This is a genomic window from Vibrio sp. V38_P2S17PM301 (assembly GCF_009904845.1).
GTDB classification, from domain to species: Bacteria; Pseudomonadota; Gammaproteobacteria; order Enterobacterales; family Vibrionaceae; genus Vibrio; species Vibrio proteolyticus.
This window is the reverse complement of record NZ_WXWO01000109.1, coordinates 1-57,671: the sequence shown is the minus strand read 5'-3', so window position 1 is coordinate 57,671 and position 57,671 is coordinate 1. Positions and strand designations below refer to the sequence as shown.

Genomic DNA, 57,671 nt, shown 5'->3' with positions numbered 1-57,671 from the left:
AAAAAAGCAAGGGCCAAATGCCTACTCACTGCCGGCTTCCAACCTGCCACTTGCTAAGCGTCTGGATTTTAGTGTTGGGAACAGTTTTTTCCGTAACCCTTGGGTTCAGTCTCCGTCTTCAACCGACGCCAGAGATGGACTCGGCCCACTGTTCAATACCAACGGTTGTCAGAACTGCCACATCAAAGATGGTCGTGGTCATCCACCTGAGCGAAATGACCAGCATGCGGTGTCGATGCTGGTTCGGCTCAGTATTCCAGCGATGACCGCAGAACAGAAACACGTGTTTATTCGAGACGGTGTCGTGCCTGAGCCGACTTATGGGGCGCAACTGCAGGATTTCGCGTTGCCGGATCAAAAGGCAGAAGGGGTGGTCGATATTACATACACATCGATTCCTGTCCTTTTTTCTGACGGGACACAAGTGACGTTACGCAAACCGAAGCTTAAGATTGTGGACTTGCAATACGGCCCAATGCACCCTGAGACTCAATTCTCTGCCCGTGTTGCTCCGCCGATGATTGGCCTGGGCTTGTTAGAGAGCATACCGGACAGCACGCTGCTGACCTGGGCGCAATCTGGTGACGGTCGTAATGGCATTTCGGGGAAAGTAAACCGGGTGTGGGATGTGCAAAAACAACAATTTGCCATCGGTCGTTTTGGCTGGAAAGCTGGTCAACCGACGCTGATGCAACAAAATGCGGCTGCATTTAATGGCGATGTTGGACTGACCAGTAACCTGTTTCCTAACGAAAACTGTACCGCAAAGCAGACGTTGTGTGATGAGTTACCAAATGGCGGCTCGCCGGAAGTCAGTGATAAGATTCTGAAGTTCGTTGAGTTCTATTCTCAGCATTTGGCGGTACCAGTGCGACGCAATGTGAATGATCCGGCGGTCAAGTATGGACAAACCTTGTTTGCCGAAGCCGGTTGCGATAACTGCCACAAACCGAGTGTGAAGACGGCGGTGCGTGCGGATCTTCCGGCGTTATCAGGACAGGAAATTCATCCCTATACAGACCTGTTGCTCCACGATATGGGGGAAGGGTTGGCAGATAATCGCGATGAATACCTTGCTAATGGGCGAGAGTGGCGGACGCCGCCATTGTGGGGGATTGGTTACACGCAGGAAGTGAATGGGCACACGTATTATTTACATGATGGCCGGGCTCGTAATCTAATGGAAGCGGTATTGTGGCACGGCGGTGAGGCGGAGCCTGCGAAACAAGCCGTACTCAAGTTTAATGACGCACAACGTCAGGCGCTGATCGCCTTTCTGAATTCACTATAAGGGGATAACCATGAATTGTAGTCAACTCGCGCGTTTTGGTGTCGTGATAGTCAGTCTGAGCGGGTTTGCCGGTGGTGTCTCTGCTGCGTCGCCAACGCCGCATATCAGTCATCCGGTTTATCAGCTGGAATCTGCATCGGCTCAGCGTTTCTCAAGCGCAGCGGAAGCGCTTAACAAAGCGTTTTCCGCGTATTGTGCAGACGGTCGCAACCATCCAGAATCAGTGAAAAAACAGTGGCACCAAACTATGAATGCCTGGATGGCGTTGCAGGGTCAGGAGCGTGGGCCATCGCAAGCGCTGGAGCAGAGCTGGAATATTCAGTTCTGGCCAGACAAGAAAAATACCACCGGTCGTAAAATGTCGGCGTTGGTCGAACAGCATCGACACTGGACGCCAGAACAAATTTCAAAGCAGAGTGTTACGGTGCAGGGATTGGGCGCTATCGAATGGCTGCTCTATGACCGAGCCTCCGATCTGGCGGCAAACCCGGCCACCTGCGACACGGGTGTCGCCATAAGTGGCAATTTGCTAATCAATGCGGCGCATATTGCAAAAGCGTGGGAAACCAACCCATGGATCCAACTGGATACGCAAAACTGGTATGCGGAATACATTGCTGTGTTGTCGAATCAACTTGAATACAGCATGAAAAAACTCAGCCGACCAATGGCAAAAATCGGACATCCTCGACCGTACTTCTCAGAATCCTGGCGTTCGAAGAGCTCAATGCTCAATCTCAAAGCCAACGTAGAAGCGTTACAGGCTCTGTATCTGGCCGACGGTAAGGGTTTGGACCAGTTGCTGCGCCAACGCGGTAAAGCAGATCTGGCAGACTCAATCAAAGCGCAGTTTGAAGCGACGCTGGTGGCTTGGCCTGAACAATCGAGCTTGTTTGATTTGCTGCAAAGTCGTGAAGGCTATCAGTCGGTGCTGGCACAATTTAACAAGTTGGAGCAGCTTAAGTATTTGATTCATGAAGAAGTCGCGGTAGAGCTGGGCGTCGTAATAGGATTCAATGCAACTGATGGTGACTGATCAAACAAGACGCGGCCTGCTTAAAGCCGCATTTGCCGGAGGCGCGGTATCAATGATGCCGCTTTCGTTCGCTTCGGCTGGTACACCTGCGCCCGCACTGGTCGGTTGCGCGATTCGTGGCCGGGAACAATTTTCTGCAGTAGTGGCCGATGAGTCCGGTATGCCGCTGACTCAGGTGCCATTACCCGCCCGAGGGCATGGGGTAGCAATCAACACTAAATCAGGCCACGCCGCTGCGTTCGGCCGTCGTCCTGGGACGTTTTTTCTGGTGTTTGATTATCGCACCGGCGAAACAGTAACACTCACACTGGCGGCCAAGGATCGTCATTACTATGGTCATGGTGTGTATTCCAATGACGGCCGCTGGTTGTATGCGACAGAAGGAGAGCGCGGCACCAGTCGCGGTATCATTGGTGTCTATGACTCTACTCAGCAATATCGTAAAGTCGAAGAGTTTCATGGCTTTGGTTTGGGGCCGCATGAGGTCATTCTCATGCCGGACGATACACTGGCTATTGGGGTCGGTGGTGTGCACACCAATGGAAGGGCGCCACTCAATCTGGATTCGATGCAGCCGAGCCTGAGTTACCTGAGTCCAACGGGTCAATTGTTGGATCAAGTTTCGTTGGGGGATCACCACCTTAGTATTCGCCATCTGGCGCACGATGGCGATCACACGGTGTTGTGTGGTCAGCAATATCGGGGCGAACCGGATGAATATCCTGCTCTTCTTGCGATGCACACCCGAGGAGGCGCCATGATCCCGCTCGATGCTGAACCCGAAGAGTGGGCGCGTTTCAATCATTACATTGCCAGTATTGCCGCAACAGAAGAGTGGATTCTGGCTACCTCACCACGGGGCAATTGTTATGGGATCTGGTCGAAAGCCAGTCGACAACTGGTGGAGCTGGCGGCTTTGCCGGATGCTTCCGGGGTGGTGACTGCTGACAAGGCATTTCGCATCAGCTCGGGGTCGGGCAACGTGATTACCCATCCTTACCCACAAGCCAAACAGAGTGTCGCGTCCGGCGTGATGTGGGATAACCACTGGTCTGCCATTCGCTAGCCAGATGACTTTCCTTCCCTGACAGGTAATCCCGGTGTGGCCTTCTGAATTGTGTCCAAGTCCGCCGGGCTGCCGTCCCGCCTCAAAAAGTTAACCCTAGCTAACGCTTGATTCTCTGCCATACTTTTATTGCGTATTCAGTGCGTATTGCTGCTTTGCGACAGCATTAGTACTGACGCAGTGGAAAGGGAGAGCGCTTAAGATGAGATCATGGAAACACTATAGCTGGTGGTTGATTTGTCTACTGATGATCCCGTATCAGGTGGGGGCGATAGCGCGCAATGAAACGCTGGAATGGTTTCAAAACGACTCGAAAATTCCGTCTTTGCTGCAATATCCAGATGTGGTTAATCAGATTTATCAAAACAATGGCCGTGACCTGATATGGACGGATATCGAGCCGATCAACAAGCTTGAATTTCAACTCGAGCTGATTCAACAGGCGGGTTTCAGCCCTTTGTTTAACCGACAGCTCAGTTACCTTAAATATTATCGGGCGGCCAACAGCTGGTTTGAATTTGATGTTCTGGCTACTGATACCTTACTGCTGTATATGAGTTACGCTGAGCTTGCGCCTCAAATCGGGTATAACTGGTTTTTTCGGACCAAGTTGAACCAGCCCATACAGCCACCGAGCAATGAAATGGTGATGGCACTGGAATCTGCAATTGAATCCAAGCGATTGTCAGGGTTCATTGACATTTTTGCGCCTGCCTCACCGGGGTACCAACAACTGCTCGATACTTACCGCAGTTTAGGGCAGTACGCAGATGTTAATGTGCCGCGTTATCAACAGGTTGGCCTGAAGCGGGTCGGCGATTCAATCAGTGACCGTGATGTTCTATTGCAAAGGCTCCAACTGGTGAATGTCGACGTGAGCCGGGTACGCACCGATGTGGCCTGGTATGACGATACGTTGGAAACGGCGATCAAGACATTTCAACGTATCCATGGACTAAACCAGGACGGCGTTATTGGCCCGGCAACGGTCAGGTGGTTAAATGTTGCCCCCTCACAGCGGGTTGCCATGCTGGCACTTAATATCGAACGTTCTCGATTGTGGCCGATGCAGCATGACACCTTGATATTGGTGAATGTGCCTGGTTATCAAATTCGTTACTGGTATTTAGGCAATGAAGTCTTTGAATCGAAAGTGGTTGTAGGGCGGGTCTCGCGAAAAACGCCGGTGATGAAAACCAGTCTGAATGCCTTGATCCTGAATCCTACGTGGAACGTGCCGCGGAAAATTATGGTGGAGGATATTTTGCCGCAGGTGAAAAAAGATGCCACCTATCTTGAAAAGCATCAGATGCAAATTCTCGAAACTTGGGATTCAGATGCAGTGATCAGCCCAGAAGCGATAGACTGGACGACCGTCAATCCACGTGCGTTTCCCTACCGTCTCCGTCAGCAATCGGGGGCTCAGAACGCACTCGGATTGTACAAGTTCAACACCCCCAATAAACGTGCGATTTATTTGCATGACACACCTAGTAAGAGTTTGTTTAATAAGGAGCAACGCGCATTCAGTTCGGGTTGTATCCGAGTGCAGAATGCGGATGAATTCGCGGCATTATTGCTGCGTACACAAGGTTTAGATGAGATGAAAATCGCGCAGTACAACGAGCGCACCAACAAGTCGATTCCACTGAGACAGCGCATCCCCGTGCATATTATTTACCAAACGGTTTGGTATGAATCAGGGCAAGTACACTATAGGGACGATATTTACCGCTATGATGGGCTGACCACAAAAAGTGGTTAATTGACACAAAATTGACATAAATATCATCAAATAAAATTATCAATTAGGTCAGATAGTAAGCGGAATGCGACATGCATTCCGCTTTTTTGTGCACACTTTATGCATTTGAACTTACCAAAAGGGTCGGATAAGGTCCGGCAAGGTGTTCGTATCTAATACAAAGGTAAAGTTGTAGTGCACATTTCTCGTCGAAAATTCTTACAAATGACCGGAGCGGGCCTCGTTGTGGCCGCATGTGCTCCGAGTGTGGCAAACGCTTCTCCTGTCGCTAAATCTCGTTCTCTGGCGATGAACAACCTCCATACCGGAGAGATGCTGGAAGCATGCTATTTTGATGGCCTCTCATACGTGAAGCCGGAGCTGGCGAAACTGAATCACATTTGCCGTGATTTTCGTCGCAACGAGATCCATCCGATGGATAAGCGTTTGTTTGACCATATTTCTAAAATTCAGTCTTTACTCGGTAGCGACGCAGAGGTCATGATCATCTCTGGTTACCGTTCTCCTGCAACCAATAAAATGCTGCGGTCGCGATCCAATGGTGTGGCACGGAAAAGTTATCATATGAGCGGTCAGGCGATCGATTTTCGTCTGGATGGTGTGAGCCTGAAACGTATTCGCGATGCGGCCATGGATCTTAAGATGGGTGGTGTCGGTTATTATCCGAGAAGTGAATTCGTCCATATTGATACTGGCCCCGTGCGCAGTTGGCGTGGTTGATTGGTTGTAAAATACGATTGGCGGTGTCATAGTTCGACCAGTTTCGATTTTGCGAATAAGGTTTAACAATGACTCTTAAATATCAGGTTGTTCCAGTCACCTCTTTTTCTCAGAACTGTTCCATCGTTTGGTGTGATGAGACGATGAAAGGCATCGTGATTGATCCCGGTGGTGACGTGAAACAGTTGGCTGCGCTGATCAAAGAGTTGGGTATCGACGTGGTACGTCTGGTGTTGACACACGGCCATCTTGATCACGTCGGTGGCACTGAGCCTCTTGCGGCCGCTCTGGGTGGTGTCGAGATTGTCGGCCCGCATAAAGACGACAACTTTTGGCTACAAGGGCTGGAAGGTCAGAGCCAGATGTTTGGTTTTCCGCATACTGATGCATTTGAGCCGAACCAGTGGCTGAATGATGGCGATCAGGTGCAGTTCGGTCATCAGGTGCTGGACGTGTTCCATACACCAGGCCACACTCCGGGACACGTGGTTCTGTTTAGCAAAGAAGCTAAGTTGGCGTTTGTCGGTGACGTACTGTTTAACGGCAGCATTGGCCGCACGGATTTCCCAAGAGGGGACTTCAATACGCTGATCAACTCCATCAAATCTAAATTGTGGCCATTGGGTAACGACGTGCGATTTGTACCCGGTCACGGTCCGGAGTCGACTTTCGGTCATGAGCGCAAAACCAATCCGTTTGTTGCCGACGAGATGCCGCTTTACTGAACCTGGATATCGAGCGGGCTAATTGCTCTGCTGCAACGGTTCTGGCTCGGCGGCCGCGAGATAACGCCGGGTCAGGCCGACAAACTCTTCTGCGCTTCGGTCCAAATCCGAAGCGGCGATGAACACATCGTAGTCATAATATTTTCTCTGATAACGCATGCGGTTGGCCAGCATAGCCAACAAGCCAGAAAATTCCTGGCCACTCTGATCGTGGTATGGGTTTGAATCCAGTACCATGTCCTCAAACTGAGTTTCCTGGTTTCTTTGACGAGCCCCCAGGTATAACAGTGCGCGCTGACCAAGCAGTACCTCAGTCGCAATACGCGGACAAACGGCGTTCAGGTAAGGGGTATAATCTTTTATTTTGATGCCAACCCATGGTAGCGGTTGTTGCCAACCTTGATTGTCATAATGAACGATGCCTATCTTACTGATGTTCGTCCATTTCACTACCCAGCCACCTTTAAACAGGTGTTGCTGAAAGTGGGTCGGGGTCAGCGTGTAAGACACCGTGCTTTTTTTGACCAACAGATAGCCAAACCCCAGCAGTGCCAGTACGGCCAGAACAGATAAGACCGCCTGTGGCCAGCCCGGTGCATAGCTGATTAAATACGCGGCACCGAACATCGCTACCAGTGCCACCAGTTTGGTCACGGGTGAGTTAAGTCGCAGTGGCTGGTTGGTTAAATGAATCGTCTGCATACCGGCTCCGCAGTTGGAGAACTTACCTCTGTGTATATACTCAGTACTTTTTAGAAAGTTCATTATAGCTACTGTTTAAATTGTAGTCATACGTTGTGAGTACGCGCATTTTTAGCCCATAAACGCGGAGTTACCCTACAAATCACTTCGGAATTTTGGTATAAAACGCGCTTCGAATTTTCACCACTGCGCCTGATGCAGTGAAATGGAGAAATACTCACATGAGACTTGCTCATAAGCGTAAGGTGCAGATGAAACTGCAAAAGCGCATTAAAGCGGCGGTTGCTAATCTAGAAGCACCAAAGAAAGCGAAACCTGTAGCTGAGAAAAAAGTCGCTGCGAAACCAGCAGTAGAAAAAGCAGTAGCCGCGCCAAAATCCGTAGAGGTTGCTCTGACTCCTAAGCAACAACAGGTTCTGGACATCGTTGCTGCGAATGCAGAAGGCATCAATCCAAAAGGGATTGGTCTTGCTGCAGGCCAAGAAGAATCCAAAGCGGCTTCTTGGGCGACAGGCGCACTGAAAAAACTACTGGAAGAAAACCTGGTAGCAAAAGAGCAGCTCGCAGGTAACAAAGTTATCTACAAAACGCTTTAAATCCAGTTCGGATTAACCGGAAAAAGCCCCGTTTATCGGGGCTTTTTCTGTTTCGAGCATCACAAAATCGCGTGCTCAGGGTAGTAAGTGCGTATTTTGCAATTGTTGGTGCAGCCAGTTTTGGGCTGGGTCGTTGAGGCTCTGCTTATTCCACACCAAACTATAGGCGACATGACCATAGTCAAACGGCAGGTTCTTCTGGATCAGACTGCGTGTCTGACAGGCAACATTGGCCCAGCGTTTCGAACAGGTGAATAGATAGGGCATGTGCTGACACATAATCGCCGCTGCGCCGAAATCTGCTACGGATAGTGCGATGTCGCGAGCCCGGTGATGTTGCGCCAATTGCTGCTCAAAGAATGGTCGCGACAGCTCGCGATCGTGGACCCCAACGTGTTGATAGCTGAGGTAGCTATCGATGGTGAGAGCGGTGTCTGCCAACGGGTGTGCGGCGTTCATCAGGCAAACCATTTCATCATCCAGAATCACCTTCCACACCAAGTCTTTAATATGCGTCGGCGGCTGACTGATGTCATGCGGCAGAATAATAAAATCCGCCTGACCGCGTAACAAGGCCTCAAAACCGAGCTGCTCTTTCGCATATAAGTTGAGCCGGCATGCGCCGTTCAGTTGCTCGGCAATGTGGCTCAACAACGGGGCAAACAACTCGACACTACTGCCTCGCATGCCAATCGCAAAATCTCCGCTGTACTGTTGAGGGTCAAACTCGCCATGATGCAGCACGCCGTTCATGCTGGAGAGAATACCGTGCACAGTCGGTCCCATACTGAGCGCAAAGGGCGTAGGAACCAAGCGCGTACCATCGCGATAGAATAACTCATCTTTCAACAATGAACGTAGCTGTGACAACACTTTGCTAATACCGGATGGACTGGCGCACAACTGCTGAGCGGTTGCGGTCACACTGTGGGTGTTGAGCAATACATGAAACACCGTGAGGTGCTTCAGGCTAATCCTTGAAAGGGCGATGTAATCCATAGTTATTATTATCCGGAGTGTCCGTCGCCGTTAGGCAAGTCATTGAGATATCTCTATTTTACACAGATTCCTACGCATAAAGCTGCGTGTTCTGCGAAATATTTTGTTCTATGACATAGTTTTTAGCTATTAAAGCGATAGGTTTAAACGGTTTTATCTATTTTGTCTGCTTTCGTAGAATAACCCCATCAAAGAGATCACCATCTCGAACGAATTTTTAAATCGGTTACTTAAGGAGAGTTTTATGTCTAGCCAAACAAATCTTATCGGTCTTGATAGTAATAAAGCACAAGAGCTGGCAGCTGAACTGAACCAACTTCTTGCTCTCTACCAAGTTCTGTACATGAATACCCGCGGTTACCATTGGAACATCAAAGGTCAGCAGTTCTTCGAATTGCACGTCAAATTTGAAGAAATCTACACCGATCTGCAAACCAAGATCGATGAACTGGCAGAACGTATCCTGACTCTGGGATTCACACCCGATCACAGCTTCAGCCGTTATTTGGAAAACAGTGCGATTACCGAACATAAAAACGCCACTAGCGGTACTGAATGTGTGGAAGGTTTAGTGAATGGCTTCAGCGTATTGCTGGGCAAAGAGCGTGAGATCCTGGAACAGGCAGGAAACGCCGATGATGAAGGTACAGCAGCTCTGATGGGCGATTACATTCGCGAACAGGAAAAACTGATGTGGATGTTGAACGCGTATCTTCAATAAGCGCCCTGCTTCCTCAAAGACAATTTGTTCCATTTTATCTCTAAAGCACTTGTCCTTGTTTCGCCGCACTTTACGTGCGGCTTTTTTTATCAGCGATTTTAACCTAGTTGGTACAGTATCGTGCTGAAAGTCTTAGTTGTCGTCATTGCCCTTTAAGCGTTATGACGCCTCGCGCTTCTTGTTATCAGAGTGGGTACAAGGTTAGACCTCGACGTATTCCAGAGCGATTCACACTGAGCTCCAACTCTGGATCAGGTACAGAAATGGTATCCCTATCTGCTTTTCTTGAGGGAATGGGTAACTTGCGGTTTTGAATGCCAGAAAAAATAAAAACCGAAATAACTATCTATTATCCCCACACAGTGTATAGTGACTGCAGCTCAAACAGCGAGCTATTAATGATATATTTAGTTCAAGATCTTCTCAGTTTCCTTTCGATTCAGTTCGTCATATCTATCCTGCGATACCTTTTTCTTCATTCCAGATTTAGTAGCTTTCATTTTTAACTTATCAATGTATCGAGATATATATGTCAAATAAAACAACTGGTTCAGTAAAATGGTTTAACGAGTCAAAAGGCTTTGGTTTTATCACTCCAGACAATGGTGGCGCAGATGTGTTTGTTCATTTCAACGCTATTGTGTCAGAGGGCTTCAAAACGCTAGCTGAAGGCCAAAAAGTAAGCTTTACCGTAGAGCAGGGCAACAAAGGCCCACAAGCTGCGGCCGTTACTTTCGCGTAACCAACACTGTATAGCGAGAACTCGTTTATGGCCTAGATCCTAGTTATGGCGAGTTCTTTCTTCTCCAATACCTATTAAGGAGCAATATGAATCGAAAGACTAATAGAAAACTATATTGGTATTACGTACTGCGTGAGCAGAAAATACCGCAAGAACAAACTACTTATGTTCTAAATCCGCTATCACCTTCATCATAAAGGACCCTTGGTCTGCCACCTTTCACTAGCTAAACAGCGGTGTATTAAAACGCCATATCTTACCCAGAGTGCATACCAGTCTCTTTGATTTGGATTTTTCATTCTGTGAGTCAACCAGTACTGGTGAAATTAACGATTCACAAGGTTTAATCCTGAGGGACGTTTTGTGTCAAACCATAGACTGAGGTTTCACTTTGAAGAAGAAAGCAGCCAGAGCTAAATCACTGAAAAGCAGCAATGATGCTAGAGATGATAAGCCGGATAACATCCACCAGATAAGAAGAAAGATCGAAGACATTCTGCTGGAACGTCAGCAGAACACGTTGTTAGACCTTTGATGTAAAGAGGACTTTATGCGCAAACCTAAAAGAAAAACTGGCAATAAAACGAAGAAAAGCGATTTCGAAGAAAGATTCGCAGTAATGGTCGGGAACTACCATAAAGCCAAAGAGGTACTCGATTCCTTAGAAGAGGGTACGGCTGAGTACGCAAAGCAGAAGAAGCAGTGTGATGCGCTTTTTGCAAGTGCTGAACGTTTTATTAGCAAACAATAATGAGAGCATCTCCACGTTCCATTGATGCACAGACTCATTCCTTTCCTATCTATGTTTTCAAATTAGCTGGCTTTTAGCCGGCTGATTGCTCTCCCCAGCTTTAGAGAATTCGAACTTAGAAGCCCTTAATTCAATGTTGAACCACGTCTTCAAATAGGGACGAGTAAGCCGAGTTGCTTACCGAGTGGAGTTGCATTTCGCATCTCCGCCGATCACTGAGTGTAGAAATCTAATCTGATGGCTCATTCCTATGACCAGCTTTGATTCACTGTATACCGCCGCACCTGAAAAATTGGGTCGCGTAGGTGCAGAGTTCTTCTTTGGTTATAAAAACAACTTCGTATTAAAAGTAAATAAAAACAATCTATTAGGTTTTATTTCAACAGGGGTGTCTTCTTCGATTTTGAACCTGTCATCAGTGGTAGTACTGAGTTTCATGTGATTTTATACAGTATCACTTGACGCTATAGTGATTCGAGTTATACTGGGTTTACATACAGTAACTACTGGAGGTGACGTATGTTGTGGGAAACCTTAGAAAGAGTGAACCGCTTACGCCAGCAGGCGATGTCTGATTCAGAATTTATCCAGTCTGCGAAAGAGCATCAAAAAGCTCTGAAAGCGCAAGCTTATTGTTACCAGTCAGTTCGACGTAAAAAACCGCAAAGCAAAAGTGAAAAGACACTGGCTGACATTTATGATCAAGCCGAATTTGGGACCAATCCAACGGGAACCCAGCACTGAGATAAAAGCCGCATTCTGCGGCTTTTTTTGGTTTTCTCTGATGTTATAACCCGTTACTGATGGATGTGTTGGTTTGACCCAGTGCACAAGTTATTGAAATGATTCTGATATAAACGGGACATTTTACTGAAATCACCTAGCTTCTAAGTGTACGCTCAATGTCCATGAAATAACTAAGGAAAAAGTTATGAAGCGTTGGTTTCGTCAGTATCCATTTCACATTATTGTCAGTTTTGTTGCAGGGGTGCCGTTACTCCTCACGGTCGCGCTGGCGATTTATCTCAGTAGTGGCTTTTTTGCTACTAAAGAAGCCGCAAACGCCGATCGCGAGGCGGTTCACCTGGTTATGCTGTATGACAACCTGGCACACAATCTGGCGGTTGAGCGAGGTCTTACCGCGGGAGTGATAGGCAGCCAGGGAAAGGGAGAGCAGGTTCAGGCGTTGAAAAAACAACGTCAGGTCGCGGATCTGCATATTAAGGCGTTACTGAGTTTTCAGCCTGAGTATCTTTCTCCTGCCTATGTGAACGATCTGGGGCAAGACGTGAAATCACAACTGGCGCAACTCAATAACGTACGTGGTCAGGTAGACCAACTGCAGTTGTCTGTTTCTCCGTTCGCTTATTATTCCAACATCAATCAGTTAGCGATCGATAACGCCGGTGCGTTGCTGTCTAAAATTCATTTGTCGGATATGGCGCAACTGGGTAAGTCGCTGGTGGCCGTAGTGACCATGAAAGAGAGTGCTGGTCAGGTACGAGGCGCTTTGAATGGGGTGTTCGCCAGAGGCAGTAGCACAGAATCAGTCTACGCCAATATCAACAATTACATTCAAACGGGCGGCTACGCGGAACGAAACGCTCGGTTAAGCTTGCCAGTTGATATGATGCAGAGTTTAAATCAGGCCAAGCAGAGCAAAACGTGGCAAGAAGTGGAAGCTGTTCAGCAGGCATTTTTGAATCAGAGCGATACGCTGGATTCGGTAAAAGGACCAGCTGCAACTCAGTGGTTTGCTATGGCTACTGAGCGCATCAAATTGATCAATCAAGTCCGCAATCAGATCCAGCAAGTCATGCAAACTCAGGCAGATAGCCAAGCACAGCAGGCCAGCCAGATGGCGTGGTTGACGCTGTTGCTGTGTGGTGTCAGCGCCGTGCTTCTCTCCCTGTTATTGATGATGAGTGTCTCGAGCTTGAAAGCCCGGGTTGGCGGTTTGACTCGAAAGCTCCAGGTGATGTCGGAAGAGCGCAATCTGGCTTTACAACTGGACGACCAGGGAAAAGACGAAATAGCGCATATCTCATCGAGTATCAACCGGCTCAATCGCACGCTTGGGTCGCTGTTATCCAGCGTTACTGAAGCAGATCAACAAAGTCAGCAGCGTTTGGACCAGGTGGTTTCACGCTCTGTTGAGCTGGGTAAGAGCAGCGAAGCCACGACCGCAAAATGCACGAATATCGCTGCATCCATGACTGAACTGGCCCAGTCCAGTAACGAAATTGCTTCATCGGCGACACGTGCATTGGAAGAAACGGAATCCATGACGCAACAGGTGATGGTCTGTTTGTCGCAGAGTAACTCGTCGTTCTCCAATGTGGAAGCGCTCGCGCAACAGATCGGTGAAACTCAACAATGCATGCAACAACTGGAACAGGATGCCGCGCGGGTCAGCAGCATTGTCGACACCATCAATGGTATATCAGAACAAACTAACCTACTGGCCCTCAATGCCGCGATTGAAGCTGCCCGCGCTGGAGAACAGGGGAGAGGCTTTGCCGTTGTTGCTTCTGAGGTTCGGGATCTGGCGCAGCGCAGTAAAGAAGCCACAGAACACATCAGCGAATTACTGAGTAAAATTTGCGATAACACCAACCGTTCAGTGGACAACATGCGTAAGAGTCGTGAAGCCAGTGACAATACGTTCGAATCTGTGAATACCACCAAGTCCAGCGTCTCGGAACTTGAGCACGTGATAGAACTGGTTAATCAGCACATTACCAGTATCGCCAATGCGACGGAAGAGCAGTCTAAAGCGTGCCATGAGGTGGATTTAGATGTGGATACGCTGACGGGGATTGCGGAAGAAACCGGTCAACTCGCCTCTGCGCTTAATCAGATCGTCGATGGTTATCGGGTAGACGCCGCCCGAGTGGAAAGTGAACTGACGAAGTTTAAGCTGGCCTGAATCTGATAGACGAACAAAACAGCCCCGTTAAGGCTGTTTTGTTATCAAGCTTGCCAGGTAACACACTGGACGCGCTGATCCTGTATCTCTAGGTGGCAGTGGAGGTGAGGTCTGATCCCGTAAGCTCGCAGTGAGGGCGCCGCTTCGAAGTGCAGCAGTGAATCGTTGTGCTGTATCAATGTCACCACGTCAAATTCGAGCACGTCACCCACTAAGGGAAAGAGCGCTTTGTACAGAGCTTCTTTCGCCGAGAATATCGCGGTGACAGCCATTTCTCTGGAAAGTCCCGCAGCCGTCATGATCGCCAACTCACCTTCTGTGGCCACCAAAGGTTGAATGTCAGCACTTTGCTCGATTGTCACTATCGTTTGAATATCAATACCGGGACGTAGGACTGACGGATTGCTGCACGCAACCAGGGCCACAGCCTGTTCGCCACTGTGTGAAATTGAGCCGCAGAAGCCGGGTGGGAAGGCCGGTGTACGATCAGGGTTGATGGGGATGGAAACGGGCACTTGATTGAATGCTTTAAGTGCGGTGTGGGCGGCCAGGCGCCCGGCAAAAAACTCGGCCTGGCGGGGAAGCCGGCTGGCCGAAATTTGTGCGGGGCAGTCGATGCCAGCGATGGCAAACCAACTTGGGTCAAACTGGCTGTGATCAAAACCAACCCGGGCGAGGTAAAGAGGATGCTTTTCCTGTACACCAGCTATCTCCGACACGACACACTCCACCCGAGCGGCACCGAACCGCCATTGTATGGCACTGTCTAATGCCCTTTTTATCATAAACTTATCCTACCTAGCCTGTTGCCAACCCTTTAGATATCAGGGATATAGCCTAATCTTTTTAAATATTAATGCAAATGAAAATGGTTTGCATTTGTTTGTTGGCTGTTATATAAATCACCCCTTGTTAATCTTTAAGTTACAACCGATTAACCCCAGAATTAAGCAGGAAAATAACAGGATAAAATATGCTCGCGGCAAAAGAGCTGGAATTTCACGTCGGTGACAGGGCGCTGCTGAAACACTTTGATATGGCGTTTGAGCCAGGAAAAATCTATGCCCTGGTTGGGCATAATGGCTCTGGAAAGTCGACTCTGCTTAAGCTATTGGCTCAACAGCAAAAAGCCACCGGTGGTGAAGTCTTACTCGACAAAAAGCCCGTCTCACAATGGAGTGACAAGCAGTTTGCCCGGCAAGTGGCTTATTTACCACAACATCTGCCGGCGACAGACAGCCTTTCAGCCCGTGATTTAGTCAGTTTTGGTCGCTATCCCTGGCATGGTTTGCTTGGGCGCCTGAACGGTCAGGACAAACAGTACATTCAGGAAGCGATGACACTGACCGACACACTAAAGTACGCCGATCGTCTGGTGGATACCCTGTCTGGTGGTGAACGTCAGCGTGTCTGGTTGGCGATGCTTCTGGCACAGCGCACCCAGTATCTGCTACTGGACGAACCGCTTTCTGCGCTGGATGTGGCGCATCAGGTCGAGATGTTGAACCTGATCAAAAAGCTCAGCCAGGAGCTGAATCTCGGCGTCATTATCGTCATTCATGATATCAATATGGCCGCTCGCTTCTGCGATCACATCGTTGCGCTGCACAGCGGAGAAATGATCGTGCAAGGCAGTGTGGAACAGGTATTTACTGAGCCTCAGCTCAACCAGATATATGGCATCGAGATGCACATTACGGATCACCCGGCTGGCTATCCGGTGGCCATGCCATGTTAAGGTTATTCCCATTCTCTCGTCTGATGATGGTGGCGAGCTTGTTGATGGCGCAAGGCGCTTTCGCCGAGGCTCAGCAGCTGTCTTCTCCCATCAGCCCGCGGGTGATGTCGATAGACTGGACACAGACCGAAACACTGCTGGCTTTGGGACTGACGCCGGTAGCATCTGCTCAGCAGGCGGATTACAACGCCTGGGTTCGCAGCCCACGCTTACCGGACACCACGGTGGACGTCGGTTTGCGTACTCAGCCAAATCTGGAACGTTTGTCTGAACTGGATCTCGATACCATTTTCATTTCACCTCGTTTTCAATCCCTGGAGCCGCAGTTGTCGCGTGTTGCCAGAGTAGAATCCGTACCGCTTTACACCGATGGAGACATCAGTTGGTCGGCACTAAAAACATTTACCCGGACGCTGGCGCGTCTCACAGAACGTGAAGGTGCAGCGGAAAGGGTTATCCATGACGCGGAGCAGACATTTGCAACACTGAAACAGAAACTCCCGCAAGGCACTCCTCCGCTGATTATGATCCAATTTATGGACAGCCAGCATGTGCGCGTGTTCGGTAACAACAGTTTGTACAGTATTGCGATTAACCAGCTTGGTCTGGAGAATGCGTGGAAAGAGACCACCAACTCTTGGGGGTTTGGCTTGATTGGCATTGATCGCCTGCAGGGGCTGTCAGGACAACTGGTGGTGGTGGAGCCGATGCCAGCCGGTGTCAGTGAGCATCTGGAAAAGGATGCCTACTGGCAGTATCTGGTCAAACAAACCGGGCATCCGGCTTTGCGAGTGCAGGCCGTGTGGAGCTTTGGTGCCATTCCGTCGTCGGTTCGTTTTGCCACCCTCATGACTGACACTCTCACGCGGGAGGTGACGCAATGAGCCTGCGTTCAACATTGTTAATCGCGTGTTTAACGGGTTTTGTCGCCCTGATGATGGGGTTGCAAATTTCGGTTGGCGACAACGTTAGTCTGAACCTCGCCAGCATGTGGCAGGTTGACTGGCAAACGCCGCTTTCTGTCAAACTGCATCTGACCTGGTGGCCGCGGGTGTTTACCACTTTGATCGCTGGCGCGGCGTTAGCCGTGGCTGGGGTGTTAATGCAGCAGGTACTGCGCAATCCTTTGGCGTCTCCATCGACACTTGGTGTGGCCAGCGGTGCCAGTTTCGCCTTGATGATGGCCACTCTGTACGCCCCGTGGTTAATTGAATTCTCTCATTCACTGGTCGCTTTGGCTGGCGGAGTAGGGACCATGGCGCTGGTGTTTGCATTATCTTGGCGTCGTGCACTTTCCCCAACTGTGGTGGTGGTATCCGGCTTGGTCATCAATCTTTATTTTGGCGCGGTAAGCACCGTGTTGTTGATGATGAATCAGGATCAACTGGCCGGTCTGATGATTTGGGGCGCGGGCTCATTGGTGCAGACCGGCTGGCAGGATGTTAGCTACCTGGCGCCCCGTATCGCCGTCGCAGCTGCAGCCGCGTTTCTGTTTGTTAAGCCCCTCAGCCTGCTGGAATTATCTGAACAAGGGGCGAAAAGTCTTGGCGTGTCGCTGGCGAAACTACGAGTGGTCTGTCTTGGCTTAGCGGTCATGCTCACTTCCTGGGTCGTTGCCAGTGTCGGTGTGATTGGGTTTGTCGGGCTGGCGGCACCGGCCATCACGCGCAGCCTTGGTGTGCATCGTCTGGTCCCTAAACTGTGGGTATCGATGCTTCTTGGCGCCTTGTTGCTAACTCTGACCGATTTATTGATCCAGCAGCTTCCTGGGGTGATGGCAATGGTGATCCCCACTGGCGCTGCAACAGCCGCGCTTGGAGCGCCGTTATTACTATGGATGTTGCCTAAGCTGTCAATGCGTAGCCAGACGCAAACACAGACTGTGCTTACCCGACACAGTGAGCGGGTCACTCCTCTAAGCAAACATACGATTCTCGCTATCATCGCGATGATTGTGCTGGGGCTCTGCCTGTTCAGCACAGTGTCACGCCAGAGTGACGGCTGGCAATGGCTGGTGACGAGCGGACAATGGTCATTACTCGAATGGCGTATACCTCGGCTAATGGCGGCGGCCTTAGCGGGAATCATGTTGGCAGTGGCTGGTACTGTGGTGCAGCGCCTGAGTGGAAACCCGATGGCTAGCCCAGAGGTGATTGGGATCAGCTCAGGGACGGCACTGGGATTGATCATCGCCATGTTTACCGGGATGGGCGCAAGCTTGTTTAGCCTCTATTTAGGTGGTTTGTTGGGGGCAATGGCATCGCTGGGTGTGATTGTGCTTCTCAACCGCAAATCCGGTTTTCAACCGGAACGTGTGCTGCTGACCGGCGTTGCCATCACAGCCTTGATGAACGCAGTGCAAAGCTTTGTGCTGGCAGGGGGAGACCCACGCAGTTATCAGGTGCTGGCCTGGTTGTCTGGTTCCACTTATTACGTGACCGAACAAACCTTGTTGCCGCTATTTGTATCTGCTTTGGTGCTCACGGCTCTTGGCTTTGCCAGCGCTCGATGGCTGGATATTTTGCCGCTCGGGCAGGAAAGTGCCAGAGCGTTAGGCATCAAAGTCGGGCGATCACGAGGCCTGCTGTTGTTGCTGGTGGCGTGTTTGACCGTCAGTGCCACATTGGTGGTGGGCCCACTGAGCTTTATTGGCTTGATGGCCCCGCATTTGGCCCGGCTGTTTGGCTTTAGTCGCGCAAGAGAGCACCTGGTGTGTTCGGCACTGATTGGCTGTGGGCTAATGCTGTTTGCCGACTGGCTGGGACGCCAGTGGCTTTACCCGCAGGAAGTGCCGGCCGGTTTGGTGGCGTCATTGATCGGCGGGTTGTACCTGATGTGGGGACTGCGTCGACTTTAAGAAAAACCTAACCCTCCCGGTTTGCCGGGAGGGTTAAAAACGCTGTGGATAGGGCGTTGTTCATTATCTTGTTGATAATGATAATCACAATAATAATCAATAGATGGATATAAGATGAAATTACTTGTTCAGTTGGCGCACAAGCAAGCGAAAGCCTTGGTGCCGGTGATTCTGCTCAGTGTCACCAGCGCGTTTCTCAGCGTGGGTGTGATTGCCTTCATCCAGTACGAACTGCTGAGTCAAACCACTGATATTCATAGTGCGATTGGCTGGTTTGCGCTGTTGCTGATAGCGTTGCTCTTGACTGCAACGATCGCTCAGGTCGCATTGCACAAGCTCGGTCACCAGTTTGTTTTCAATAAGCGCTGTCAGTTGGTCAAACAGCTGATCAATACTGATATTGAGCAAATTGAAGAAGTAGGCAGTGCTGGCGTACTGGCTTCGCTGAATACTGACATCCGCAATGTGACGATCGCATTCGTGAATCTGCCGGAATTAATTTATGGCATGGTCCTGACCATCGTGGCGTTGGCGTATCTGGCTTTTCTGTCGTTGCCGTTGTTTGGTGTCAGTCTACTGATTCTCGGGCTGACTGGTGTGGTAGGATTTTCTTTGGTGACCCGCATCAGTAACCATGTTCGCCACGTTCGTGAGTTTGATGACAAACTTTACAAAGATTATCAGGCGTTGATTGACGGTCGCAAAGAGCTGTCTCTTAACCCAAACCGCGCCCGCCGTTTTTTTGATGACGAATTTAGCCTCAATGCCACGGGATACCGTGACGAAATCACCCGGGCCGATATTCTCAACGGCTTTGCGGCTAATCTGACCAATACCGTTATTCTCGCCCTCATCGGCATCAACTTTTACCTCTCTATTGGGCTTGGCTGGGCTGGATTTGATATCGCATCTACGTTTGCTTTGGTGATCCTGTTTATGCGTATGCCGTTGATGTCGGCGGTGGGCGCTTTGCCGGCTCTGGTGAACGCGAATGTTTCGATGCGTAAGTTGGAAGATTTGTCGCTCAACCGGGATGAATCGTTGTCCTGCGTCGATCCGGCGCCGCAACCCTTTGAATCGCTGGCGCTGAATCAGGTGACGTACCGTTACCGCGCCGACGGCGATGACCAGCCCTTTGCGGTTGGTCCGATAGACTTCTCTGTCAAGCGTGGCGAGATGATTTTCATCATCGGCGGTAACGGCAGCGGTAAGTCGACGTTTGCCCGTCTGCTGACCGGTCTGTATCGCCCACACTCGGGCGAGGTACTGCTGAATGGTCAGGCAGTACCTGAACAAGAGTGGCAGCGCTATCGTCAGCAGTTTTCGACGGTGTTCAGTGATTTTTACCTGTTTCATCAGGTCACCGACGGTCAGGGGCAGGATGTAGACGCGTCACTGATCGACGACTGGATGACTCGCCTGGAAATGGCCCACAAAGTGAGCCATCAGCAAGGGCGGCTGTCGGACGTACGCTATTCACAAGGGCAGCGTAAACGTCTGGCGCTATTAATGGCGATTGCCGAGCAGCGCGGCTGCATGCTGCTCGACGAATGGGCCGCCGATCAGGATCCGCGCTTTAGAAAACTGTTCTATCACCAGTTATTACCACAATTGAAACAACGCGGCGTAACGGTCATTGCTGTGACGCATGATGATCGTTATTTCGACGTGGCAGACCGAATTTTTAAAATGGACAGCGGTCAGTTGACCGAACTGGATACGACCGACCACAGCCAAACCAGACAGGCAATGGCGAACGTGGTCGCGTGAGCACAGCATTAGCCATAAAAACATTAAAACAAAGATAACAACGATCGAGTTGAGGAAATTATGAGTATTGACAGCCCTAACACCGAATTTACTGTAGTCATCAACCCACAAGAACAGTACAGCATCTGGCCGACCTATCACCCGGTACCACAAGGCTGGAAAGAAGTCGGTGTCATTGGTGACAAAGAAACATGTCTGGCACATATCCGTGAAGTCTGGACCGACATGCGACCAAAAAGTTTGCGCGACGCGCTGGCCGAAATAGGCGAATAGCGACTGACTGTCACTTCGGCAGTCTGGAAATCAACAACACACTTTTTGGGTAGTAGTATGTCAGTGGACGATATCGGTATGGCTCCGGCGCAGGCGTCGCAGAGCCCGCTTTCTTATTCTCAACAGCGTTTGTGGCTGTTTCATCAACTTAAGCCGGAAAGCCTGGCTTATAACAACGGTGGCTTACTGTGGCTGACAGGTAAAGACGTCAGCAGTACAGGTATTCAAAGTGCTTATCAGGCCATGCTCGACCATTTCTCCGGTTACCGCTTGCGATTTAATCAGCGAAACGGAGAACCGTATCAATACATTGCCTCGCCAGACGTTACACCGCTCGAGATCCTCGATTTCAGTCAACACGCCGACCCGGCGGCAGCGGTGCAGCAAGATGCCAAAGCTCGCGCTTTAGCGCCGTATGCACTGCTGGGACACAGCCTGGTTCGCGGCTGCATTTATCATTTGGGCAGCGATCAATATGCTTTACTCTTGGCGGCCCATCACCTGATTGTGGACGCCTGGTCGTTAAAGCTGTCGGTGGAGTTTATCGCCTCCGCCCTGCAAGGGGCACCTCTGCCTAAAGCTTCAGACACCTCTTATCTGGACTTTGTTGCTGAGGAAGCGTGCAGTGATGATGAGCTGGCTCAACGTGCTCAGGCGTGGCAGGCACTCTCACTGATTGGTGATGAGCCGTGTCGTCTCAGTAGCCAGAGTGAACCTTCGTATCGTGCAGACCATTATCTGCATGAGCTGGACGTGAACACAGCAGCCGAACTGAATCAGGCAACCAAATGCCACGGTATCACCCGTTTTGAATTACTCTCGGCGGCACTGTCTCTGACCCTTCAGCGGTATACCAATCACACGCATCCTAGCTTAATGGTACAAGCACTGAACCGCAGTGCGCGTCATCGTCGTAATGTCGGATTCTATGTCAGTAATGTCGTGCTTGGTCAGCGTTGTGAAGCCACAAGCAGTGTGAGTGATTATCTGCAAGCCACGCGTGCCACCCTGAAGCAATCCCTGCAATTTGCGGCCCAACCACTAGAGAAGCTGTGTGGCGAACTGGCGCTGCCGACGTTTGCGTTTAACTTTCGTAGTCACGGTGAGGGGCTGAATGTCACGACTGCGGATTTTCAGCTCCAGTTTCAGGAATTCCCGGTGGTTGAAACACCGTTCGAGCTGGTTTTGGATGTGGTCGCTTCAGACCAACTGACGTTGCGTTTCGTCTACGCTGAAGACAAATTCTCCGCCGACTTCATTGAAGATTTTGTTGCCTCCTATCAGCACATTCTGCAAGGGCTTTGCCAACAGCCCCTGGCATCACTGGCAAGCCTGGACGGATTAAGCGCTCCACAACAGATTCAGTTGGAACAGTTTGCCGGATCCAATGAAGAATGGTCGCCAGTGTTGTTTACTGAACTGTTCGCCCGTCAGGTGCTTGAACAGCCTCAGGCGATAGCGCTTAAACATGGTTCACAAACGCTGAGTTATCAGCAATTAGACCAGCGCAGCAATCAGCTGGCTCATTGCCTGTTAGAGCAAGGTATTTCACCGGATACGCCGGTGGCCGTGTTGATGGAACGCGGAACCGACATGCTGGTTGCGATGATTGCGGTACTCAAAGCCGGTGGCGCTTTTCTCCCACTGGATCCGGATTACCCCAAGGAACGTCTGAGTTTCATGCTGGCAGACAGCCAGGCGAAGGTCGTTCTGACCCAGGCCGCGCTTACGCCTTTAGCAACGGAACTGACTGCGATACCTACCATCGCAACGGATGCGCTGTCACTGGAACAGTGGCCGGCCAGCACACCGGACACTACCGTCTTACCACAGCAACTGGCTTACCTGATTTATACCTCCGGCTCCACGGGCACACCAAAAGGCGTGGCGGTGGATCACCTCGGGTTGTCTATGCACGTTCAGACCATCGGCCAGCGATATGGCATGACGCCCCAAGATACAGAACTGCATTTTGCCTCCATCAGTTTTGATGGCGCGGTGGAGCGCTGGACGGTGCCGTTGGCGTTCGGATCCAAGCTGGTGATTCGTGACCAGCAGTTATGGACTCCTGAACAGACGACGCAGGTGCTGAGCGAGGAAAACGTCACCATTGCGTGTTTCCCGCCAAGTTATATTGGTCCTTTGCTGGATTGGATTGAACTGACTCAACCTAACTTGTCTCTGCGTTCGGTGACTCTGGGCGGTGAAGCGTTCACCCGGGAAACATTTGAACGGATTCAAAAAGTCATCGCACCGCCGAGAATCATCAACGGTTATGGTCCGACAGAAACGGTCGTCACACCGATGATCTGGAGTGCTTATCCAGAGGATGCCCTGACCAGCGCTTACGCCCCAATTGGTACTGCCGTTGGTGCGCGTCAACTGTACGTACTGGATCAGAATCTGACTCGGCTACCACCGGGCACAATTGGTGAACTGTACATTGGCATGGAAGTCGGTCTGGCACGTGGTTATCTCGATCGGGCAGATTTGACCGCTGAGCGTTTCTTACCGGATCCGTTTTCCGCCAACGGTGAGCGTATGTATCGCACAGGGGATCTGGTGCGTTTTCGCCATGATGGTGTGATGGAATACTTTGGCCGGGTCGATCAGCAAGTCAAAATTCGCGGTTTCAGGGTAGAGCTGGGAGAAATCGAATCCCGCCTGCAAACGCTGACGGGCGCAGAATTCTGTGCGGTGACCGCACACGACTCACCAACGGGCAAAAAGCTGGTGGGGTACGTACAACTGCCGGCGATGCGTCAGTCTGAAGAACACATCTGGCTCAGTAAACTGAGCGACCAGTTACCGGATTACATGGTTCCATCCCGGGTGATGGTGGATGAGCGTCTACCTCTGACTCCGGCTGGTAAAGTGGACAGAAAGTGTCTGCCAGAGCCGGACTGGAGCACACTGACAACGTCAACCCAGCCACTGCAAGGAGACAAACAGCACACATTGGCCAAAATCTGGTGCGAGATCCTGAAACTAGATGTGGTGGGTGCTGACAGCCATTTCTTCGCTCTGGGCGGTGATTCGATCAGCGCCTTGCAACTGGTGGGCAAACTGCGTCAGCAACACTGGCTTTTGACGCCAAAGCAAGTGTTTGATCATCCGGTGTTGGCTGAACTGGCCGAATGCATGACCAGTATTCAAGTGGCGATGGCCGATCAGCACTGCTTGCGGGGCGACGTCGCTCTGTTACCGATGCAGCAACGTTTTCTGCATAATTATCAGTTGAGCCCATGCAACCAATATGTGCGTTTGTCGCTGCCGGCACCGGTTGATGTTGACGCCTTGCATCAGGCGATGAAGCAGCTGATTGATCATCACGACGCACTGCGGTTGACGTTTTCGGCCAATTCGCAGACGCACAGTGCTCACTATGCCGAGCAGGTTGACTTTGCGTTTCATCTGTTTGCCGATGCTATCGATTCAGAGACGGTCCAGCTCGCCGTTGCGCCCGAGCAGGGCAGAACCGTATCCGTGGGAGTGAACGCTGAGCGTGGAGACGTGCTGCTCACCATCCATCATTTGGTGGTGGATGCGCTCTCATGGCCGATATTGCTCAATGATCTGCTGGCGTTTTATCAGGCAAAATTAACTGGCGATACAGCGACCGCTGCGGCGAAAACGCACCATCAGGCAGACTGGCATCAGGCACTGATGATGTATCCGATCTCCGCTCGCGAACATGACTTCTGGCAAGCGCAGCAACAGGCGGCGCATTGGGGTACGAACGCTGACAGTGATGTGCATTCGTTGCAATGGGCGCTGCCGACAGACAAAGCCGTTCAGCTTTTTGCATCCACTCAACAGTTTGCCAAGCTGGATAAAGAGTCAACCTTGTTGGCGCTGGTTTTGGATGCTTTGAGAACCGTCAAAGCCACACCGTCTCTACTGGTTCATAAAGAGAGTCATGGTCGCTACAGCGAATTGTCCGGGTTGGATCTTTCTCGCAGTGTCAACTGGCATACCGCCATGTACCCACTTCATATCGACATACCGCAGGAGCTGGGGGGATTGCTTGCTCAGGTTAAGGATCAGGTGCTGGCTGTCGAGCACGGTGGTATCGGCTATTCTGCCGGTGTTGTGCAGAACCAATGGCAATACGCATCTGAGATTGATGTGCTGTTTAACTACCTCGGCCGGGCAGCCAACGCCGGGCTGAACGAAGGCCTGGTGACGGACTCTGGTTTGTGGCGTCCTGCACATGCTGCGGCTGAAGCGGCGGTGACGCTCAACATTCATGACAACAACGAACAGTTGTTGTTTGACATTGAGGTGGATGGCGAAATATTCCCGGCCGCAGAGCGCCAACGCCTGCTGGATGCGCTCAGCCAAAGCTGGGAAGCGATATTGCGTTATTGCCAGGAACAGGATCCGATCCTCACAGTGCGTGATGCGCCGGATACCGGCTTGGAACAGTGCACATTAACGGCACTCAGTCACCAGGCTAAGCGCCTGCCACAACGCATTCTGCCGCTGTCGACCTTGCAACAGGGGCTGTATTTCCATGCCCGGTTGTCTGAGGCCAGAAACACCTATGTCAACCAGATCACTTTGCCGATTCACGGCGCCGATCCTGCGCGTCTGGCCGATTGCTGGCAACAATTGATGCGGCGTCACTCGGTGTTGCGTTCGACCGTCAGTCAAATCGACGGGCAAGCGCAACTGATGGTTTGGGATAGTTTGGAAGTACACTGTGAACAGGTTGATGGACTCAAACAGCCGTCGTTTAGTCTCGAAGCATACAAACAGGGCCTGGTTGAGCAAGGCTTTGAGTTAGAGCAACCGCTGAATCAGGAACCTCAACCTCTGTGGCGACTGGATCTGGTGCGTACTGGCGCCGATCAACTGGCGTGTATTTTTACCATTCATCACATTCTGATCGACGGTTGGAGTACCGGTGTTCTGCTTGGGGAATTGTTTGGTCTCTATCAAGGCAAAGCTCTGCCTGCCGTTCAGCATCAATTTGGCGATTATCTACAATGGGTCAGCCAGCAACCGCCACAGAAAGCGGCTGAGTATTGGCAACAGTACCTGAGCGCCGTTGAAGCGCCGACCAAACTGGCGGATGGCTATGGTCACGGTCAGGAGCAGGGACATGTCCGTTTTAATCTGGACATTGATAACCACACTCTGAATCAATGGCAGCATTCGCTACAACAAAATGGCCTGACGCTGAACACTTTGATTCAGGCAGCCTGGTTGTTGACGCTACAACGTTATACTGGCCAGAGCCAGCCCGTGTTCGGAAATACCGTGGCTGGACGGCCAACGTCGTTGACTGGCAGTGAATCCATGGTCGGACTGTTCATCAACACCCTGCCTGTAACCAGCGCGGTGAACTGGCAATACAACATCGCCCAGTGGATGAGTGAGATTCAGGCTCAGACCAGCGCCCAGCGCGAGTTCAGTTACGCTTCGTTGGCGGAAGTGCAGGCGCAGTCACCGCTACAGGGAGAGACGCTGTTTGATACTCTAATGGTCTTTGAGAACTATCCGCTGGACGAGCATCTGTTCCGGGACAGCGGGCTGAGCGTTGGTGAGCCTGACAGCTATGAGTTTACACACTACCCATTAACGCTGGCGGTACTGCCGGGTGAGCAACTGCGGATTGTATTCGCTTATGACAGCGCCCGTTTCAGCCACGAAGACATGCAAGCCCTGTCTGCGACGACGCATCATTACCTGCAACAGCTCGTGGCCAACATCGGTAATCCTTTGAGTGCAGTGCCGGTCCTGGATGAAGCGCAGCATCAACAACTGAACCAGTACCACAAAATCAGTGAACCCTGGCAGTACGTACCGTTTCCAGAACTGCTGAAAAGACAGGTACAGGTTCACGCGGAACATGAAGCATTGGTTGCGTCAGCCCTGAGCCGTCAAACACGCTCCAGCCTGACGTATCGTCAGTTGCACGAGCGCAGTGATGCGGTCGCCGCTGAGTTGGTGGCGCGTGGTATACGTCGTGACGAACGCGTTGGTGTATTGTTCGAACGCGGCAGTGACATGCTGGTGGCGATGATTGGTGTCATGAAAGCCGGTGGGGCTTTCCTGCCGCTAGACCCATCGTATCCGCAAGAGCGTCTCACTTACATGCTGAATGACAGCGGTGCCAAATGTTTGATGTGTGACAGCGCGTCACAGTCACTGGCACAAGAGATGGTGGACGAGATCACCGCACAGTCCAACGACGTGCATGTTCTGCCATTCTCAAACCTGGATCTGAGCCGGACATTGACCCAGGCGCCGGTGATTCTTCCAGACCAACTGGCGTATGTGATTTATACGTCTGGCTCAACCGGCCAGCCCAAAGGTGTGTGTGTATCGCACCTTGGTTTGAGTATGCATGTCCAGACCATTGGTCAACGTTACGGAATGCTACCTGAAGACCGAGAACTTCACTTCGCCTCGATCAGCTTTGATGGCGCGGTGGAGCGCTGGACGGTGCCATTGGCGTTTGGCTCAACACTGGTGATCCGGGATCAACAGCTGTGGAGCGCGCAAGAAACGACGCAGGTACTGGAAGAGGAACGCATCACCATAGCCTGCTTCCCGCCAAGTTATGTCGGCCCGTTGCTGGAGTGGATTGAAGCGACGCAGCCAGCGCTGCATGTTCGTTCATGGACGCTCGGTGGTGAAGCCTTTACCCGCGAAACCTATTTCAGATTACAGAGTACCCTGAACCCGTCACGCATTATCAACGGTTATGGTCCGACGGAAACGGTGGTGACGCCGATGATCTGGCAGGCATACCCACAAACACCACTGGACAGTGCGTATGCGCCGATCGGTACCGCTGTGGGGGCGCGGACCTTGTATGTACTCGACAGCGAATTGCGGCCTGTGCCGCCAGGGGTTAACGGCGAGCTGTACATCGGTGAAGAGGTTGGTCTGGCGCGCGGGTATCTGGACAAGCCGGATCTCAGTGCCGAACGTTTTATGCCGGATCCTTTTGCCGCCAACGGTGAACGAATGTATCGCACTGGCGATCTGGTTCGTTGGCGTGAGGACGGTGTGATGGAGTATTTGGGACGGGCGGATGATCAGATCAAAATCCGTGGGTTCCGAATTGAGCTGGGTGAAATTGAAGCTCGTCTGCAACAAATCAGTCAATCCAAACTGAGCGCCGTTACGGCGTTTGATGGTCCGGCCGGAAAATATTTGGTCGGCTACCTGCAAAGTTCGGACGATGCGGTGGACACGCAACACATTCTGGACGTGATGGCATCGCAGTTACCGGATTACATGGTGCCGTCACAATTGGTCGTGATGGAGACGCTGCCGCTCACACCGGCCAGCAAAGTCGACAAAAAGCGTCTGCCAAGCCCGCAACATGCTCCGTCACAGACGCAATACCAAGCACCGCAAGGCGAGATGGAGCAGCTGCTGGCTGCGGAATGGCAACAACTCTTTGCGCAAGCGCGTGTAAGCCGCCTGGATGACTTCTTCGCGCTGGGTGGACAATCTTTGCTGGCGACTCAACTGGTGGGGCGTTTGCAGCACAAGCATGGTGTTCGCCTGGCCCTGCAAAGCGTGTTTGATGCACCGCAGCTGGCAAAAATGGCGGCGCTGTGCGAACAAACCAAAGAACCCCAGATGACCCTGCAAGCACAGCAACGTCTGGATTATATGCCGGCCAGTGCGGCGCAAAAACGCTTGTGGTTCGTTCAGCAACTCCTGCCAGAAAGCTCGGCGTATCACATGCCATTTGGCCTCAAGTTAACAGGCCCTGTGGATGCCAACTGCTTGGATCGAGCGCTGCAGCATCTGATCTCGCAGCATGAAGTGTTGCGTACGGCTTTGGTTCAGGTCGATGGCGAATTGATGCAGCAAATTTTACCGTATGCTGAGTTTTCGCTGGAGCAGGTGAATGCAACGACCTTGACTTCGTTGGCACAACATCGTCTGGCACGTATCGATCAGGCGTTTGATTTAACCGCGCCGCCTCTGTTACGTGCGGATCTGATTCAGACCGGTGCACAGGAGTATGAGCTGCTGTTGGTGGTGCATCACATTGTGTCGGACGGTGTATCGATGCAGCAACTGGTGCGTAAATTGGCGCAATATTACGCGAGTTTGTGTGCGGGAGAGTCACTCGATCCGACAACGCCAGAACTGGATTACGCCGATTATGCCATCTGGCAGCAACAATGGCTGACCTCCGATGCAGCAGGCCGGGATCTCAAGTGGTGGCAACAAGCGTTGCAACAAGATATCGAACCTTTGGTGCTGCACAGTGATGTCGCTCGTGAACAGCTTAAGACCAAAGGTGAGCGGCATCACTTTATGCTCTCAGAGACGCAGATATCACAGATTACTCAACTGGCGAAGCAACACAACACAACGGCATTTAACGTTTTGCTCAGTTTGTGGCATCTGGTTCTGCACAAATATTCTGGTCGTGATGAGATTCGTGTCGGCATTCCGGTAGCAGGGCGAACACAGCCACAAACGCTCGAGATGCAAGGCTGTTTCATTAACAACTTGGTGGTGCCTGCGCAGATTGATGCGACGCACTCGTATACCGAGCTGTTGGCTAACATCAAGCAGTTTACCGAGCAGGCGCTTAGCCGACAGGATGTGCCGTTTGAAACCTTGGTGGAAACCTTGGGTGTGACTGGCAATCTGCAACACCATCCGTTGTATCAGACCAGCTTCAACTTCCAGCAGTTGGATAGTAAAGCATTCACCGGATGGGGAGCTCTGGAAGCAGAATTGTTTGACCCAGGGGTGGCGGCAGCGCAACTTGAACTGAGCCTGGATGTTCAGCAGTACAGTGATGGCCGCTGGGGCGGATTCATTAACTACGCTTCTCCGGTCTTTGACGAGGGGTTTGCCCAAGGTCTGCTGATGCATTGGTTATTGCTGCTGGAACAGGTTGCGGATAACAGCGCGCGCACTGTTGCTGAGCTGAATTTGGTGGATAGCGAACAACTTGCTGCATTGGCGCAATTCAATGCCACTGAACATGCATGGGGTGAGATGTTGCCCCCACCACTGGCGATCATGCGTCAGGCGGCGGCGACACCGCAGGCCACGGCGCTGGTGATGGGCGAGGAAGTCCTGACTTATGCAGAGTTTGATCGCCGGGTGAATCAGCTGGCCAACTGGTTACGGACGCAAGGCGTGCGGGAAGAGAGCCGGGTGGGGCTGGGACTGCCGCGTTCGATCGAACTGGTGATTGGCCTGCATGCGATCACCCGAGCGGGAGGCGCATATGTGCCACTCGACCCCGGCTATCCACAAGAGCGACTGAACTACATTCTCGAATCGGCGGATGTTTCACTGCTTTTGACGGATCAATCCACTCAGGCGCTGTGGCCGGATAATCCTCATTGTCAGTACGTGGCGCTGGATACGCTGGACGTTTCGCAGCAGCCGGACTCAGCGCCTGACGTGGTCTGGCACGCCGATCAGGCACTGTACGTCATTTTTACCTCGGGTTCGACGGGCTTACCGAAAGGCGTGGTCAATACTCAGTCTGCGTTGCACAACCGTTTGGCCTGGATGCAGGGCGAATATCAACTGGATAGCAGCGATTGTGTGTTACAGAAAACCCCCTTCAGCTTTGATGTCTCGGTGTGGGAATTCTTCTGGCCGTTGATGTACGGAGCTCGTTTGGCGGTGGCTGAGCCAGAAGCTCACCGTCAACCAGAATGGTTGCACCGGACGATTCAAAATTATCAGGTCACCACCATACATTTCGTGCCGTCAATGCTGCAGGCATTTGCTGCGGATACGGACGTGTCCGCTTGTCTGAGCCTGAAGCGAATTCTCTGTAGCGGAGAAGCGTTACCAGCGGAGCTGAGTGAAAAAGTGCTGACCAACGCGCCGCATTGCCAGTTGCATAACCTTTACGGCCCGACGGAGGCGGCAATCGATGTGTCCTATTGGCAATGCCAGTTACCTGTTGGTAAGCGTATTCCGATTGGCCATGCGATCAGTAATACCCAATTGCATGTATTGGATGACTGCTGGAATCCGGTGCCAGTTGGTGTACCGGGTGAGCTGTATCTCGCCGGCGATGGTCTGGCCCGCGAATATCTGTTGCGTGCTGATCTGACTGCAGACCGCTTTGTGCCTAACCCTTGGGGAGCTCCAGGCTCACGGATGTATCGCACGGGGGATCAGGTGGTTCGTCTGCCGGATGGACGTCTTGAGTACCTCGGTCGCCTTGATCATCAGGTCAAGATCCGCGGTCTGCGTATTGAATTGGAAGAGATTGAAAACGTTCTGAATCAACTTGCGTGGGTTGAAGAGTCCGTAGTGGTGGCCTTTGAGCACCAGACCGGCACCCAGTTGGTGGCCTATGTGATCTGCGCCAACTGGCATGACGCCAGTCAGGATCAGGTCAAAGCCCACCTTGGCGAACACTTGCCTGATTACATGGTGCCGTCGGTGTATGTATCGCTGACGAGTATGCCATTGTCTCCCAACGGCAAACGTGATCGTAAAGCCTTGCCGGATCCGCAGTGGCATCAGGTCGCATACCGGGCACCTGCCAGTGAGCTTGAGTTGTGGTTTGCCCAGCGTTGGCAGGACGCATTGCAATTAGATCGGGTGGGGCTGGACGACAACTTCTTCGCGCTGGGCGGCCACTCATTGCTGGCAACCCGAATTGTGGCTCAGGCACAAAAAGAACTGGGTTTGAATCTGACCCTGAAAGCGTTCTTTTCCGCCAATACGTTGCAGGCACTGACCGATAACCTGCAACCCCAGTATCAGACTCAAAACGAACAAGAACAGGATGAACTCGACGCAATGGCCGCATTGATGGACGAGTTGGAATTGCTATGACAGCTAAAATAGACAAATTTGCGCTGGCCAAGCGCTTTTTACAGTTAGGCGAACAGGAGCAGGCGAAATTCATTGCGCTACTGGATGCCAAAGGCATGAACTTTGAGAAGTTGCCGATCGTTGCCGCAGACGCTCAGCGCGCGGCGCCACTCTCGCCAGCGCAACGTCGGCTATGGAATATTTATCAGCTAGATGCTGGCAACAGTGCGTACCACATCAGTGGTGGCTTTGAACTCAAAGGTGAACTGGATGTTGCGTGTCTTGAACAGGCACTGCATCAGGTGATGGATAAACAGCACGCGCTGCGTACCCGTTTTATCGAAGATGAGGCAGGGGAGATGGTTCAACACATAGAGCGTCAGCCCATTGCGTATGTTCAGCAGGTTAACGGCCAGCATCTGACGACGCAGGAGCTGGCGCAACTGGCGGCGGAATTTATCCGCCAGCCGTTTGATCTCACCCACGAGCTGCCGGTCAGAATGCAGTGTATCCAGGTTGGGGCGCAATCTGCCCATCTGCACATTGTTATGCACCACCTGGTATCGGATGGTTGGTCTATCGGCGTGTTTATGCGTGATCTGGTTGTGGCTTATCAGGGCGCGACTCTGACCGCACCGGATGTCCAATATCGTGATTTCTCGTTGTGGCAATCAGCGTTGCTGCGTGCCGGAAAAGGGGAGCAGGATCTGGACTATTGGCGCCGGGAAACCGGTGCCACGCAGCCGGAGAAACTGTTTGCCTGGCAAGGACAAGTGGTACCGAATCAGCGCCGTGAAGCCGCTCAAATACATCATCAGTTGGATATTGCTGAACGCGATGCCGTCAGTCAGATGGCCAGACAACTGAACGTAACGCCATCCAGTTTATGGCTGGCGTTGTGGCAAACGGCGTTGCACAAACAGACTGGCCGCAGTGATGTGTCTGTTGGCATGCCGATGGCCAACCGTGAACGTGGTGAAGTGTCTGAACTCATTGGCTTTTTTGTCAATACCATGGTTATTGCTCAGCAAATGGAACCGAGTCAGACGCTCAAGCATGTGGCAATGAGCACGCATGCCAAAGTTTTAGAGGCGCAGCAACATCAACTGTTGCCGTTTGATCAGGTGGTAGAGCACCTGGTTCAGGAGCGCATCGCCGGGGAAACACCGCTGTTTCAGGTACTGTTTAATCATCAGGTCAGTGCGGTGGGCAGCGTTCAGTTTGCACCTGGATTGCATGCCACTCCGCTTAGTGGTCAGGGACAGTTTGCTCTGTTCGATGTGGCTTTGGACGTGCTGGAAACCGAACACGGTGTCTCGTTGACGCTGACGTATGCCAAAGACAGAATCCGTGACGGGCAGATGAAGGCGCTGGCGGCAGGTTTGATAACGCTGACCAACAACCTAGCGCAAAACCTCAATCAGACCCTGGCTCGTTTAAATGTGCTCAGCCAGCCACAACGCGAACAATTGCAGCAGTTGGCGCAGCCGGAAGGGCAATGGCGCTATCAATCTGTTCCCACACTGATTGATCAGCATGCGACGTTGCGCCCCCACGCCATCGCATTGAAACACGGCGAGCAGGCGGTCACCTTTGCCGAATTGAAACAGCGCTCGGATATGCTTGCCGCAGAACTGATGCGTCATGGTGTCGTACGGGATCAGGCTGTGGGTGTGTTGTACGAGCGTGGCGGTGACATGATCGTCGCGATGATCGCGGTGATGAAAGCCGGCGGAGCTTTCCTGCCGCTGGACCCAGATTATCCGACCCAGCGTCTGGCGTATATGCTAGATGATGCAGGTGCGCATTGTTTGCTGAGTCAGTCTCACCTGAACTCGCGTTGGGAGGACATTTCCGCTCAGCTTCAACAGCATCAGGTCGAGCCGCTATGGACCGACAAACTGGATGACGCTGCGTCGGTATCGGTACTGCCTGAGATTCTGCCTGACCAGTTGGCGTACATCATTTATACCTCCGGTTCGACGGGCAAGCCGAAAGGCGTTGCGATTGCGCACGATGGTATCAGCATGCACGTGCAGACGATTGGTCATCAATACGGAATGACACCACAGGACGTCGAGCTGCACTTTGCCTCCATCAGCTTCGATGGTGCAGTAGAGCGCTGGACCGTGCCACTGGCCTTTGGTTCTCGTTTGGTGATCCGCGATCAGACATTATGGAGCGCAGAGCAAACCTGTCAGGTACTACAAGATGAGTCGGTGACCATCGCCTGTTTCCCGCCAAGTTATGTTGGCCCATTACTGGACTGGATAGAACAGACGCAGCCGGAGTTACAAGTCCGCTCGTGGACTTTAGGGGGCGAAGCCTTTACCCGCGAGACCTATGACCGATTGCAGCGTGTGGTGAAGCCGCCGCGCATTATTAACGGTTATGGGCCGACCGAAACGGTAGTGACGCCCATGATCTGGCGCGCGTATCCACATGATATGTTACAAAGTGCCTATGCACCCATCGGTCAGCCTGTCGGTCAGCGACGTTTGTACGTCCTCGATAATCAGTTGAGCCTGGTGGCACCAGGAGAGGTGGGAGAGTTATACATCGGTGATGAAGTTGGCTTAGCAAGAGGTTATCTGGCACGTCCGGATCTGACCGCAGAACGCTTCGTTCCGGACCCATTCCACCGAGAGGGACAACGTATGTACCGCACCGGAGATTTGGTGCGCTGGCGTGATGATGGCGTGATGGAGTACTTAGGCCGCGTCGATCAGCAGGTCAAAATCCGTGGTTTCCGAATTGAATTGGGTGAGATTGAGTCGTTATTGCAACAAGTCTCTGGCGTGAAGACCTGTGTGGTTGCAGCGTATCAGAGAGGCAGCCTCAGCCAACTGGTGGGGTATTTGTACGGCCACGGCGCGAAGGAATGTGACCAGAAGCTGGTATTGTCACAACTGGCGGAGACACTTCCGGACTACATGGTGCCGTCTCAACTCGTGGTGCTTGACTCGCTGCCGCTGACACCGGCAGGCAAGATTGACCGCAACGCACTGCCGTTGCCGGAACTGGAGAATCACTCTAGCCATACGGTACCGCCACAGGGAGACAAAGAGCAGCTTATCGCCACGTTATGGCAAGATCTGTTGGGTCTCAATGACGTCAGTCGTGACGACAGTTTCTTTGCGCTGGGGGGCGATTCGATATTGTGTCTGCAACTGGTGAGCAAGCTGAAGCTGGCTGGATACAGCATCACACCGAAACAGATTTTTGCAGCACCAGTGTTAAAACAGTTGGCGGCAAGCTTGCAAGCGGCTCGTGAAGAGCAGGAGCGTGCTTTACCGACGGAACCGTTTGGCCTGATGCCCATCCAGGCGCATTTTCTGGCGCAAAATTTTGCCGAACCCAATCACTGGAATCAGCATGTGTGCCTGGAGCTGAAACAGGAAATGGACTTGGCGGCATTGCAAGGAGCGCTCGGTGCGCTGGTGTCGCATCACCCTTCACTGCGTCTGGCGTTTAGTCAAACCTCTGAAGGCTGGCAGCAAAGCTATCAAACAGCAGTATCACACGAGGTGTTGTGGCAGAGTGACCTTGAGGATGTACAAGAATTTGCGGCGTTCGCCCACGAGCTGCAAACCAGTCTGGATATCCGGGCAGGACGTCTGATTCAGGCAGGCTATGCGCGTATTAACGGACAGTTAAGCCGTTTGATGATCGTCATTCATCACCTGGCGGTTGATGGTGTGTCGTGGCGCGTATTGATGGATGATCTATGGCGGGCGTATCAGCAGCAGTTGGCTGGTCAAACTGTGTCGTTGCCAGCCAACTATGCAAGTCTGGATCGCGCAGTGACGCAACTGGCTAAATGGCGAGAGAGTGAGACATTCAGTCAGCAAAGCGCCTACTGGGATGTACACCTTAGTACATCATCGGATGACGCACCTGTGCCCGCTTTCTATCGTGACCGAACGGTCGTCAATGTGGCAATGGATGCGAAACCGACATCAGCACTATTACAAAGCGAACGGCTCAATGCTCGTCTGATTGAAGCCTTGAGTCGGGTACTGTTGCAGGATGATGGCACGAGCCTGACCATCAACCTGGAAGGTCACGGCCGCGAGGAGTCAGTTTTTGGCGAACTGGATCTCAGCCGCATGGTTGGCTGGATGACCAGCCTGTATCCGCTGAGGGTCTCGAAAAATGACGACGCAGCGGCGATCACCGAACATCTGGAGAAGGTTCGCGTGGATGGTGGCATCAGTTTCGGCAGTCGATATCTCGACGACTCACACCAGGAGGTGCCCGCTGACGTGACGTTTAACTATTTAGGACAGTACAGCGCCAATCAGTTTTCTCACTGGTGTCAGCCGGTGGTATCCGGGTCGGCGGACCAATCAGGTGATAACACCATGTTAACGCCACTGATGATCAATGTGCAGGTGGTGGACGGCAAACTTTCGGCGGGCTGGGAGTTTGCGACCAGTCATTATACGCAGCCGCAGATTCAGACGTTTGCCCATCAGTGGCTGGAGGTGCTCAAGGAGCTTACTGTTCAGGAGGAGAATACGCCAGCGCGAGCGGATCGCCAACTGGCAGAAACGCTCAACTCATACCAGCCGGAAGCGCGGCCTGTGTTCTGCGTTCATCCGGTGACAGGGCGTGTGGTTGGCTATCAAAAACTAGCGCAGGCGCTTAACGGACAACGGACGGTGTATGGCATTCAGTCACAAAGTTTTGTTTACCCGGACAAATTTGATGCGTCTTTTCGTGAGATGGCAGACACGTACTGCGCCACGATTCGTGAGATACAGCCACAAGGGCCATATACCCTGGTGGGTTGGTCGCTAGGGGGCGCTCTGTGCCAGGAAATCACCGCGCGACTTGAACGTCTGGGTGAAGCGGTCGACTTCGTCGGTTTGCTCGATTGCTACGTACCGGGAACGGAGATCGCCGAAGATCAATGGCAGTCGCCACAGGCCAAAGCCAAACTGATCCATCATCTGGAAATACTGTTAGGGGAATTGTCGGCAGAGCAAAAAGAGACGTGTTTGGCGGCGTTTGATGCAACCAGCGCTGACCAGTGGCCGATGGTTTTCAATCATTGGCTGGCCAGCCATCAGTTTGACCCTTACATGGCGCAGAGTGCGCAGCAGATGCTGTACAGCTGGGCGGTTGAGCAGCACATGCGCGCTTTGTGTCATGAGTATTGTTTGCCATCAGTGAGCACGCCACTGACGGCGTATTGGGCGGGAGAGCCTGCACAGCGTCATACCTGGTTGTGTGATGAGCTAAGAGCCATCAACACACTGGCCGACAGTCAGGTGTTTGATACCGACCACCTTGGCATCGTTCAGCACGATGCGGTGATCGCCCAACTTAAGCAAGCGCTTGTTATCAAAAGTTTATAGAACGGTGTTTATTAATTAACGGGTTCCATTTCTAACGAAAACTCGTTACACTCCGTTAGCAATTTAATGCTAATGATAATAATTATCATAACTATTAGTTGAATTATTTATTGGCGCCGAATACAAGGAGAAAGACATGAGTCGGCACTTTATGCTTAGCCAGACGTCGCTCGCAGTGGTACTAGCTTTGACGGCTGGTGCGGTACAAGCAGCAGAAGAAGAGACAGTAGTGGTGGTTGGTCAACAGGAAGACAGCTCTGTTGGCCCTGATTTCAGCTACCTTGGTATCAGTAGTCGTACTGCAACCAAAACCGATTTACCCATCAGTGAAACCCCTCGAGCGGTATCCGTGGTGACTCGTGAACAGATGGATGACCGCGCATCGGTCAGCATCTCGGATGCGTTGCAATACACGCCAAGCATCCAAACCAACTATTACGGTGAAGATAACAAGCAGGACTGGTTTGTTATTCGTGGTTTCCAGCAAGCGGGCGCAGGCTTGTATCAGGACGGTACGCGTCTTTATTCGGCCGGCTTTTACAGCTGGCAGATCGACCCGTTCGGTCTGGAACGAGTTGAAATTTTGCGTGGCCCGGCTTCGGTCCTGTATGGACAAAACCCACCGGGCGGTGTGATCAACGTGGTCAGCAAACGACCACAATTTAATGGTGGCTCAGGCCAGGTTGCCGTTGAGTACGGCTCTTTTGACCGTAAGCAGATTAGCCTGGATGTGAACAGCGAGATCAACGATGAGCTGGCGTTCCGATTGCTGGCTCTGGGTCGTAAAAACGGCACTCGCGTCGATAACGTAGAAGCCGAGCGACTGTTCCTGGCACCATCACTGGCCTGGAAAATCAGCGACGACACCAAACTGACGGTATTGACCAGCTATCAGAAAGACGACTCTGAACCGTATCTTCAGTTCCTGCCGATGGAAGGCACGCTGACGGACAATCCGAATGGCAAAATCTCTGACAGCACCGCGATTGGTAACCCGGATTGGGAAAAGTTCGAACGTGAACAATTGTCACTGGGCTATGAGTTTGAACATGCGTTCAACAGTGATCTGTCTTTCTTCCAGGCGGCTCGATACAGTCGAATGGACATCGATCTGCGTCAGATCTACTCATTAAATTACTCGGCGGATACCGCTGGTCTGGGACCATTGTTGGATCCGACGGGCGAGCGTCAAACTGTGTTGCGCGGCGCGTCGACCGAAGAAGGTCATTCGGACGCTTTCAACATGGATAACCGTATTGTCTACGCGTTCAACACTGGCATGGTAGACCATACGCTGCTGGCTGGGATCGATTACCAGCAAATCAAGATCAAGAGTAAAGATTTTGCGGCGGATCCTTTGGTCGCAGATGGTAATGATCTACTCAACACGCCACTTGGTGTGCTACCAAATCCGAACTTCAATGTGTATCAGCCAAGCTACACCAACAACATTGTGCTGATTGACTCATCAACCTTCCAACCGCTGACGGATGCCGATCGCGAAACACGTAAGATCGAAAACCGCCAGTTGGGTCTGTACCTGCAGGATCAACTGCGTATTGCTAACCGCTGGGTGGTGCAAGCGGGCGTTCGTTATGACGATGCGACCAACAAGCAGCACAACACCTCAACGGGTGACAAATGGAAAGCCGATTACGAAGAGTGGACCACCAGTCTGGGCGGTGCATACGTCAGTGATATTGGCCTGACGCCTTATGTTAGCTACGCGCAGTCGTTCGAACCGATTCTGGATACGCGTCTGGCAGAACAGCCGTCGAAACCAGAACGTGGTGAGAGCTATGAAGCCGGTCTTAAGTATCAGCCTCGCAGCTTCGATGGTTACTTTAACGTAGCCGCTTACCAGGTGACCAAAGAGAACCTGCTGCAAGTGGCAGGGAATGAAGTCAGCCAAGTGGGCGAAGTGCGCAACCGCGGTATTGAGTTCGAAGCCGTTGCCAACGTCACACCGTCTCTGACGCTGATTGGTAACCTGTCTTTCATCGACTCGGAAATCACCGAAGACACCGATGCAGCGAAAGTCGGCAAACGTCCGGCTCAGGTAGCTGACAAACTGGCGTCAGCGTGGGCTCACTACCGCTTTATCGGTGGTACGCTGGATGGTCTGGCCATTGGCGGTGGTGCTCGTTACATCGGTGACACATACGGTGACAACTACGAGCAGAACAAAGTTCCGTCTTATACCTTGTATGACGCGACCATCAGCTACCGTTTCGATGACTACAAGTTCCAGGTTGCCGCGAAGAATATCTTCGACAAAGAGTACGTTGCGACTTGTAACTACTACTGTTGGTACGGCGATCGCCGCAACATCATCGCGAGCATCAGTTATGACTGGTAATGCGACTCAAAGCCTGAACACTCTGCCCGCAGGGCAGAGTGTGTCACAGCAAGGCGATATGTGCTGTGTGGAATTGGGGCTGGGCAAACTGCTGGTCAGCAAGGAAGTGGACGGATTCTGGCAGGTTAAGCAGTTGAGTGTGGCCGGAGAAGATACCTTGCGTGCGCTGGCTTTGGCTTTTGAGCACACGGCAGAGATCCGTTGTCTGGACGTTGGCGATGTGACCGTCCCAGAATTGGAGCCGTTACTTTACGTGAGTGAGCAGGGGCTGCGCCTACTGTGGCGTGAAGCCTTGATGCAGCAACCTCAGTTGTGGCTCAAGCAGGCGGATGTTCAACCTTACCCGCACAAGCAGGTGCTGACCAAAGCCGGCTATCATCCGATGCGTGCCAAAGCAAAACAGGGCGAAGTGTACCGACGTTATATCCCGCAACTTGAGCAGACGTTGACTCTGGTGGGGCTTGATGTTGAAACGCACCTTCCGTTCTTCCATCGTTGGCAGAACAGTGAGCGTGTTGCGGCGTTTTGGGAGCAGACCGGTACCCTTGAAGAGCATAAAACTTACCTGCAAGAACAGGTTACCAACAACAAAAATCAATTGTTGGTTGTTTGCCTGAATAACGAACCGTTTGCCTACATTGAAGCCTATTGGACCAAAGAAGATCGCATCGGTCCGTATTACCACGCCGGTGACTATGACCGTGGCATTCACATGCTGGTGGGCGAAGAACATCACCGTGGCGCGCATAAGGTTGCGGCTTGGCTGCCGTCGGTGTGCCACTTCCTGTACCTGTCCGACCCACGGACAGAGAAAATTGTCAGTGAACCACGTGCTGACAACGGCAAAATGATCGGTTATCTGCAAAAACACGGTTTCGCCAAAGTAAAAGAATTCGACTTCCCTCATAAGAGGGCTGCGTTGATGTGTCAGTTGAGAGATACCTTCTTCAGCGACCATTTTTGATGGTATCTCATGGATAGTGTCCAGAAAAAATAACGAGGTTTAGAATGACAGACCAGATAAAGGAATACGACGTGCTAGGTGTGGGTTTCGGCCCGGCAAACCTTTCTATCGCCATTGCGCTTGAAGAGCAGGCGCAGGCTCATGATTTAAGTTACTGCTTCCTGGAGCAGAAACCGCAGTTCGAATGGCATGGCGGCATGCTACTCGATGGGACCCGCATGCAGATCTCCTGCTTGAAAGACCTGGTAACACAGCGCAACCCGACCAGCCCGTATTCGTTTATTAACTATCTCCATGCCCATGGTCGGTTGAACTCATTCATTAACCTCGGCAGCCTGACACCATCGCGCGTCGAGTTTAACGACTACCTGACCTGGGTGGCGAAACAGTTTGATGCCGTCGCTCAGTACGGTCAGCGCGTGATTGATATTGAACCTATTGAAGAACAGGGCCAAATTGAAAAAGTACGTGTGGTTTCGAGCGACATTCATGGCAACCAGACCGTACGTATTGCTAAAAATCTGATCATCAGTATGGGCGGGATGCCAAAAATTCCGGAACTGTTCGCCGGTTTTGAAGACGATAAAGTGGTGCACTCTTCGCGCTATAAAGTCTGGCGCGATCAATTCGACACCCAGGGCAGAGCGCCGAAAATTGCCGTGGTGGGCGCAGGTCAGAGTGCGGCAGAAATCTTTGTCGATCTGACCAACCGCCACGAAGCGGGTGAAGTGCACCTGGTGAACCGTAACTTTGCGTTACATCCGGCGGATGACAGTGCCTTTGTCAATGAGATATTTAACCCGGAATTCACGGATCACGTTTACGACAGTAATCAGGATGAACGCAAGCACATTCTGGCACGGTTTGCTGGCACCAACTATTCCGTGGTGGACACCGAAGAGCTCAATGCGATCTACGAGCGTTTGTATATGCAGCAGGTGACCGGAGAAGGTTCTCATCAGCATTTACGCTGCCATGATATTCAGGAAGTCGGTCTGAAAGACAGCAAAGTGTCACTGCGTTATCACGATCGTATTCACCGTACCCAGATGTGGCAAGAGTACGATGCGGTTGTATTAGCGACTGGCTATCGTTATGATATGTTCAATCAGATGCTTAATAAGCTTGAACCGATGAAGGCAGACAAACAGGTAGAACGTCGCTACCGTTTGCCGATGAAAGAGAATTGCCAGGTGAATGTTTTCCTGCAAGGTTGCTGCGAAACATCCCATGGGCTGAGTGACACGCTTCTGTCTGTGCTGGCGGTGCGTTCCCAAGAGGTTGTTGACTCCCTCCTCGCGAATACCGACAAGCACAAGCAGGCGGTCAGCGCTTAGACGTTAGACCGTGAAATAAAGCCGTGACAAAGTAGGGTTGTCACGGCTTTTCTATCTCAGATAAGCTGATATACCCTCAGTTCTTCATCCTCGTTCAAAGCGCCTTCCACGATCTCAATCGTACGTGCCATCCCCGGCAATAAGAAAAAACTCGAATCAGAGAAACGTGTGACGCCACTGTGTTCCAGGTGGACGTACAACACGGGCAGATCGCTTTGTAGCCGCACACGTTGGCCATCCATTTGTACGCTGATGACCGCATGCTGGAGCGGTAAACTTTTTGGCTCAGCAGGCAGCCAGAAGGTATTGCGTGTTGGCTCTGATTGCGAGACAAAATACAACGCGCCCGACTCGGCCTGAAACGAGCGTTTCTCGCGTCGCCACACCACTTGATTACGGTCGCTGGGGATGATTTCATCGATTACCCAGCGCTCCCGAAGTTCTCCCTCCCAACTTAACCACAACACTTCTCCGCATAACGCCTTGGCGTCTCTTGAGTCATTGATCGCGTGCAGGCACACTTGCTCGGATTGCTCTGAAAAACAGGCCAGCAATGGCTGATAGAAGCGCACTGCGTGATAATGCAATTGCTTCCAGCGCCCTGAATATTCAATGCTCGACCAGGAGCTGACGGGCCAGTTGTCGTTCAGTTGCCAATAGAGCATTCCCCGGCAATGCGGTGATTTGGCGCGCCAGGACTCGACTGCGGTGCTGATGGCCATCGCTTGTTGCACCTGACTCAGATACAGCATCTGCTCAAAACAATCCGGGAAACGAAAATAGCGGGTAAACATTTCGGTGATAATACTGGTGCCGCGAGCGTTTTTCTGATGATGTTCAAACGCTTGGGCTGTGATGTTATGAGCCTCATCCGGAAGGAATTGTTTCACTTCAGGTAGAGAGGGCCACGACTGGTATCCAAATTCAGAACAGAATCTGGGCGAGACTTCACGGTAGGCGGAAAAGGATTTACCTGAGTGCCAGACGTCCCAGAAATGCATGTCGCCTTTGTTGTCATCGTGCCAGGCATCGCCAAAGTCGAGCTCACCATTGCATGGAGAACTGGCCCAGAATCGCCGGGAAGGGTCACAACGAGTGACGGTCTCTTCCAGCATCCGGTTGAGACGATCATAATTAATCAGGTATTTCTCCCGGTTGTGGCGTGACTCCGGATACCAGTTGAGCGAGCCGATCACTTCGTTATCGCCACACCAGAGCGCGAGGCAGGCGTGATGTTTCAGACGACTGACCTGATGCTCAACTTCCTGTTCCACTTCAACAAGAAATTCCGCAGTTGACGGATATTGGGCGCAAGCGAACATCAGATCCTGCCAAACCAACAAGCCGAGCTGATCACACAGCTGATAGAAAATATCCTGTTCGTAGTCGCCGCCGCCCCACACCCGGATCATATTCATATTGGCCGCTTTTGCCGCCTCCAATAAGTTGCGGTAGCGAGCTGGGGTGATACGTCCGGGCATCGCGTCCACCGGAATCCAGTTGGCGCCTTTGGCGGTGATATCGATACCGTTAACCACAAACACCATCTCATTGCCGTTTTGGTCTGGACGAGTGCGCAGTGCCAGTTGCCTCAGCCCGATCTGTTTTTGAATACGTTGCTGGTCTAGCGTGATTTGTAAGGGATACAAGTGTGCGTCACCATAGCCGTTTGGCCACCACAAAATAGGATTGTTGACGTCAATCACGACACGTGTCTTCCGGCTGTAAGCGTCAGTTGTGACCGCCAGTCGCTGAGAAGCAAACTCAACCTGAACGGTTGCCGGTGGCGCTGGGCGGTGCGTTATCGTGACGACCACCGACACCTGTGTCAGGTCGTGCCACTGCTGCTCGACATCGACGTGATACAGTTCTTGTTCGTTGATCTCGACCAGCTGTATTGGGGCGAATACGCCGCAGACGGGCAAACAAATACCCCAATCCCAGCCGCTGTGACATTGCGGCTTACGTATCGTGTTCATGTGTGGGATCTGGTTATTGCCTTCTGCCCAAGGCACCGGAAACGGCAGAGCTGCGGCGTGCTTATGGGCTTGCTTGGCTGCTGACTGAAAGCGCCATTCAAAGTGATTGTCACCCACGTTGAGAAACGGAAGGATATTGATCTGATGTTGTTGGAACGCGTTGCTGCAACGAACCACAAGCTGGTTGTTGATATACAGACTGGCAAAAGTGTCGACTTTATTCAGCGTCAGTGTCAGCTTTCGGCACTGAGGCAAAATATCCAGGCGCAACGTTTTGCTCAGATGCCAGTCGCAATAGGCCGGCCATTGAACGTCTGCTTCATTGCTTGCGTAGTAAGGATCGGGGATGAACTCTCCCGCGAGCAGGGCAGAATAATGGTCACCGGGTAATTGCATTGCCGTGTTAATGTGGGGGTATTGCGGCGAGCTGAGCCGCCATTCACCGTTCAGTTCCATCATGATCTCGTTCGGTTTTTTGATTGCAGAACTGGGATTGCAACACAGCTGGAGATGGGAAAATGTGCGGTTATTCATGCTTGTTGCTCAGACAATGGCTTTGTTGTTCTGCTTGCGAGTGAGACAAAAACTTCGTACAAATTGACCAAATTCTGACCTGGGTGTTTACTGATTTAATTGACAACAATTAACCATGAGTGGCGCTTTGGTGAATTAAACCTGGTGATGATTTCACCAGACCATACCGGGTATGATTGACTCACTATCGGCGGACAGAGATACTGCGCCCCCATTTTGATCGAGGAGTTGTTATGAGCCAGGCCAAAAACCGCAAAGACCTTCATCTTGAAGCTGTGCTGGAGCACGATATGCGCATGCACACGAAGACCAATGGCCTGGAAAGTGTCGACTTCGAGCATTGTGCATTACCAGAGTGTCATTTGGATGAGATTGATCTCCAGACGACCTTTTTGGGGCACTCTTTGGCCATGCCTTTTTTGATTAGCTCCATGACTGGTGGGGCGAAACATGCCGAACACATCAACGCTAACCTCGCAGAAGCGGCTGCCGAACTGAAGATCGCAATGGGAGTCGGGTCGCAGCGCATCAGTCTGGAAGAGTCAAACCACACCGGATTAGGGGCGAAGATTCGCTGTCTGGCGCAAGGGGTACCGCTGTATTCCAATATCGGTGCAGCGCAGCTGCGTCATGAAAACGCGGTTGAGGTAGCGCACCGCGCGGTAGAAAATATCGAAGCTGATGGCCTGTTTATTCACGTCAACCCAATGCAGGAAGCGTTGCAAACCGGCGGCGATCGCAATTGGTGCGGTATTTTAGACGCAATTGAAACCGTGGTGCAGGCCGTCAAAGTGCCGGTGATCGTCAAAGAGGTCGGATTCGGTATCAGTGAGTCGGTGGCCGGGCAACTGATAAGCGCAGGCGCACAGGCCATTGATGTTGCGGGCGCAGGTGGAACCAGTTGGGCTGCGGTAGAGGGCTACTGTCAACGTGACCTCAAAATGGCTAAAGCGGCGGAGCTCTTTCGGGACTGGGGCAATCCTACGGCCTATTGTCTCCGTAGTATTCGCGACGCCCACCCGGAAGTGGACCTGATTGCATCGGGTGGAATTCAAAACGGCCTCGATGCAGCCAAAGCCATTCGTCTTGGGGCCGATATTGTCGGTCAGGCGGGGGCTGTGATCCGAGCGGCCAGCCTGAGTACCGAAGCGGTGATTGAACACTTTGAGCAGCTACGCTTTGAACTGATGTTGACCTGTTTTGGCACGGGCAGCCGGGATCTCACCATGCTGAAAAGGGCGCCTCTCATCAACCTCTGACGGCTTATGACATTCTGAGCGGCTTTCATCTTACTGCGTCTTTCTATACTGAAAGAAAACCATGAGGCAGCAGAATGCATTTTGTCCCCAGTTCTTCAATCCAAGTCGACAGCCAGGTGCGGGCCGACAATCTTGCGCCTGTAGTCAGTGGTTTGTTGGCGTTGTTTGCAATTGCCCGTATGAACGCTATCTTGTACCGTGAGACACACAGCGATGAAGCTTTGCATCAGTTTCGGGTCTCGTTGCGCCGGGTTCGCAGTATTTTAACATTCAATAAGACACTGATTGGGCAGCCCTATCTGATGTTAAACCAGAGATTACAAACCATATTGTCCGGCAGTGGTGATTGTCGCGATCTGGATGTATTGATCAATAAACTCGATACCCTGGATGTCGCTGAGACTAACGCTCAGGCGCATTTTCGCTTGTGGTTGACTGAGCAGCGAGCCCGCACGCGCCAGCATCTGATCGCCCGGTTGACGCCGATGACTCTGGAGCCTCTCTTTCATCATATGACCGACATTTTGCTCAGGCACGTAGCTAAGCTAAAACATCGAGACTACAGTGCTTGGGTATGTCGGCGCTATCAAAAGAAACACCGCCGGCTTAGACAGCGCTTGCAAAAGATAGGAAGCCTGAATGCCGAGCAGCTTCATCGGCTGCGTATCCGAGCCAAGTTGCTGCGTTACAGCGGTGAGTTTTATCAAGTTTGGCTAACATCGAGTACACAGAATGCATGGAAACAATGGCAGACAAAGTTAGGGGAATTGAACGACCTTCATGTGCAATTAACCATTCTGACAGCTTATCAACAGCAGTTATCCAATGGCTCGGCCCATCAAGCCGCCGCTCAGGCATTACACGCGATACTCCAAGCTGAGTGGGAAGAAGTATTGCATTCGCTTCGTCAGGTTTGATCCTTTCATATCATTAATATTTAGTGACAGCGTCACCTTGGTGGGGCAGGAGTGGTTATCTGCTCTGACCGAATTCAGACTTTTGGACTATCTTCATAATACGACGTTTGGTTTAGTGCGCTGTGCGGAGGGAATCGTGAAGCGAGTGTATCTGTTGTTGGTGTTGTTGTGGTCGTGTTCAGCGGCCGCAGAGGTAGAGCAGTATGTGAGGTATTTGCACGGTGGCACGGTTCAATATGGCTTGATTCAGGGCACCAGAATTCAACCAGTTGTCGGTAATTTGTTCGATACGTTTCAACTGTCTGAGCAGAGCCTATCATTGTCTGAGGTGACGGTTCTCCTGCCGGTGGCTCCCGGCAATGTGTACGCGGTTGGGCTGAATTTCGCCAGCCACATGGCGTCGTCCGCACGAGCTGATCCGCCGATGTTCGTTAAACTTTACAGTTCCCTTATCCCGTCAGGGCAGCAGGTCGTGTTACCCGCTGGTGCGAAGAATCTGCACTTTGAAGGTGAGCTGGTGGTTGTGATTGGCAAAACCACGCAAAATATCAGTGAAGCCGATGCAATGAGCGCGGTGTTCGGTTATCTGGTTGGCAATGATCTGACCGAGCGGACGTGGCAGGCTCAGGATTTACAGTGGATACGAGCGAAATCCAGTGACGGGTTTGGGCCGGTGAGTGCCCGGATCACCCGAGGAGTAGATTTTCGTGATCTTGAAGTGGTCACTCGGCTCAACAACAAAGTTGTTCAGCAAGAAACGATGCGTACAATGATCCATAAACCCGCCAAGGTGATTGCGTATCTGAGTCAGTACTTTGTTTTACGACCCGGGGATTTGATTTTTATGGGCACGCCTGGACGAACTGAGGCGCTGCGCGACGGGGATGAGATAGAAGTGTCCATTAAAGGTGTCGGGAGCGTGACCAACCTGGTCAGCGCAGTCGATTGACCCATGCTCTGGTAAGAAATCGCGCCACCATAGCGCGCCAACCGGAATCATGCCTATACTAACCTGACGTAATTGATTGATATTTCGAAAGGAAAGGTATGAAAGAACTGATCATCCATATCGTGACGGTATTTATGGGGCTGTTTGCGATAATGAACCCCATTGCCAATACCCCTATTTTTCTAAGCCTGACTGCCGATGCCGAGCGCTCGATGGTCAAGTCGGTTGCATTTCGTTCTGTTCTGATTGCTTTTATTATCGTGACCACCTTTGCGGTGTCCGGCAAAGTCATTTTTGATTTATTCGGGATCACTTTGTATGCCCTGCGTATTACCGGTGGCATTCTGGTGTTTCTGATCGGCTTTCATATGCTGCAAGGCGATAGCACACACAGCAAAACCAAAGAAAAGGCGTACTCTCCGCAGCAAAGTGATGCGGTGCTGAGTATTGCCGTCTCGCCCTTAGCCACTCCGATCCTGGCAGGTCCGGGGACCATTGCCAGCGCAATGAACTTCGCAACAACCGGCGGTGTGATTGAAACGGTAGTGACGGTCGTGTCGTTTGGATTGTTGTGCATACTGACGTACGTATTGTTCTTATCTGGCGAACGTTTGGTGAAAGCGATTGGCCCAAGCGCTCTAAATGTGATCACGAAAATGATGGGCCTCATTCTGGCCGTCATTGGTACTCAGATGTTGATTGATGGCATTGCGGAAGCATACAAAACGGTATTTCACTGAATGGATAAGGCAGCTTAGTAATACCAATGAAATCAATAGCTTTAAAGCATGACGCTGGTGTGACGCATTAGGATGTAGTTAAATGTCGGTCATTGAGAATAACTATCCTGTCAGCCGTACCGATATAAGGAGTCAGGTTTATGAAGTGGACCGGAATTGTTTTGCTAGCCTTATCACCGATTGCGCAAGCTGCCAGCCAGTGTCAGGTCGAGAGCTTTCAACCCATCGATATTGAGCCCACAGTCAAAGCCGTTCAGTTTGACCGTGACTCTGAGCAGGCGATGATCGTCAGCAAGCCGCCGATGCGATGCGCCAATGTGACGTTTACCACGGCGGTGACCCGCGGGCGACAAGTCGACTGGTTGCGCGAGCGCTTTGAGGCCACCTATTTTGATGGCTCGACACGCCGTTCACATGAAGTGAACTTTAAACAAGACGATCTGAGTGTGAGTAAAATCCGTGTCGGTCCCAATCTACCTGCAACGGCCTACGTTTGTTTTACAACCTCAGAGACGCCGATATCCAGCATCAGTTGCGACATCGACTGACCTGGCAGATTCGCTGTTAACAGCACAACGCCTCACTGAAGTGGGGCGTTGTGCTTTTTTTTAAGCGGCTGGTATCCGCCAGCAGACGGACGGATTCTAGTTAATGACCAGTGCGCAACATGCTTGTCTCAAAATAGGTTCAGGCCGAAAACGCGTTTCACAGCGTCCGCGACTTGGGTTGCCTGATGGTTGGCGCGCTCGGTACCTGCGCGTAACACGTCACACAGATAAGCGCGGTCGGCGAGCAATTCATTCCGTCGGGTCCGGATCGGCGCCAGTAGCGCTTGCAGACAAGCCTCAAGTTCAGCTTTGACTTTCCCGTCACCGAGCCCTCCTTCCTGATAGTGGGCTTTCAGAGCTTCCACGTGGGCGGTGTCCGGATGAAAAGCATCAAGGTAGGTAAATACGATGTTGCCTTCCACCTGGCCGGGATCTTCGATACGCAAGTGATTAGGGTCGGTATACATTGAATGGACCGCCGCACGAATGTCTTTTTCCGTTGCCCCGAGGTTAATGGCATTGCCCAGTGACTTGGACATTTTATTTTTGCCGTCGGTGCTGGGTAATCTCGGTGTATGGCTCAGCATCGGCGTACACTCAACGAGTACAGACTCATTTGCCAGATTGTTGATCTTACGGACAATTTCATTGGTCTGTTCAAGCATCGGCAATTGATCGTCTCCGACAGGGACGTGGGTGGCATGAAAAGCCGTAATGTCTGCGGCTTGCGAGATCGGGTAGGTCAGAAAGCCGGCCGGGATGGAGCGCCCGAATTGTTTGGACTGGATTTCATTTTTCACCGTCGGGTTGCGCTCGAGACGCGAAATGGTGACCAAGTTACTGTAGAACATCGTTAACTCGGCCAAAGCCGGAATGTGCGACTGCAAGCAAATAGTGGTTTTGGCCGGATCAATGCCAACTGCCAGGTAATCGGCGACCACATTAAGGATGTTTGATGCGACTTTGTCCGGGGTGTGCCCATTGTCAGTCAGCCCCTGCATATCCGCCACCAGAATGGTTTGATCATGCTGATGTTGCAGATCAATACGCTGTTTCAGTGAACCAACATAATGACCGAGGTGCAGTTGGCCAGTGGCCCGGTCTCCGGTCAGGATGGTTTTTCGTTCGTTTTGCATATCAATATCTCCTGTAATTGCTGCCGCCGGAGAGTCGCTATGCCTGAGATCATTCGCTACCTTCCGGCGGCGAATGAACGTAGAAATTCAGTGCCGCTCAGAGAGAGCGCCACCAGAACATGGTTTGTGTACGAAGGGATTGGATCGGTTTCATATCTGCAAGCTAACACACATTTTCAGCGTAGGGCAAATCAAATTTGCGTTGAACGCCGGAGCTGTTGGCCAAGAGTAGCTGACGGAAATGCTCTGAGAAAAACCGACTATAACGAGTATTTATACCGAAATTAAAATAGTTAATTGGCAATAAAGAGACACTTTCCATAATCTGTGATGTATTTCTCGATGACATGATGTGATGTTTACAAAAGAAATAAAATCTTTGGCTATGTTGATTGCGAATAAGCCGAATAATGTATCGATTAAGCAGAATTTGATAAAAGAATGCTCAGCAGTTTGTACATACCTTAAACAAGACATCATTCTTTATGTGATTATATTACTCTTTACTTTATTTACTTATCTTTTTTCTCATCGCTATGGTTATGAAAAGGATACTTCATTGACCTTGTCCTATGTCGATATTCTTCAGGTGATTGTGGCCGCAACGGTTGGTGTGTTCGTATTGGGATACGGGGTTTTATTGTTGATTCGTAGGGAAAAACACCCGGTAACCTGTTGTAGGAACAAGCTGGAGGTGTTGTTTGGACATCGAGCCAAACTCATTTCTGTTTTGATATTCATGCTCGTGTTCAGTTACTTTATGTCGAGTTACAGTACACTGAAGTCGTTGATCCCTCTGGTTGAACCATTTAAATATGATGAGTTGTTTTACCACGCAGATCGGTGGTTATTTTCGGGGAATGAACCTTGGAAATGGTTTCATCACAGCGTCAATTCACCTTACATAACATTTATTCTGAATGTCTTTTATCACGTCTGGTTTTTATTATTGTGGGGAGTGTTGCTCTACTTCTTAATATTTGCCAACAGCAACCAACGAATTCACTATGTAGCCAGTTTTCTTCTTTGTTGGGCATTACTGGGCTCGATTCTGGCTCTATTGATGTCCTCTGCCGGCCCCGCTTTTACAATGAGGCTGGATGCGGGCAACCAGCACTATACAGAGTTGATGGCGCTACTGACTCAGCAGAGTGAGTGGCTGAAAGTGAATAGCGACTATGAACTTTGGGCTCTTAATGTACAGAATGATTTGTGGGACACGTACCTGAACAAGAAGGAGATGTTGGGAAGTGGTATTTCCGCGATGCCGAGCATGCACGTATCAATTGCGGTGCTGATGGCGTTGGGTATGTCGTCAGTGAACCGCTGGGCTGGCGCCTTATTCTGGCTATTTGCTGCGGTTATTTACATTGGCTCCTTTGCATTGGGTTGGCATTATGCCGTGGATGGCTTGGTCAGCGCGCCGCTGACGTATCTGCTTTGGCGTGTCTGCGCGAAACTAACGTCTGTTTCAGCATGAAATCCCTTTTGGCAGAAGCAAACCAAAGTGGCGAGAGTGTAGGTTCACGGTGCAGGTCAGGGAATCGGTAAAAGGCAAAAGAAGCGCCATGTGTGGCGCTTCTTTTTCGTTTTTTGATACAGCCTTAAAAATCAGCTTTTTTGACAAAGTAGGGGTTGGTATATTTTTTCTCTGGCCCGAACATTGAACGCACCAGACGATTCCAGAGGTGTCGATCAAATTCACCTTTCGGGATTGAAGGATAGAGTGTTTCGGATTCTTCTTTCGCCAGATTGATCAGCTCTTTCTTTTTGATCTGATTATATTTTTTTGCCACGCGGTTGTGTTTTTGAACCCATTCCGCTTTATAGCGCTCCAGAGCGGGTTTGGCTTTCTCAAGCGGGACCCGTGACAAATAAACGCGCTTATAAGACACTTTACGATCGATGAGAGTCCGCATGGCGGTCTGGATATACTTACCGTGTTCGGTAATAGAAAAATCCTGTTCGTCAAACAGCGTAACGCACCAGCCCTTAGGTAAGAAGTCTGGCTTTTGAAATTGCTTATTCCGCGCCATGAGCGCTTTGTGCAGCACGATATCGGACGTGCCTTTAAACGTTTTCTGCCATTTGGCGATACGCACCTGGATCGAACCAGGCAGTCGATATACGTTGGTAAATTTATCTTGATCCATTGACTTACAAAGTAACCGAAATTATTCAGGTAGTGGTTTAAGTGAGTAAACGTGTTTCAAATGAAAATTTGTTCTAACTTGTTAGCCAAAGACGTCAGAGTATGTCGAGCTTGTCGCTGTGAAGATTATTGTTATCACCGCGCAACGTGTGTGATGAACGGTGTACTCTGAAGTAAGGCGGGATTCTACACTGACCTGAGTGACGTTGACCAGTCTAAAGTGTGTAAATATCCATCGTTTTCCATCTTAAGATCACTCTTTTATCAGTAGTTTAGCCAATTAATATTGCTTTTCATCATATAAATGTCAGTAAGTTGCCAGATTCAGTGACTAAGCTGATAAAAGCTTGGCAGGGATCGCATCGTCCGTTCATGGCTTGAATAGTTATTTCCCTGCTGACCACATAAATAACCATAATAATGCTATTGAATAGATTAATATTCATTTATAACGGAATATTTTATTTATCTGTACTTAAAAGTGTGTAATATGTGGAGCCTTATACTTTTAAGGTGGCGAAGTTTTCAGCGAAAATCACGCAGCTTTTTGATCGTTGGCAATGAATAGGTATATTTTTGCACTATCTCAGTGACACAGATCACGACAAGCCTGTAGCCAGGCAGATTTCGCTCTAAAATAGCGCCTCCGCATGACAGAGATATACCGGACTTTTACCATGGATAATAAACTCGGGCTTGGTTCTTTGACCGCATTGGTTGTCGGTTCGATGATCGGTGCAGGTGTTTTCAGCTTGCCTCAGAATATGGCTGCCGTTGCCAGTCCGCTAGCGGTGATGATCGGGTGGGGAATCACTGGCGTCGGCATGATTTTCCTCGCACTTTCCTTCCAGCAGCTTTCCAATCATAAACCTCATATAGACAGCGGCGTTTTCGGCTTTGCCCGTGAAGGCTTTGGCGACTTTGCTGGCTTTTGCTCGGCATGGGGGTACTGGTTCAGCGCGATGGTTGCCAATGTTTCCTATTTGGTGATTGTTTTCAGTACGCTGGGATTGGTTTTTGATACGCCAGATCAAGTGATATTTGGGGCGGGTAACACCTGGATATCAGTGGCAGGTGCGTCGGTGCTATTATGGCTGGTGCATGCATTGGTGTTGCGTGGTGTTCAAACCGCAGCATTTATCAATTTGATCACCACGTTTGCAAAAATGATCCCGTTGGTGCTGTTTATTGTCTGTGCGATGGTCGCGTTTAATTGGGAAACGTTCACGGTTGATTTCTCCGGTCTGCACTTTGGCGCCGAGCACGATTTGATGGCTCAGGTAAAGGCCACCATGCTGATTACGGTTTGGGTATTTATCGGTATTGAAGGGGCCGTGGTGGTTTCGAGCCGGGCTCGTCACCGCAAGGATATTGGCCGGGCAACTATTTTGGGCCTGCTGACGGCATTGACCATCTATGTTCTGGTGACCCTGTTGTCGATGGGGGTCATCAAGCCGGTTGAACTGGCGGAATTCCAGAACCCGTCCATGGCGAAAGTGCTCACCACGATTTTGGGACCTTGGGGGCAGTACATTATCGGCGCTGGATTAATTGTGTCCGTGTGCGGTGCTTTCCTCAGTTGGACGGTACTGGCTTCCGAAGCGCCTTATTTGTGCGCTCGCGACAACATGTTTCCAGCCGAGTATGCACAACAAAATGCCGCAGGGAGTCCGGTCAAAGCGCTGACCCTGACAAATATATGTATCCAGGTATCTCTGGTGTTGGTTATGTACGCGGGCAGTACCTATGACACACTGTTGGTGATTGCGTCAGAGATGATCCTGGTACCGTATTTTCTGGTTGGTGCGTTTACACTGAAACTGGCATTAGAAAAGCGCGATCGTGGCGCTTTGTTGATTGTGGGCCTGTGTTCCACCTTATATGGGGTGTGGCTCTTATACGCTTCCGGCCTGAACTACCTGTTGATGTCGGCAGTGTTGTATGTGCCCGGCTTATATTTCTACATTAAAGCGAAGCGTCAGCAATCAACACATCCGTTTCAGGGTAAAGAGCGTCTTGGTGCGTGTGCATTAACTCTGGTCGCGGTTGTGGCGGTTGGGATGTTGTGGCAAGGCATGCTTTAACTGCCATTTCTGTCTAAAACAGCAGGCTCAGGCCTGCTGTTTTTTTATCCGTTTTTAATTGCAAGAACAATAAAAGGTTATTCAGCTCCCTGTTAGGGAGCCTTTTAGGGTGAATATTTTGGTAAACAGTTATTATTGTGGTACATAGAAACTACAAAACTATAAGTAAGCTGATTGTTGTAGCTGATGACGTTGACCGATTTGGATGTACTTAAATCTGCCACCATCCTGAATAACATTGCCAGTAGTGGTATTGCAGGGTTGTTCGTTATTCTGGTGCGCAACAAACTGACCAACAGTAAATCAGTGGCCGCCAGCTGGTTCACGCTGTTTTTTATCCTGCTGGGGCTGGGCTATCTGACCAGTATTGCCCGAGCCTGGGTGGAGCTGATCTACTCAGTTGCCTCCAATAATGCCTTTTACCAAGCTGCCAGCTATGCTTTGTTGTTCGGCGTGCTGAACTGGTATGGGCGTGCGGTACCTCGCTGGCTTTCTCTGTTTGGCTTAGCGCATATCATCGCCTATACCAGCTTACAGATTTGCCTGACGATGACGATTCCGGATTCATTGGAGTTACGAGTGATGCTGGCTGCGCTGAATCACTCCGCTGTCTTTGGTGTGGCGGCGTTGGCAGCGGCTAAATTTACGCAAAGCGGGCGCCTGGGCGAAAAAATTCTGACGTTCAGCATCGCGTTCAGTACAGCGCTTTTATATCTGCCTTATATCGCGATGACTCAGTATGATGCCACTATCGTTTACCACAGTTTGTCTGCGTTTGTTCAGAGCATTTTGGTGATCTCTTCATTGGGTGCGGTGTTGTCGCTGTTTTTCTATGATGAAATTGACTGGCACTATCAACGTGCGATCAAAGACAGTTTGACCGGGATGTTTAACCGGCGTTATTTCATCGATAAAGCCAGCCAGAAGGCGGCTAAACAGTCCAAACCGCACTTACTGGCGATGCTTGACCTCGACCATTTTAAGGACATCAATGACTCGTTTGGCCACGGAAGTGGTGACAAAGTCTTGCAGTATTTAAGTCAAATATTTCAGAAACATTTTGCAGACGAAGATTTGGTGGCGCGATATGGCGGAGAAGAGTTTGTGGTGATGTTGCCAATCAATACGCAAGCGATGGCTTACCATAAACTCGACGCACTGCGTTTGGTCGTTGAAGCGACCTCAATTCCGGTGGAACATGGCCGGGTTAAGGTTTCAATGAGTATCGGTACCAGCATTATCGAGCCAGGTGGTGACATCAGCACGGCGATCAAAGAAGCTGATATTGCGCTGTACAAAGCAAAAGAGCAGGGACGAAACCGGCTGTGCCGTTACCTTGTTGTTTGAGGGGATTTCAGCCCCACACTTTTTATTCGCCCCTCTGGTCAAGAGCCACACTTTTTCCTAATCTAAAAATCTGAGTAAATGCTCAAAACAGGGAAGAGAATGACGTATCCAGTTTGGTTTCATCACCTTTATATGGCTGGTCTGAAACTGGCGGCCAGGTATTTACCGATCACTAAACCGACCATGTTTATCGGCCACGGTGCTGTCAGTCAACTCTGCCATTCGGTCGGTCTGATGGGATGTCGCCGGGTTCTGGTGGTTACTGATTCCGACATGGTTGAGCTGGGTTTTGCTGCGCAATTGCAAACAAAGCTCGAAAGCTACGGCGTCGACAGTACGCTGTTTGCGGATGTGGTTCCTGATCCCACTTATACCGAGGCACAACGTGGCCATATGCGGTACCAGCAACAACAGTGTGACGCCGTGGTTGCTTTAGGGGGCGGCTCGCCAATGGATTGTGCTAAGGTGATTGCCGCGCTGGCCACCAACAAACGTTCTGTGAAGCAATTATCTGGCTTACTTAAGGTACGTCAGCCGCCAGCCCCTTTATTTGTCATTCCAACCACTGCCGGAACAGGCTCCGAGGTGACGGTCGCGGCGGTGGTGTCCAATCCACAGTCTCATCAAAAAACACCATTAATGGATCCGAAACTGATGCCATTAGTAGCAGCGCTGGACCCTGATCTGATGATGGGTTTACCTGCACATATCACAGCGCAAACGGGCATAGACGCATTGACGCACGCCATTGAAGCGTACCTGTCCCGAAATGCCACACCGGAGACGGATCGCCATGCACTGGCGGCCTTCCGGCTGATAACGGACAACCTCGAAAGCGCCGTCAAAGTAGGAAGCAATCGCGCTGTCAGGCTGAACATGTCGCTCGCGGCGTATTATGCTGGTCTGGCGTTCACCAAAGCCAGCCTGGGGTATGTGCACGCAATTGCTCACACGTTGGGCAGCCAGTATCAAATCCCGCACGGGTTAGCGAATGCGCTGGCATTGCCACATGTCATGCAGTTCAGTAAAAGCCACGCCGCAGCAAAAATGAAAGCGCTGGCTGTCGCTGGGGGAGTGGCAAGTGAGCAGTCGACCCCGGAATCAGCCGCACAAGCCCTGATCGATTATATACATCAGTTATGTGCTGCCATTGGTTTACCGCACGACCTTGAAGAGATCCAAGAAGAAGACATCGCGGCGATGGTAGCGCAAGCTTTAAAAGAGGCATATTGGAATTATCCGGTGCCGAAACTGATGTCACCTAAAGACTGCCAGAGTATATTTCGTCTGTTGATGAGGCAATGAAAAGGCGCCTTTTCGGGCGCCTTGGAATTAACCAGTGAGCAAATCCTGATAACGTTCACGCAACTTGATCAGCTTCGGTTCGATGACCACTGCGCAGTAGCGTTTGTCCGGGTTATCTGCGTAATAGTTCTGATGATGTGATTCCGCTTCGTAGAACGCCTTGTACATTACGATTTCCGTGACGATCGGGTCATCAAAATAGGGCGTAAGCTCCTGAATGATCCCGTTGGCAACCTCCACTTGCTCATCATCGTGCGCCAGAATGATACTGCGGTATTGCGTGCCCCGGTCCGCCCCCTGTTGATTAAGTGTGGTCGGATTGTGCGTGGTCAGGTGAATCAACAGTAACTGCGCATAGTTGATCTCATCAGCGTCATACTCGATTTGTACCACCTCAGCATGACCCGTCGTGCCGTTACACACTTCACGGTAGCATGGATTTTTCACATGGCCACCACTGTAGCCGCTTTTGACGGACAACACACCTTTAACCTGACTGAATAAGGCTTCTGTACACCAGAAGCAACCGCCACCAAATGTTGCTGTTTGTCGGTTCATTTTGCCTCCTGTTCTACTTTCTCGATCGCGACGGCGTTGATGCAGTATCTGAGCCCGCTGGGTCTTGGTCCATCCGGAAACACGTGGCCTAAGTGGGCCTCACAACAGTTACAGCGCACTTCGACGCGGATCTGAGCCAGCGTTTGGTCCAGATGATAAGACACCGCATTGGTTTTAAACGGTTGTGAAAACGATGGCCAGCCGGTTTGCGAATCAAACTTACCGCCCGAGTCAAACAACATCGTCTGACAACCAACGCAACGGTATTGACCGGGTTCAAACAATTCACACATCTGGTCTGAAAACGGACGCTCAGTCCCGTGTTGGCGCATCACATAATATTGCTTATCGCTGAGGCGCGTTTGCCACTCCGCATCGCTCAGGTGCAAAGTTCGATCGGGTGCCGGGTTACCTTGATTGGCGTAGGTAACGACATCTTGCCAGTTGAGCATATGGCCTCCTGTTTTGATAACTGCAGAGAGTAGACCGGAAGCACAACCGGTTTATTTCAGTTTAGGCAAAGTGAGGGAGCTTAGTACGATAAAGGGGCTGAGTGAAAGAAATGAACAGGATAGAGAAATGTATTTATAGCGTACGGTGTATATATTTGTATGTAAAGTTCATGTTATATGTCAGTTGAATGAAATATATATTTTAATAATAATTAAAATGTG

General features: G+C 51.1%; 40 protein-coding genes (1 of these 40 running past the window's edge). 32 read left to right on the top strand and 8 right to left on the bottom strand.

All coding sequences use genetic code 11. From position 1 onward, the window contains the following. The 6 genes from CAG64_RS23335 to CAG64_RS23310 form a co-directional block, all read left to right on the top strand. Positions 1–1,291: the 3' portion of a di-heme oxidoreductase family protein gene (locus tag CAG64_RS23335; protein ID WP_021703599.1), read on the top strand. The gene continues 89 nt to the left of window position 1, outside the view; 1,291 of the gene's 1,380 nt are visible here — the last part of the coding sequence; its start codon lies off the left edge, out of view; its stop codon occupies positions 1,289–1,291. A 10-nt stretch (positions 1,292–1,301) separates the two neighbouring features. Next, positions 1,302–2,327 (top strand): imelysin family protein, encoded by a 1,026-nt coding sequence (locus CAG64_RS23330; RefSeq protein ID WP_161457776.1) that lies wholly within the window; start codon positions 1,302–1,304, stop codon positions 2,325–2,327. Continuing rightward, the gene (locus CAG64_RS23325) at positions 2,308–3,393 is read left to right on the top strand and encodes a DUF1513 domain-containing protein (protein WP_202600928.1); all 1,086 of its coding nucleotides are present in this window, start codon (positions 2,308–2,310) and stop codon (positions 3,391–3,393) included. Before CAG64_RS23330 ends, CAG64_RS23325 begins: the two co-directional genes overlap by 20 nt. Before the next feature lie 202 nt (positions 3,394–3,595). Beyond that, positions 3,596–5,158 (top strand): L,D-transpeptidase family protein, encoded by a 1,563-nt coding sequence (locus CAG64_RS23320; protein ID WP_161457777.1) that lies wholly within the window; start codon positions 3,596–3,598, stop codon positions 5,156–5,158. Between the two features lie 174 nt (positions 5,159–5,332). After that, positions 5,333–5,878 carry a YcbK family protein gene (locus tag CAG64_RS23315; protein ID WP_021703595.1) on the top strand — a complete coding sequence of 182 codons (546 nt, stop codon included), beginning with the start codon at positions 5,333–5,335 and terminating at the stop codon, positions 5,876–5,878. Between the two features lie 68 nt (positions 5,879–5,946). Next, positions 5,947–6,603 carry an MBL fold metallo-hydrolase gene (locus tag CAG64_RS23310; RefSeq protein WP_021703594.1) on the top strand — a complete coding sequence of 219 codons (657 nt, stop codon included), beginning with the start codon at positions 5,947–5,949 and terminating at the stop codon, positions 6,601–6,603. 18 nt (positions 6,604–6,621) lie between these two features. Here the strand turns inward: CAG64_RS23310 and CAG64_RS23305 are convergent, their stop codons facing one another. Beyond that, on the bottom strand, positions 6,622–7,305 hold the full coding sequence (locus tag CAG64_RS23305) for a DUF2982 domain-containing protein (RefSeq protein WP_161457778.1): 684 nt from the start codon (positions 7,303–7,305) through the stop codon (positions 6,622–6,624). Positions 7,306–7,526: 221 nt separating this feature from the next. Between CAG64_RS23305 and CAG64_RS23300 the strand changes: the two genes are divergently transcribed. Continuing rightward, positions 7,527–7,901, top strand: a complete 375-nt coding sequence (locus CAG64_RS23300) for a MarR family transcriptional regulator (RefSeq protein ID WP_021703592.1) — start codon at positions 7,527–7,529, stop codon at positions 7,899–7,901. A 75-nt stretch (positions 7,902–7,976) separates the two neighbouring features. Here the strand turns inward: CAG64_RS23300 and CAG64_RS23295 are convergent, their stop codons facing one another. Then, entirely contained in the window at positions 7,977–8,900 is a 924-nt protein-coding gene (locus CAG64_RS23295) for a LysR family transcriptional regulator (RefSeq protein WP_021703591.1), read from the bottom strand. Between the two features lie 244 nt (positions 8,901–9,144). Here CAG64_RS23295 and CAG64_RS23290 point away from each other — a divergent pair, with 244 nt between their 5' ends. From CAG64_RS23290 to CAG64_RS23270, 6 genes are all read left to right on the top strand, one after another. Then, on the top strand, positions 9,145–9,621 hold the full coding sequence (locus CAG64_RS23290) for a Dps family protein (protein ID WP_021703590.1): 477 nt from the start codon (positions 9,145–9,147) through the stop codon (positions 9,619–9,621). A 529-nt stretch (positions 9,622–10,150) separates the two neighbouring features. Further along, the gene (gene cspE, locus CAG64_RS23285) at positions 10,151–10,363 is read left to right on the top strand and encodes a transcription antiterminator/RNA stability regulator CspE (RefSeq protein WP_021703589.1); all 213 of its coding nucleotides are present in this window, start codon (positions 10,151–10,153) and stop codon (positions 10,361–10,363) included. Between the two features lie 391 nt (positions 10,364–10,754). Continuing rightward, positions 10,755–10,898, top strand: coding sequence for a hypothetical protein (locus CAG64_RS23725; protein WP_169727782.1), 144 nt, complete (start codon positions 10,755–10,757; stop codon positions 10,896–10,898). A 15-nt stretch (positions 10,899–10,913) separates the two neighbouring features. Next, positions 10,914–11,114 carry a hypothetical protein gene (locus CAG64_RS23280; RefSeq protein WP_021703588.1) on the top strand — a complete coding sequence of 67 codons (201 nt, stop codon included), beginning with the start codon at positions 10,914–10,916 and terminating at the stop codon, positions 11,112–11,114. A gap of 519 nt (positions 11,115–11,633) precedes the next feature. Further along, positions 11,634–11,858 carry a hypothetical protein gene (locus CAG64_RS23275; protein ID WP_161457879.1) on the top strand — a complete coding sequence of 75 codons (225 nt, stop codon included), beginning with the start codon at positions 11,634–11,636 and terminating at the stop codon, positions 11,856–11,858. A gap of 187 nt (positions 11,859–12,045) precedes the next feature. Further along, on the top strand, positions 12,046–14,043 hold the full coding sequence (locus tag CAG64_RS23270) for a methyl-accepting chemotaxis protein (RefSeq protein WP_161457878.1): 1,998 nt from the start codon (positions 12,046–12,048) through the stop codon (positions 14,041–14,043). Between the two features lie 44 nt (positions 14,044–14,087). Here CAG64_RS23270 and CAG64_RS23265 read toward each other — a convergent pair whose 3' ends face one another. After that, positions 14,088–14,828 (bottom strand): 4'-phosphopantetheinyl transferase family protein, encoded by a 741-nt coding sequence (locus CAG64_RS23265; protein WP_161457877.1) that lies wholly within the window; start codon positions 14,826–14,828, stop codon positions 14,088–14,090. A 188-nt stretch (positions 14,829–15,016) separates the two neighbouring features. Here CAG64_RS23265 and CAG64_RS23260 point away from each other — a divergent pair, with 188 nt between their 5' ends. The 10 genes from CAG64_RS23260 (at position 15,017) to CAG64_RS23215 (ending at position 41,489) form a co-directional block, all read left to right on the top strand. After that, a complete protein-coding gene (locus CAG64_RS23260) occupies positions 15,017–15,781 on the top strand; it encodes an ABC transporter ATP-binding protein (protein ID WP_021703584.1) in 765 nt (254 codons plus the stop codon). Further along, positions 15,775–16,665 (top strand): ABC transporter substrate-binding protein, encoded by an 891-nt coding sequence (locus CAG64_RS23255; protein WP_161457876.1) that lies wholly within the window; start codon positions 15,775–15,777, stop codon positions 16,663–16,665. Before CAG64_RS23260 ends, CAG64_RS23255 begins: the two co-directional genes overlap by 7 nt. A 50-nt stretch (positions 16,666–16,715) precedes the next feature. Beyond that, the gene (fhuB, locus tag CAG64_RS23250) at positions 16,716–18,638 is read left to right on the top strand and encodes a Fe(3+)-hydroxamate ABC transporter permease FhuB (RefSeq protein ID WP_237668188.1); all 1,923 of its coding nucleotides are present in this window, start codon (positions 16,716–16,718) and stop codon (positions 18,636–18,638) included. 114 nt (positions 18,639–18,752) lie between these two features. After that, positions 18,753–20,408, top strand: coding sequence for a multidrug ABC transporter permease/ATP-binding protein (locus CAG64_RS23245; protein WP_161457874.1), 1,656 nt, complete (start codon positions 18,753–18,755; stop codon positions 20,406–20,408). Between the two features lie 60 nt (positions 20,409–20,468). Next, positions 20,469–20,681 (top strand): MbtH family protein, encoded by a 213-nt coding sequence (locus tag CAG64_RS23240; RefSeq protein WP_021703580.1) that lies wholly within the window; start codon positions 20,469–20,471, stop codon positions 20,679–20,681. A gap of 57 nt (positions 20,682–20,738) precedes the next feature. Next, positions 20,739–31,487, top strand: coding sequence for a non-ribosomal peptide synthetase (locus tag CAG64_RS23235; protein ID WP_161457873.1), 10,749 nt, complete (start codon positions 20,739–20,741; stop codon positions 31,485–31,487). Beyond that, complete coding sequence (locus tag CAG64_RS23230; RefSeq protein WP_161457872.1) at positions 31,484–36,829, top strand: non-ribosomal peptide synthetase; 5,346 nt, start codon at positions 31,484–31,486, stop codon at positions 36,827–36,829. Before CAG64_RS23235 ends, CAG64_RS23230 begins: the two co-directional genes overlap by 4 nt. Positions 36,830–36,965: 136 nt before the next feature. Further along, entirely contained in the window at positions 36,966–39,188 is a 2,223-nt protein-coding gene (locus CAG64_RS23225) for a TonB-dependent siderophore receptor (protein WP_161457871.1), read from the top strand. Next, positions 39,178–40,152, top strand: coding sequence for a GNAT family N-acetyltransferase (locus CAG64_RS23220; RefSeq protein ID WP_161457870.1), 975 nt, complete (start codon positions 39,178–39,180; stop codon positions 40,150–40,152). The genes CAG64_RS23225 and CAG64_RS23220 overlap by 11 nt, the downstream gene beginning before the upstream one ends. Positions 40,153–40,196: 44 nt before the next feature. Continuing rightward, entirely contained in the window at positions 40,197–41,489 is a 1,293-nt protein-coding gene (locus CAG64_RS23215) for a lysine N(6)-hydroxylase/L-ornithine N(5)-oxygenase family protein (RefSeq protein ID WP_021703575.1), read from the top strand. Between the two features lie 56 nt (positions 41,490–41,545). On the opposite strand, the gene CAG64_RS23210 is transcribed toward CAG64_RS23215, so the two are convergent. After that, the gene (locus CAG64_RS23210) at positions 41,546–43,927 is read right to left on the bottom strand and encodes a glycoside hydrolase family 2 protein (RefSeq protein ID WP_161457869.1); all 2,382 of its coding nucleotides are present in this window, start codon (positions 43,925–43,927) and stop codon (positions 41,546–41,548) included. Between the two features lie 308 nt (positions 43,928–44,235). On the opposite strand from CAG64_RS23210, the gene fni reads away from it, so the two are divergent. The 5 genes from fni to CAG64_RS23185 all read left to right on the top strand — a co-directional run bounded on the left by fni (position 44,236) and on the right by CAG64_RS23185 (position 48,415). After that, positions 44,236–45,261, top strand: coding sequence for a type 2 isopentenyl-diphosphate Delta-isomerase (gene fni / locus CAG64_RS23205; protein WP_161457868.1), 1,026 nt, complete (start codon positions 44,236–44,238; stop codon positions 45,259–45,261). 74 nt (positions 45,262–45,335) lie between these two features. Then, on the top strand, positions 45,336–46,178 hold the full coding sequence (locus CAG64_RS23200) for a CHAD domain-containing protein (protein WP_161457867.1): 843 nt from the start codon (positions 45,336–45,338) through the stop codon (positions 46,176–46,178). Positions 46,179–46,314: 136 nt separating this feature from the next. Beyond that, positions 46,315–47,127 (top strand): fumarylacetoacetate hydrolase family protein, encoded by an 813-nt coding sequence (locus CAG64_RS23195; RefSeq protein WP_337247480.1) that lies wholly within the window; start codon positions 46,315–46,317, stop codon positions 47,125–47,127. Between the two features lie 98 nt (positions 47,128–47,225). After that, positions 47,226–47,867, top strand: coding sequence for a MarC family protein (locus tag CAG64_RS23190; protein ID WP_161452437.1), 642 nt, complete (start codon positions 47,226–47,228; stop codon positions 47,865–47,867). Positions 47,868–48,007: 140 nt separating this feature from the next. Further along, positions 48,008–48,415 (top strand): hypothetical protein, encoded by a 408-nt coding sequence (locus tag CAG64_RS23185; protein ID WP_021703569.1) that lies wholly within the window; start codon positions 48,008–48,010, stop codon positions 48,413–48,415. A 128-nt stretch (positions 48,416–48,543) separates the two neighbouring features. Here the strand turns inward: CAG64_RS23185 and trpS are convergent, their stop codons facing one another. Then, positions 48,544–49,551, bottom strand: coding sequence for a tryptophan--tRNA ligase (gene trpS, locus CAG64_RS23180; protein WP_161457865.1), 1,008 nt, complete (start codon positions 49,549–49,551; stop codon positions 48,544–48,546). Between the two features lie 355 nt (positions 49,552–49,906). Here trpS and CAG64_RS23175 point away from each other — a divergent pair, with 355 nt between their 5' ends. Next, positions 49,907–51,031 carry a phosphatase PAP2 family protein gene (locus tag CAG64_RS23175; RefSeq protein ID WP_237668444.1) on the top strand — a complete coding sequence of 375 codons (1,125 nt, stop codon included), beginning with the start codon at positions 49,907–49,909 and terminating at the stop codon, positions 51,029–51,031. Positions 51,032–51,155: 124 nt separating this feature from the next. Here the strand turns inward: CAG64_RS23175 and CAG64_RS23170 are convergent, their stop codons facing one another. Further along, positions 51,156–51,704 (bottom strand): MSHA operon transcriptional regulator, encoded by a 549-nt coding sequence (locus CAG64_RS23170; protein WP_161454616.1) that lies wholly within the window; start codon positions 51,702–51,704, stop codon positions 51,156–51,158. Between the two features lie 676 nt (positions 51,705–52,380). Between CAG64_RS23170 and CAG64_RS23165 the strand changes: the two genes are divergently transcribed. The 3 genes from CAG64_RS23165 (at position 52,381) to CAG64_RS23155 (ending at position 56,439) form a co-directional block, all read left to right on the top strand. Then, entirely contained in the window at positions 52,381–53,787 is a 1,407-nt protein-coding gene (locus CAG64_RS23165; RefSeq protein ID WP_161448138.1) for a basic amino acid/polyamine antiporter, read from the top strand. A 186-nt stretch (positions 53,788–53,973) separates the two neighbouring features. Continuing rightward, positions 53,974–55,134 carry a GGDEF domain-containing protein gene (locus CAG64_RS23160; RefSeq protein ID WP_161448136.1) on the top strand — a complete coding sequence of 387 codons (1,161 nt, stop codon included), beginning with the start codon at positions 53,974–53,976 and terminating at the stop codon, positions 55,132–55,134. A 99-nt stretch (positions 55,135–55,233) separates the two neighbouring features. Beyond that, entirely contained in the window at positions 55,234–56,439 is a 1,206-nt protein-coding gene (locus CAG64_RS23155) for an iron-containing alcohol dehydrogenase (RefSeq protein WP_161448134.1), read from the top strand. 27 nt (positions 56,440–56,466) lie between these two features. Here CAG64_RS23155 and msrA read toward each other — a convergent pair whose 3' ends face one another. Both msrA and msrB read right to left on the bottom strand, forming a co-directional pair. Continuing rightward, entirely contained in the window at positions 56,467–56,997 is a 531-nt protein-coding gene (msrA, locus tag CAG64_RS23150; RefSeq protein WP_161448132.1) for a peptide-methionine (S)-S-oxide reductase MsrA, read from the bottom strand. Beyond that, the gene (msrB, locus tag CAG64_RS23145; protein ID WP_161448130.1) at positions 56,994–57,449 is read right to left on the bottom strand and encodes a peptide-methionine (R)-S-oxide reductase MsrB; all 456 of its coding nucleotides are present in this window, start codon (positions 57,447–57,449) and stop codon (positions 56,994–56,996) included. The genes msrA and msrB overlap by 4 nt, the downstream gene beginning before the upstream one ends. Positions 57,450–57,671: the final 222 nt, after the last annotated feature.

Coding starts and splice junctions, on each gene's coding strand:
- CAG64_RS23330 (WP_161457776.1), top strand. CDS start 1,302: ATGAATTGTAGTCAACTCGCGCGTTTTGGTGTCGTGATAGTCAGTCTG.
- CAG64_RS23325 (WP_202600928.1), top strand. CDS start 2,308: ATGCAACTGATGGTGACTGATCAAACAAGACGCGGCCTGCTTAAAGCC.
- CAG64_RS23320 (WP_161457777.1), top strand. CDS start 3,596: ATGAGATCATGGAAACACTATAGCTGGTGGTTGATTTGTCTACTGATG.
- CAG64_RS23310 (WP_021703594.1), top strand. CDS start 5,947: ATGACTCTTAAATATCAGGTTGTTCCAGTCACCTCTTTTTCTCAGAAC.
- CAG64_RS23305 (WP_161457778.1), bottom strand. CDS start 7,305: ATGCAGACGATTCATTTAACCAACCAGCCACTGCGACTTAACTCACCC.
- CAG64_RS23300 (WP_021703592.1), top strand. CDS start 7,527: ATGAGACTTGCTCATAAGCGTAAGGTGCAGATGAAACTGCAAAAGCGC.
- CAG64_RS23295 (WP_021703591.1), bottom strand. CDS start 8,900: ATGGATTACATCGCCCTTTCAAGGATTAGCCTGAAGCACCTCACGGTG.
- CAG64_RS23290 (WP_021703590.1), top strand. CDS start 9,145: ATGTCTAGCCAAACAAATCTTATCGGTCTTGATAGTAATAAAGCACAA.
- cspE (WP_021703589.1), top strand. CDS start 10,151: ATGTCAAATAAAACAACTGGTTCAGTAAAATGGTTTAACGAGTCAAAA.
- CAG64_RS23280 (WP_021703588.1), top strand. CDS start 10,914: ATGCGCAAACCTAAAAGAAAAACTGGCAATAAAACGAAGAAAAGCGAT.
- CAG64_RS23275 (WP_161457879.1), top strand. CDS start 11,634: ATGTTGTGGGAAACCTTAGAAAGAGTGAACCGCTTACGCCAGCAGGCG.
- CAG64_RS23270 (WP_161457878.1), top strand. CDS start 12,046: ATGAAGCGTTGGTTTCGTCAGTATCCATTTCACATTATTGTCAGTTTT.
- CAG64_RS23265 (WP_161457877.1), bottom strand. CDS start 14,828: ATGATAAAAAGGGCATTAGACAGTGCCATACAATGGCGGTTCGGTGCC.
- CAG64_RS23260 (WP_021703584.1), top strand. CDS start 15,017: ATGCTCGCGGCAAAAGAGCTGGAATTTCACGTCGGTGACAGGGCGCTG.
- CAG64_RS23255 (WP_161457876.1), top strand. CDS start 15,775: ATGTTAAGGTTATTCCCATTCTCTCGTCTGATGATGGTGGCGAGCTTG.
- fhuB (WP_237668188.1), top strand. CDS start 16,716: ATGATGGGGTTGCAAATTTCGGTTGGCGACAACGTTAGTCTGAACCTC.
- CAG64_RS23245 (WP_161457874.1), top strand. CDS start 18,753: ATGAAATTACTTGTTCAGTTGGCGCACAAGCAAGCGAAAGCCTTGGTG.
- CAG64_RS23240 (WP_021703580.1), top strand. CDS start 20,469: ATGAGTATTGACAGCCCTAACACCGAATTTACTGTAGTCATCAACCCA.
- CAG64_RS23235 (WP_161457873.1), top strand. CDS start 20,739: ATGTCAGTGGACGATATCGGTATGGCTCCGGCGCAGGCGTCGCAGAGC.
- CAG64_RS23230 (WP_161457872.1), top strand. CDS start 31,484: ATGACAGCTAAAATAGACAAATTTGCGCTGGCCAAGCGCTTTTTACAG.
- CAG64_RS23225 (WP_161457871.1), top strand. CDS start 36,966: ATGAGTCGGCACTTTATGCTTAGCCAGACGTCGCTCGCAGTGGTACTA.
- CAG64_RS23220 (WP_161457870.1), top strand. CDS start 39,178: ATGACTGGTAATGCGACTCAAAGCCTGAACACTCTGCCCGCAGGGCAG.
- CAG64_RS23215 (WP_021703575.1), top strand. CDS start 40,197: ATGACAGACCAGATAAAGGAATACGACGTGCTAGGTGTGGGTTTCGGC.
- CAG64_RS23210 (WP_161457869.1), bottom strand. CDS start 43,927: ATGATGGAACTGAACGGTGAATGGCGGCTCAGCTCGCCGCAATACCCC.
- fni (WP_161457868.1), top strand. CDS start 44,236: ATGAGCCAGGCCAAAAACCGCAAAGACCTTCATCTTGAAGCTGTGCTG.
- CAG64_RS23200 (WP_161457867.1), top strand. CDS start 45,336: ATGCATTTTGTCCCCAGTTCTTCAATCCAAGTCGACAGCCAGGTGCGG.
- CAG64_RS23190 (WP_161452437.1), top strand. CDS start 47,226: ATGAAAGAACTGATCATCCATATCGTGACGGTATTTATGGGGCTGTTT.
- CAG64_RS23185 (WP_021703569.1), top strand. CDS start 48,008: ATGAAGTGGACCGGAATTGTTTTGCTAGCCTTATCACCGATTGCGCAA.
- trpS (WP_161457865.1), bottom strand. CDS start 49,551: ATGCAAAACGAACGAAAAACCATCCTGACCGGAGACCGGGCCACTGGC.
- CAG64_RS23175 (WP_237668444.1), top strand. CDS start 49,907: ATGTTTACAAAAGAAATAAAATCTTTGGCTATGTTGATTGCGAATAAG.
- CAG64_RS23170 (WP_161454616.1), bottom strand. CDS start 51,704: ATGGATCAAGATAAATTTACCAACGTATATCGACTGCCTGGTTCGATC.
- CAG64_RS23165 (WP_161448138.1), top strand. CDS start 52,381: ATGGATAATAAACTCGGGCTTGGTTCTTTGACCGCATTGGTTGTCGGT.
- CAG64_RS23160 (WP_161448136.1), top strand. CDS start 53,974: ATGACGTTGACCGATTTGGATGTACTTAAATCTGCCACCATCCTGAAT.
- CAG64_RS23155 (WP_161448134.1), top strand. CDS start 55,234: ATGACGTATCCAGTTTGGTTTCATCACCTTTATATGGCTGGTCTGAAA.
- msrA (WP_161448132.1), bottom strand. CDS start 56,997: ATGAACCGACAAACAGCAACATTTGGTGGCGGTTGCTTCTGGTGTACA.
- msrB (WP_161448130.1), bottom strand. CDS start 57,449: ATGCTCAACTGGCAAGATGTCGTTACCTACGCCAATCAAGGTAACCCG.